The 57,671-nt window shown below is 66.3% G+C and carries 47 protein-coding genes (1 of these 47 running past the window's edge); 9 read left to right on the forward strand and 38 right to left on the reverse strand.

Annotated elements, in window-relative coordinates; translation table 11 throughout:
* Window positions 1-411: 411 nt before the first annotated feature.
* Together C1877_RS09880 and ppk1 are read left to right on the forward strand one after the other, a co-directional pair.
* A complete protein-coding gene (locus C1877_RS09880) occupies window positions 412-1,338 on the forward strand; it encodes a Ppx/GppA phosphatase family protein (RefSeq protein ID WP_114569074.1) in 927 nt (308 codons plus the stop codon).
* A gap of 25 nt (window positions 1,339-1,363) precedes the next feature.
* The gene (gene ppk1 / locus C1877_RS09885; RefSeq protein WP_114569075.1) at window positions 1,364-4,078 is read left to right on the forward strand and encodes a polyphosphate kinase 1; all 2,715 of its coding nucleotides are present in this window, start codon (window positions 1,364-1,366) and stop codon (window positions 4,076-4,078) included.
* A 62-nt stretch (window positions 4,079-4,140) separates the two neighbouring features.
* Here ppk1 and C1877_RS09890 read toward each other — a convergent pair whose 3' ends face one another.
* Window positions 4,141-5,319: an aminotransferase gene (locus C1877_RS09890; RefSeq protein WP_114569076.1), complete on the reverse strand. Its 1,179-nt coding sequence runs from the start codon at window positions 5,317-5,319 to the stop codon at window positions 4,141-4,143.
* Between the two features lie 14 nt (window positions 5,320-5,333).
* The gene (locus tag C1877_RS09895; protein WP_015539618.1) at window positions 5,334-6,764 is read right to left on the reverse strand and encodes a basic amino acid/polyamine antiporter; all 1,431 of its coding nucleotides are present in this window, start codon (window positions 6,762-6,764) and stop codon (window positions 5,334-5,336) included.
* A gap of 301 nt (window positions 6,765-7,065) precedes the next feature.
* On the opposite strand from C1877_RS09895, the gene C1877_RS09900 reads away from it, so the two are divergent.
* Window positions 7,066-8,073 carry a radical SAM protein gene (locus tag C1877_RS09900; protein WP_114569077.1) on the forward strand — a complete coding sequence of 336 codons (1,008 nt, stop codon included), beginning with the start codon at window positions 7,066-7,068 and terminating at the stop codon, window positions 8,071-8,073.
* An 82-nt stretch (window positions 8,074-8,155) separates the two neighbouring features.
* Here C1877_RS09900 and C1877_RS09905 read toward each other — a convergent pair whose 3' ends face one another.
* The 9 genes from C1877_RS09905 to C1877_RS09945 form a co-directional block, all read right to left on the reverse strand.
* On the reverse strand, window positions 8,156-9,082 hold the full coding sequence (locus C1877_RS09905) for an ABC transporter permease (RefSeq protein WP_015539617.1): 927 nt from the start codon (window positions 9,080-9,082) through the stop codon (window positions 8,156-8,158).
* Entirely contained in the window at window positions 9,079-9,969 is an 891-nt protein-coding gene (locus C1877_RS09910; RefSeq protein WP_181813831.1) for an ABC transporter ATP-binding protein, read from the reverse strand. Before C1877_RS09910 ends, C1877_RS09905 begins: the two co-directional genes overlap by 4 nt.
* A gap of 84 nt (window positions 9,970-10,053) precedes the next feature.
* Entirely contained in the window at window positions 10,054-11,193 is a 1,140-nt protein-coding gene (locus C1877_RS09915; RefSeq protein ID WP_114569079.1) for an ABC transporter substrate-binding protein, read from the reverse strand.
* A 119-nt stretch (window positions 11,194-11,312) separates the two neighbouring features.
* Window positions 11,313-12,383, reverse strand: a complete 1,071-nt coding sequence (locus tag C1877_RS09920) for a radical SAM protein (protein WP_114569080.1) — start codon at window positions 12,381-12,383, stop codon at window positions 11,313-11,315.
* Between the two features lie 218 nt (window positions 12,384-12,601).
* The gene (gene glmM, locus C1877_RS09925; RefSeq protein WP_114569081.1) at window positions 12,602-13,936 is read right to left on the reverse strand and encodes a phosphoglucosamine mutase; all 1,335 of its coding nucleotides are present in this window, start codon (window positions 13,934-13,936) and stop codon (window positions 12,602-12,604) included.
* A gap of 1 nt (window position 13,937) precedes the next feature.
* The gene (locus C1877_RS09930) at window positions 13,938-14,426 is read right to left on the reverse strand and encodes a phosphoribosyl-ATP pyrophosphatase (RefSeq protein ID WP_015539616.1); all 489 of its coding nucleotides are present in this window, start codon (window positions 14,424-14,426) and stop codon (window positions 13,938-13,940) included.
* A 75-nt stretch (window positions 14,427-14,501) separates the two neighbouring features.
* Window positions 14,502-18,923, reverse strand: a complete 4,422-nt coding sequence (locus C1877_RS09935; RefSeq protein ID WP_114569082.1) for a DNA-directed RNA polymerase subunit beta' — start codon at window positions 18,921-18,923, stop codon at window positions 14,502-14,504.
* Window positions 18,924-22,463: a DNA-directed RNA polymerase subunit beta gene (gene rpoB / locus C1877_RS09940; RefSeq protein WP_041239345.1), complete on the reverse strand. Its 3,540-nt coding sequence runs from the start codon at window positions 22,461-22,463 to the stop codon at window positions 18,924-18,926. It abuts the gene before it with no gap.
* A gap of 658 nt (window positions 22,464-23,121) precedes the next feature.
* Complete coding sequence (locus C1877_RS09945; RefSeq protein WP_015539613.1) at window positions 23,122-24,048, reverse strand: DUF2156 domain-containing protein; 927 nt, start codon at window positions 24,046-24,048, stop codon at window positions 23,122-23,124.
* 223 nt (window positions 24,049-24,271) lie between these two features.
* Between C1877_RS09945 and C1877_RS09950 the strand changes: the two genes are divergently transcribed.
* Window positions 24,272-25,909, forward strand: coding sequence for a diguanylate cyclase domain-containing protein (locus C1877_RS09950; RefSeq protein WP_114569083.1), 1,638 nt, complete (start codon window positions 24,272-24,274; stop codon window positions 25,907-25,909).
* Window positions 25,910-26,013: 104 nt separating this feature from the next.
* Here C1877_RS09950 and C1877_RS09955 read toward each other — a convergent pair whose 3' ends face one another.
* The 6 genes from C1877_RS09955 to C1877_RS09980 all read right to left on the reverse strand — a co-directional run bounded on the left by C1877_RS09955 (window position 26,014) and on the right by C1877_RS09980 (window position 32,124).
* Window positions 26,014-26,826: a DUF4097 family beta strand repeat-containing protein gene (locus C1877_RS09955; protein ID WP_244909851.1), complete on the reverse strand. Its 813-nt coding sequence runs from the start codon at window positions 26,824-26,826 to the stop codon at window positions 26,014-26,016.
* Between the two features lie 15 nt (window positions 26,827-26,841).
* Complete coding sequence (locus tag C1877_RS09960) at window positions 26,842-27,621, reverse strand: helix-turn-helix domain-containing protein (protein ID WP_114569084.1); 780 nt, start codon at window positions 27,619-27,621, stop codon at window positions 26,842-26,844.
* 247 nt (window positions 27,622-27,868) lie between these two features.
* Window positions 27,869-28,408, reverse strand: a complete 540-nt coding sequence (locus C1877_RS09965) for an NYN domain-containing protein (RefSeq protein ID WP_114569183.1) — start codon at window positions 28,406-28,408, stop codon at window positions 27,869-27,871.
* Window positions 28,409-28,572: 164 nt separating this feature from the next.
* A complete protein-coding gene (rlmB, locus tag C1877_RS09970) occupies window positions 28,573-29,319 on the reverse strand; it encodes a 23S rRNA (guanosine(2251)-2'-O)-methyltransferase RlmB (RefSeq protein WP_015539611.1) in 747 nt (248 codons plus the stop codon).
* 115 nt (window positions 29,320-29,434) lie between these two features.
* Entirely contained in the window at window positions 29,435-30,916 is a 1,482-nt protein-coding gene (locus C1877_RS09975; RefSeq protein WP_041239344.1) for a GGDEF domain-containing protein, read from the reverse strand.
* Window positions 30,917-31,137: 221 nt separating this feature from the next.
* On the reverse strand, window positions 31,138-32,124 hold the full coding sequence (locus C1877_RS09980; RefSeq protein WP_227155448.1) for a trimeric intracellular cation channel family protein: 987 nt from the start codon (window positions 32,122-32,124) through the stop codon (window positions 31,138-31,140).
* Window positions 32,125-32,509: 385 nt separating this feature from the next.
* On the opposite strand from C1877_RS09980, the gene C1877_RS09985 reads away from it, so the two are divergent.
* Complete coding sequence (locus C1877_RS09985) at window positions 32,510-33,358, forward strand: hypothetical protein (protein ID WP_041239343.1); 849 nt, start codon at window positions 32,510-32,512, stop codon at window positions 33,356-33,358.
* A gap of 613 nt (window positions 33,359-33,971) precedes the next feature.
* On the opposite strand, the gene C1877_RS09990 is transcribed toward C1877_RS09985, so the two are convergent.
* From C1877_RS09990 to nrfD (C1877_RS10025), 8 genes are all read right to left on the reverse strand, one after another.
* Window positions 33,972-34,610, reverse strand: coding sequence for a TorD/DmsD family molecular chaperone (locus tag C1877_RS09990; RefSeq protein WP_041239342.1), 639 nt, complete (start codon window positions 34,608-34,610; stop codon window positions 33,972-33,974).
* A gap of 27 nt (window positions 34,611-34,637) precedes the next feature.
* On the reverse strand, window positions 34,638-35,846 hold the full coding sequence (gene nrfD, locus C1877_RS09995) for an NrfD/PsrC family molybdoenzyme membrane anchor subunit (protein ID WP_041239341.1): 1,209 nt from the start codon (window positions 35,844-35,846) through the stop codon (window positions 34,638-34,640).
* A 16-nt stretch (window positions 35,847-35,862) separates the two neighbouring features.
* Window positions 35,863-36,480 carry a 4Fe-4S dicluster domain-containing protein gene (locus tag C1877_RS10000; protein WP_041240298.1) on the reverse strand — a complete coding sequence of 206 codons (618 nt, stop codon included), beginning with the start codon at window positions 36,478-36,480 and terminating at the stop codon, window positions 35,863-35,865.
* A 9-nt stretch (window positions 36,481-36,489) separates the two neighbouring features.
* Window positions 36,490-38,904, reverse strand: coding sequence for a molybdopterin-dependent oxidoreductase (locus tag C1877_RS10005; protein WP_041239340.1), 2,415 nt, complete (start codon window positions 38,902-38,904; stop codon window positions 36,490-36,492).
* A gap of 303 nt (window positions 38,905-39,207) precedes the next feature.
* The gene (locus tag C1877_RS10010) at window positions 39,208-40,308 is read right to left on the reverse strand and encodes an AAA family ATPase (protein WP_244909847.1); all 1,101 of its coding nucleotides are present in this window, start codon (window positions 40,306-40,308) and stop codon (window positions 39,208-39,210) included.
* Between the two features lie 136 nt (window positions 40,309-40,444).
* Window positions 40,445-41,470, reverse strand: coding sequence for a slipin family protein (locus tag C1877_RS10015; protein WP_114569086.1), 1,026 nt, complete (start codon window positions 41,468-41,470; stop codon window positions 40,445-40,447).
* The gene (locus tag C1877_RS10020; RefSeq protein WP_114569087.1) at window positions 41,470-41,943 is read right to left on the reverse strand and encodes a GntR family transcriptional regulator; all 474 of its coding nucleotides are present in this window, start codon (window positions 41,941-41,943) and stop codon (window positions 41,470-41,472) included. Before C1877_RS10020 ends, C1877_RS10015 begins: the two co-directional genes overlap by 1 nt.
* Window positions 41,944-41,964: 21 nt before the next feature.
* Window positions 41,965-42,948 carry an NrfD/PsrC family molybdoenzyme membrane anchor subunit gene (gene nrfD / locus C1877_RS10025; RefSeq protein WP_114569088.1) on the reverse strand — a complete coding sequence of 328 codons (984 nt, stop codon included), beginning with the start codon at window positions 42,946-42,948 and terminating at the stop codon, window positions 41,965-41,967.
* A 323-nt stretch (window positions 42,949-43,271) separates the two neighbouring features.
* Here nrfD (C1877_RS10025) and C1877_RS10030 point away from each other — a divergent pair, with 323 nt between their 5' ends.
* Window positions 43,272-43,655 carry a hypothetical protein gene (locus C1877_RS10030; protein ID WP_114569089.1) on the forward strand — a complete coding sequence of 128 codons (384 nt, stop codon included), beginning with the start codon at window positions 43,272-43,274 and terminating at the stop codon, window positions 43,653-43,655.
* Window positions 43,656-43,854: 199 nt separating this feature from the next.
* On the opposite strand, the gene C1877_RS10035 is transcribed toward C1877_RS10030, so the two are convergent.
* From C1877_RS10035 to nrfD (C1877_RS10080), 10 genes are all read right to left on the reverse strand, one after another.
* Complete coding sequence (locus C1877_RS10035) at window positions 43,855-44,517, reverse strand: TorD/DmsD family molecular chaperone (RefSeq protein ID WP_181813832.1); 663 nt, start codon at window positions 44,515-44,517, stop codon at window positions 43,855-43,857.
* Window positions 44,501-44,959: a DUF4405 domain-containing protein gene (locus C1877_RS10040; protein ID WP_227154091.1), complete on the reverse strand. Its 459-nt coding sequence runs from the start codon at window positions 44,957-44,959 to the stop codon at window positions 44,501-44,503. Before C1877_RS10040 ends, C1877_RS10035 begins: the two co-directional genes overlap by 17 nt.
* 8 nt (window positions 44,960-44,967) lie before the next feature.
* The gene (locus C1877_RS10045) at window positions 44,968-45,324 is read right to left on the reverse strand and encodes a hypothetical protein (protein WP_041239337.1); all 357 of its coding nucleotides are present in this window, start codon (window positions 45,322-45,324) and stop codon (window positions 44,968-44,970) included.
* A gap of 145 nt (window positions 45,325-45,469) precedes the next feature.
* Window positions 45,470-46,702 carry an NrfD/PsrC family molybdoenzyme membrane anchor subunit gene (gene nrfD, locus C1877_RS10050; RefSeq protein ID WP_114569090.1) on the reverse strand — a complete coding sequence of 411 codons (1,233 nt, stop codon included), beginning with the start codon at window positions 46,700-46,702 and terminating at the stop codon, window positions 45,470-45,472.
* Between the two features lie 18 nt (window positions 46,703-46,720).
* On the reverse strand, window positions 46,721-47,329 hold the full coding sequence (locus C1877_RS10055) for a 4Fe-4S dicluster domain-containing protein (protein WP_083809010.1): 609 nt from the start codon (window positions 47,327-47,329) through the stop codon (window positions 46,721-46,723).
* 26 nt (window positions 47,330-47,355) lie between these two features.
* Window positions 47,356-49,887, reverse strand: coding sequence for a molybdopterin-containing oxidoreductase family protein (locus C1877_RS10060; RefSeq protein WP_041239335.1), 2,532 nt, complete (start codon window positions 49,885-49,887; stop codon window positions 47,356-47,358).
* A gap of 222 nt (window positions 49,888-50,109) precedes the next feature.
* Window positions 50,110-50,574, reverse strand: coding sequence for a HipA domain-containing protein (locus C1877_RS10065; RefSeq protein WP_147274545.1), 465 nt, complete (start codon window positions 50,572-50,574; stop codon window positions 50,110-50,112).
* Between the two features lie 148 nt (window positions 50,575-50,722).
* Window positions 50,723-51,121 carry a GntR family transcriptional regulator gene (locus C1877_RS10070; RefSeq protein WP_087191269.1) on the reverse strand — a complete coding sequence of 133 codons (399 nt, stop codon included), beginning with the start codon at window positions 51,119-51,121 and terminating at the stop codon, window positions 50,723-50,725.
* 254 nt (window positions 51,122-51,375) lie between these two features.
* Window positions 51,376-52,377, reverse strand: a complete 1,002-nt coding sequence (locus C1877_RS10075; RefSeq protein WP_227154090.1) for a slipin family protein — start codon at window positions 52,375-52,377, stop codon at window positions 51,376-51,378.
* 11 nt (window positions 52,378-52,388) lie between these two features.
* Window positions 52,389-53,327, reverse strand: coding sequence for an NrfD/PsrC family molybdoenzyme membrane anchor subunit (nrfD, locus tag C1877_RS10080; protein ID WP_114569093.1), 939 nt, complete (start codon window positions 53,325-53,327; stop codon window positions 52,389-52,391).
* 348 nt (window positions 53,328-53,675) lie between these two features.
* Here nrfD (C1877_RS10080) and C1877_RS10085 point away from each other — a divergent pair, with 348 nt between their 5' ends.
* Genes C1877_RS10085 through C1877_RS10095 form a run of 3 tightly spaced genes read left to right on the forward strand, consistent with a single transcriptional unit; the run spans window position 53,676 to window position 56,292 of the window.
* Window positions 53,676-54,473 carry a glucose 1-dehydrogenase gene (locus C1877_RS10085; RefSeq protein WP_015539598.1) on the forward strand — a complete coding sequence of 266 codons (798 nt, stop codon included), beginning with the start codon at window positions 53,676-53,678 and terminating at the stop codon, window positions 54,471-54,473.
* Entirely contained in the window at window positions 54,473-55,150 is a 678-nt protein-coding gene (locus C1877_RS10090) for a YczE/YyaS/YitT family protein (RefSeq protein ID WP_049784082.1), read from the forward strand. The genes C1877_RS10085 and C1877_RS10090 overlap by 1 nt, the downstream gene beginning before the upstream one ends.
* 26 nt (window positions 55,151-55,176) lie before the next feature.
* On the forward strand, window positions 55,177-56,292 hold the full coding sequence (locus C1877_RS10095) for a lactonase family protein (RefSeq protein WP_015539596.1): 1,116 nt from the start codon (window positions 55,177-55,179) through the stop codon (window positions 56,290-56,292).
* Window positions 56,293-56,460: 168 nt separating this feature from the next.
* Here C1877_RS10095 and C1877_RS10100 read toward each other — a convergent pair whose 3' ends face one another.
* The 3 genes in view from C1877_RS10100 to C1877_RS10110 are tightly spaced (at most 3 nt apart) and all read right to left on the reverse strand, a layout consistent with a single transcriptional unit that may run on beyond the window.
* Window positions 56,461-57,111: a TorD/DmsD family molecular chaperone gene (locus C1877_RS10100; RefSeq protein WP_114569094.1), complete on the reverse strand. Its 651-nt coding sequence runs from the start codon at window positions 57,109-57,111 to the stop codon at window positions 56,461-56,463.
* Complete coding sequence (locus C1877_RS10105; protein ID WP_114569095.1) at window positions 57,104-57,550, reverse strand: DUF4405 domain-containing protein; 447 nt, start codon at window positions 57,548-57,550, stop codon at window positions 57,104-57,106. Before C1877_RS10105 ends, C1877_RS10100 begins: the two co-directional genes overlap by 8 nt.
* Window positions 57,551-57,553: 3 nt before the next feature.
* On the reverse strand, window positions 57,554-57,671 hold the end of the coding sequence (locus tag C1877_RS10110; RefSeq protein WP_015539595.1) for a hypothetical protein. Its footprint extends 236 nt past the window's final position; the window shows 118 of its 354 coding nt (coding positions 237-354); the start codon falls outside the window, past its right edge; it ends in the stop codon at window positions 57,554-57,556.

The following is a 57,671-nucleotide window of genomic DNA, read 5'->3' on the forward strand; positions in this document are numbered from 1 at the left end:
CAGGGACGGCAGGCTCAAGGGCTTCCGCGAGGAGGGCCGGATGGTGTACGATACGATCACGGGCCGCAGGAGGCGGCTCGGCTACGCCGTCTAGGCGGTCCAAGCGGGCTGCCGCACTCCCACCGGCTCTTTTTTGGCATAGAGGGCCCCTTTCCGCGTCAGGACCTCGCGACGGAGAGATCGAGCGCGACTTGGAAAACGCGGGACAGGAGGCAGAAGGACGAGGGAGGGAGGGAGGGAGGGAGGGAGGGAGGGAGGGAGGGAGAGCACATCAACGGCACGTAAAACTTTGGCCCCGAATCGCGCCGCGCGCTTGCGGAGGCCCGCCGATTCCCTAGAATGGATTAATTGACCGGAGAGCGCGGTGCATCCCGGCGTGGATAGGCCGCCCGACAGACAAGAGAACCCGCCATGCCCAACTACGCCGTAATCGACCTGGGGTCGAACACCATCCGCCTCGTGGTGTACGAGGTGAAGGACGACCGCCGGAAAACCTATTCCAGCAAGGACTTCAAGAGCCTCATCAACGACAAGGTCATGGCGGGGCTGTCCGCCTTCGTGGCCGCAGACGGCACGTTCACGGATGACGGCGTGCGGCGGGCGGCAAGCGTGCTCAAGGGACATGCGAAGCGGGCACGGTACTTCGACTGCAAGCGCATCGACGTGTTCGCCACCGCCGTGCTGCGCAACGCCGCGAACAGCGCGGAGGCGGTGGCCGCCATAGAGCGCGAGAGCGGGCTGACCATCGACCTGCTCTCGGCGGCCGACGAGGCGCACCTGGGATTCGCAGGCGCCACGTGCGACCGCACGATCGAGCGCGGCACGCTGGTGGACATCGGCGGCGGCTCCACGGAGCTCACCCGCATCGAGGATGGGCGCGACTTCGATAACGTGAGCCTGGGCCAAGGGTCGCTCTCCTCCTACGCCACGTTCGTGCGCGCCATCCTGCCCGATCCCGAGGAGATGGACGCCATCGTCGGCGCTTTCTTCGAGCGGCTGGCGGCGCTGCCCAACCGCGACGCGTACCGCGCGGGCACCGCGTACGGCATCGGCGGCAGCGTGCGCGCGGCAGCGAAGATGCACGCGCAGCTGCGCCAGGAAGCCATCCGCCCCAAAACGATGACGGCCGACCAGATTCGTGCGATACTGGACACGTGCCGCAACGACCCCGACGCGTTCGCGCACCTGGCGCTCAAGGCGTCGGCGGAGCGCATCCACACGCTCGTGCCGGGCTGCCTGATCTTGGGCACCCTCATGGGCGAGCTTCGCGCCGAGCGGCTGGACATCTGCAAGTACGGCGTGCGCGAGGGCTATCTCGTGGAACGCGTGCTGGGATAGCGGGTTCGAGACGAAGGGAGCTAGCATGGACGCTGCGAAGGATACGCCGAACCCCGAGGAAACCGCGAGCCCTACGGCCGCCGCATCGCAAGCCGAGCCCGCCGCCCAGGCCGAGGGCGCCGCAGCACTGGCCGAGCCCGCCGCACCTGCGGCTAACGCGGCTCCCTATATGCAGAACCGCGAGCTGTCGTGGCTCACGTTCAACGAGCGCGTGCTGGACCAGGGCGCCGACGAGACGGTGCCGTTGCTCGAGCGCCTGAACTTCGTCTCCATCTTCTGGAGCAACCTGCAGGAGTTCTTCATGGTGCGCGTGGGCAGCCTGACCGACCTGTCCCTCGTGAAGAAGCACATCGTGGACTCGAAGTCGGGCATGACGCCCTCCGAGCAGCTCGACGCCATCTACGCGCGCTGCCACGAGCTGTACCCCATCCAGGAGCGCACGTTCGAGGAGGTGCGCCGCCTGCTGGGCGAGCGCGGCGTGCGCCACCTGCGCCCGAACGAGCTGGACGACGAGCAGCGCGCGTGGCTTGCCGCCTACGTGCACGACAACGTCATGCCGTTCCTGTCGCCGCAGATCATCAACGCGCGCCACCCCTTCCCCCACCTGGAGAACGGCGCGCTGTACGTGGTGGTGCGCCTGAACGACGAGGCGGAGCGGCAGCGGAAGAAGGAGGCCGCGAAGGCGAAGGCCGACAAGGACGGCAAGGCGGACAAGGCCGCCGTCAAGGAGGCGAAGAAGGCGAAGAACCTGGGCGCCGAGGGCGTGACGCTGGGGCTCGTGCCGATGCCGCGCCAGTGCGAGCGCGTCATCGCGCTGCCGGGCAAGGGCAAGGAGCTGGCCTTCGTCCTGCTGGAGCACGCCATAGAGATGGTGGCGGCCGAGATATTCTCCATGTACACCGTGAAGCACACGAACGTCATCTGCGTCACCCGCAACGCCGACCTCGATGCCACCGAGGGCTCCGACGAGGCCGACGAGGACTACCGCGAGCACATGAAGCGCATCCTGAAGAAGCGCTCCCGCCTGGCCCCCGTGCGCCTGGAGAGCGAGCGGCCGCTGTCGACCACGCTGGAGAAGCTGCTGCTGGCGCGCCTTAACCTAAGGCCCCACCAGGTGTTCTCCACCTCGGTGCCGCTCGATTTGGGCTACACGTTCGCTCTGGCGTCGCGGCTGCCGGCGAAGGAGCGCGCGGCGCTCACGAACCCGCCGTTCTCGCCGCAGTGGCCGGCGTGCCTCGACCGCAACCGCTCCCTCATCGAGCAGGTGACGGAGCGCGAGACGCTGCTCTCCTACCCCTACGAGAGCATGGACCCGTTCGTGCAGCTCCTACGCGAGGCGGCGAACGACCCGGCCGTCATCTCCATCAAGATCACGCTCTACCGCCTGGCCAGCCAGTCGCACCTCGCCGAGGCGCTTATCGCCGCGGCAGAGAACGGCAAGGAGGTCACGGCGCTGTTCGAGCTGCGCGCCCGCTTCGACGAGAGCAACAACATCGAATGGTCGCAGCGCTTCGAGCAGGCGGGCTGCAAGGTCATCTACGGGTTCCGCGACTTCAAGGTGCACTCGAAGATCTGCTGCATCACGCGCCAGACCGACTCCGGCCTGCAGCACATCACGCAGCTGGGCACCGGCAATTACAACGAGAAGACGGCGAAGCTCTACACCGACCTGTCGTTCATCACATGCGATGCCACGTTCGGCCGCGACGCCGTGGAGTTCTTCCGCAACATGGGGCTGGAGAACACCTCGGACAACTACGATATCATGTGGGTGGCCCCGCTGCAGATCAAGCCCATGATACTGGCCGGCATCGACGCGCAGATCGCCCGCGCGCAGGCCGGGGAGCCGAGCGGGCTGTTCTTCAAGACGAACTCCATCACCGACAAGGACGTGATCGAGAAGCTGGTGGAAGCCTCGCAGGCGGGCGTGCCCGTGACGCTGTTCGTGCGCGGCATCTCGTGCATCGTGCCGGGGCTCGAGGGGCTCACGGAGAACGTGCGCGTGGTGTCCATCGTGGGCCGCCTCTTGGAGCACAGCCGCATCTACGGGTTCGGCCCGCGCGAGACGATGAAGCTCTACCTGTCGAGCGCCGACCTCATGACGCGCAACATGGACAAGCGCATCGAGATAGCCTGGCCCATTTTGAACGACGGGCTGCGCGAGCAGATCCTGGGGTATCTGGACGTGAGCCTGGACGACACGGCGAAGCTGCGCGAGCTGCTGCCCGACAAGAGCTACACACCGCTCGGCGCGTTCGCGCGCAAGGACGGCGAGGGCGCAACCGTGCTGTTCGACTCGCAGGAGTTCTTCATCAAGCAGGCGCAGGAGCACCGCCTGTCGGCGGCCGAGGAGGCGGCCGCGCGCACGGCCAACCGCGGGCGCGGGGAGAACGGGGCGCAGGAGGCCGTACTGGCCGCCGCACAGGCCGCCGTGGAAGCCGCGGTCGGGCGCGTGGCCGAGGAGCGCGCGGCGCAGGGCGAGGCCGACGGGGCCGCCGCGACCGCCCAGTCGGTGGCGCGCGCCCTAGCCGCGGCCGAGGCGGCGGCGGAGAGCGCTGCGGTTGAGGTGCTGGCCGAGGAAGCGGCCGTCCCGGAGGCCCTGCCGGAGTCGCAGCCGGTCCGGGCGCCGAAGGCGGCGCCGGCAGCTCCCACGTCCAAGGCCATGGCGCGGCCGGTGCGTCCTGCGCGCCCGCACAAGCCCAGCCTGCTCGTGCGCATCCTGAGCAAGTTCGTGCGATAGGAAGTAAATGGGGGCCGACCCTGCGGATCGACCCCCGTTCTCGAAAGGCCTGCGCCGCCCGCTCAGTCGAAACGGCGCAGGGCGCGGCCGAGGCCGGCCAGGCCCGCCCGCAGCACCGGCTCGGGGGCGCAGTAGCCGAGGCGCGCGTGGCCCGGCAGGTCGAAGCGGCTGCCCGGCACGAGCAGCACGCCCTCGTCCTCGAGCAGCCGCAGGCAGAACGCCTCGTCGTCCTCGGGGATGTCCAGCTTGATGCACGACGTGGACACCCCCTGCGGCGCCACCCACGACACGCGCGGCTCGTCGTCGATCCACGCCTGCGCGATGGCCAGGTTGCCCATCACCAAGGGGCGGTTGCGGGCGAGCACGGCATCGCGGTGCTCCAGCACGTGCACGGCCAGCGCGTCGTTCACCACGCCGCAGCAGATCATGGTGTAGTCGCGGTACGGCCGCAGCATCTCGGCGATCTGCGGGCTCGACGCCGTCCAGCCGATGCGCGCGCCGGGCACAGAGTACGTCTTCGACAGGCTGTTCGTGGCCACGCCGCGCTCGTAGATATCCGCGATGGAGGCGAAGTCCTCCGTGCCCACGAGCGGCAGGTACACCTCGTCCACGAGCACGAAGGCGCCCACGCTGCGCGCGATGTCGGCCACCTGCTCCATGAACGCGCGGTCGAGGAACGTGCCCGTAGGGTTGTTCGCGTTGTTCAGGCAGATGAGCCTCGTGTCGGGGCGCACGAGGCGCTCGAGCTCGCCGAGGTCGGGGTACCAGCCGCGGTCCTCGTAAATGCGCCAGAGGTCCACCTCGGCGCCGAGCGCCCGCGGTATGTCGTAGAGCTGCTGGTAGCTGGGGTACTCGGCGACCACGTGGTCGCCGCGCGACACGAGCGCGAGCACGGCCAGCAGGTTCGCGCCCGTCGCGCCGTTGGTCTGCAGCACGGCCTCGGGCTCCACGCGCCCGTAGAGCGCGGCCGCCGCCCGCTTGAACGCGGGCGAGCCCTCGATCCAACCGTAGTTCATCTTCTCGGCACCCAGGCGCGCGAAGAAGCCCATCTGGGCGGCGCCCGCCCGGGCGTCCTGCGGGAAGGCCGCCTCGGCCGCGTCGGCCACGAGCCCCCGCGGCGCTCCCAGCGCCACGAGCTCGTCGAGCGTCATCGATGCGATGGTAGACTGCGCGATGTCGTACGTCGCGCTCTTCTCGTGCACGTTGAGCCAGTCCTCCACCCCGAACGGTGCGATGTCCATGTTCGTTTCCTTCCCTAAAAGCTGATGACGCCCATTGCCAGCAGCACCAGCGACAGCACGCCGAGCGCGGAGATGGCGCCCATGCCCGCCTTCTCGCCCGTGGTGAGGGCCGTCGCGCCGGCCTCCTTGCGCGCCCGCCAGTAGAAGAAGAAGCCGGGGATGTAGCCCACGCACGTGAGCAGCAGGAACGACCAGCCGTTGAACAGCACGCCCACCACCTGGAACGCCACGGCCACGATGCCGATGGCGCACTGGCCCCACTCGTGGTGCTGCGCCGAGAACTTCACCTGGTAGGCCGCCGCGAACGCCCACGTGATGACGATGGCCACCGTGCACATGGAGAACGCGAAGTTGTACGCGTCCTCGGTGAACAGGAGCGTGATCATGAACGCCTGCGTGCACGCGCCCACCACGATGAGCGAGATCTGCGGCGAGCCCTTCTTGTTCAGCCGGTTGAACACGGGCGGCAGCAGCTCGTGCTTCGCCATGAGCGACGTGGTCTCGGACGGCAGGATGGTGAACGACAGCCACGACCCCAGCACGGCGACGATGAGCGCCACGCTGATGAACGCGCCGCCCCAGCCCGGCGCCATGCTCTCGAACACGTACAGCATGGCCGGCTTGTCCAGCGCGCCGATCTCGGCGTAGGGCAGGTACCCGAACGGCAGCACCGACGCGCCCACGTACACCAAAAGCAGCACCACCAATCCGATGACCGTGGCCTTGCCGGCCTCGCTCTTCTTGCGCGCGCGGGCCGACACCACCATGGCGCCCTCGATGCCGATGAACGACCACATCATGATGATCAGGCAGTTCACTATCTGGTCGCCCACGCCGCCCAGGTCCACGCCCTCGCCCGCCATGGCGGCGGCGTTGCTGGCCATCTGCCCCCAGAAGTCGGCCGTGAACACGCCGGCGTTGAACAGCACGATGCTGAACAGGATGAACACCACGATGGGCACGACCTTCGCGATCATGACGATGGCGTTGAGGAATGCCGCGCTCTCCACGCCGCGGATGACGAGGAACGTGATGCCCCACATGATGACGCTGGCCACCACGATGCTGCCAATATTGTTGCCCGGCAGGAAGTACGGCAGGAAGAACCCGAGCGTGGACATGAGGATGGTGGCGAACGCCACGTTGCCGAGCCACGCCGACAGCCAGTAGCCCCAGCCGCTGATGAAGCCCGAGAACTTGCCGAAGCCCTCCTCGGCGTACGAGAAGATGCCGTGCAGGTCGGACCGCTTCGCGCCCAGGTTCGCGAACGAGAGCGCCAGCGCGAGGAAGCCCACGCCCACGACGCCCCATGCCACGAGCGCGCTGCCCGGGGCAGCCACCTGGCCGATCTGCCCGGTGAGGGCGAACACGCCCGAGCCGATGCAGGAGCTGACCACGAGGCCGATGAGGCCGAACAGCCCGATGCCCTTCTTTTCCTCTTCCATAGGGGGATGCCTTTCCGCCGAAATGGGTGCCTGTTGCGGCAGGAACGCGGTCCGACTGCGCCGCGGTCGACCGGCGGGCGCATCGCGGCCGCGTCCCGTGCCGCGCCGAGAACGATCCCACGTCTCCCTGACGCGCGCAATCAGGTAAGCCGATCCGTTGACGGCCCTCCGCTGGTCGGTTACGTTCGCCGCGGTTCGGGCAAGGAGGAACGCTTCGGAAGGTTATAATGGACGCAATCTATCATTGGCGACCAACAGATCGGCCCGGCGCCGGGCCGGACGCGAAGGGAAAGCAGGTTTCATGGACACCGAGATCATCCGCATCATCAACAAGGCGCTCGACGGAGGCCTGCTCGACAAGAAGGAGATCATGGCCCTGTTGTCGGTGGAGAACCTCTCGCCCGAGGCGTTCGCCATCCAGCAGGCGGGCCGTGCGTTCACCTCGCAGCTGTGCGGGGGCGAGGCGGAGATCCACGCGCACATCGGACTGGACGCGGCGCCGTGCCCGAACGACTGCAAGTTCTGCTCGTTCGCGGCGTCGAACAAGATCTTCCGCACGCACGAGGTCATCCCGCTCGAGCAGGTGATCGCCGAGGCGCAGGCCATGGAGGCCGCCGGGGCGAACGCGCTCTACCTCGTGACCACCGTGCACTACGGCGAGGAGAAGTTCCTGGAGACGGCGCAGGCGGTGCGCGCCGGGCTGTCCACCGACGTCCCGCTCATCGCGAACGTGCCCGACTTCGACGAGGACTACGCGCGCGAGCTCGTGCGCATCGGCATAGCCGGCGTATACCACGTGGTGCGCCTGGGCGAGGGCGTGTTCACGCGCTGCAAGGTGGAGACGCGCCTGAAGACCATGGAGGCCGCGAAGAGCGCCGGGTTGGTGCTGGGCAACTGCATCGACCCCATCGGGCCCGAGCACACGCCCGAGGAGCTGGCCGACCTCATCTTGCTCGCACGCGATTTCGAGGTGGGCTTCAGCGGCGCCATGCGGCGCAACACCGTGCCCGGAACCGAGTTCGAGCGCTACGGCAACATCAGCTACGGCCGCCTGGCCACCTACGCCGGCGCCACCGCTCTGGCCACCGGCCCAGGCATCCGCGGCAACTGCACGCACGAGCCCAGCCAGCTATGCGGCCAGGCCGGCGCCAACATCATGTGGGCCGAGCGCGGCACGTCGCCCCGCGACACCGCCACCGAGACGACGCGCGGCCTGTCCGTCGACCAGGTGCGCGAGATCTACTTCGACACCGACTGGCCCGTCCACGAGGGCCCGTCGCAGTTCTACCCGCCCTACTCTGCCCGCTAGGCCCGCCGCGAGCCGGGAAGGCGCCCCGCCGGGCCGCCTTCCCGCGACGACGCCGCACGCGCCGACGCCGCCTTCCCGCCTCCTACCGCCAGGTGGTGAACCGGCGCTGCACCCAGGCCGTCGCGAAGCTCAGCACCGTCACCACCACGCCGCACACGATGATGCCCGCCACCACGTTGGTGTAGTTGGCGTAGTTGTTCGCGTTGCTGATGAAGTAGCCGATGCCCGACGACGCGCCCAGCATCTCGGCGAACGTGAGCATGAGAAACGCGGTGGTCAGCGACACGCGCAGGCCCTTGAGCACCTCGGGGAGCACGTAGGGCAGGATGATGCGCGTGATCATGGTGAAATTGCGCACCCCCAGCGTGCGCGCGTTGTCCAGCAGCTGGGCATCGAGCGAGGACGTGCGCACCACCATGTTGAGGAACTGCGGCCAGAACACGCCCAGCAGGATGATGAAGCACGACGCCGTGCGGAACGTGGGCAGCAGCACGATGAGGTACGGCGCGAACACCGTGGGCGGGATGGGCGCCAGCACGTTCGCTATCGGGAAGAACATGGCCCGCAGCCGCGGTATCCACCCGCAGACGATGCCCAGCACCACGCCGAGCGCAAGGCCGCCCGCATAGCCCATGACCAGCAGCGTGACCGACGAGACGATGTCGGCGCCGATGACGTCGGCCTGGGCGAAGAACACGTTGAACACGGCCTCGGGCGCAGGAACGATCACGGTGGGCGCGATGTCGAGCTTCGTGGCGCACACGTCCCACACGATGAACAGCGCCCATACGAGCACCACGATGTCGGTGGGCCCCGTGGAGAACGCGCCGCGACGGCGCAGCGCGGCCAGGCGCAGCAGGTAGAGCACCTCGATGACGGCGAGGCCGGCGAGCAGCGGGTAGTACGACACCGTGACCATGCGCTGGTTCGGCATGCACGTCACCACGAGCACGAGGGCCGCCAGCAGCACGTGGGCGAATGCGAACTCCTTCCCGAACAGGCGCCTCATGGCAGCACCGCCTTCCCCGGCAGCGCGCCGGGCACGCCGGCGCCCGCCTCCCCGAACGCGCCGCCTTCCTCGTCCTCCTCGCCGTCCAGGTAGAACAGGTCGGTCAGCTCGTCCTTGAGGGCCCGGGCGCACGCATCGTGCGCGAAGATGGCCGACGAGCGCGGCCGCGGCACGTCCACGGCGCGGTCGGCGACGATCTCGCCCCGGCGCATGAACACCACGCGGTCGGCCAGCAGGATGGCCTCGTTGATGTCGTGCGTCACGAACACGACGGTCTTGCGCCGCTCGCCCGAGCGCCACAGGGCGTCGACGAGCTTCTGCAGCGAGCAGCGCGTCTTGACGTCGAGCGCGCCGAACGGCTCGTCGAACAGCAGGATCTCGGCGTCCATGGCCAGCGCCCGCGCGATGGCAACGCGCTGGCGCATGCCGCCGGAGAGCTGGTAGGGGTACTTGTCGGCCGCCGCGCCCATGCCCACGCGGTCCAGGTAGTCGCGCGCCACGGCGGATACCTGGGCCTTCGTCAGCCCGCGGTGCAGCTCCTTGTTGGCCTGCTCCACGCCGAACTCCACGTTGCGCAGGGCGCTCATCCAGGGGAACAGCGCATAGTTCTGGAACACGACGGCACGGTCGAGGCCCGGCCCCTCCACCGGCGCGCCGTCGATGCGGACGGTTCCCGCGCTCGGGCGGCTAAGGCCGGCGACAAGCCGCAGGAGCGTGGTCTTGCCGCTGCCCGAGTGGCCGATGACGCAGAGGAACTGCCCGTCGGGCACCTCGAGCGCCACGTCGCGCAGCGCGCGGTCGTCCGCGGCGCCGGCGGCCGTCGGCCTGCCGCCCGCCGCCACGTCCTCGTAGGCGAACGAGACGTCCTCGATGTCGATCTTCCCCACGCGCCCTCCCCTTCTCCGTTTCCGAACGTCGGATGCGGGCGCCGGAGCGCCCGCATCCATGGTACCCGATAGCCCGCAGGCCCGCTATTCGTTGTTCTTCGCGTACGCCTGGTCGAGGTCCTTCCACAGCTGCTCGTCAGGCTCGCGCTCGAGCAGCGTATCGAGCGCCGTGCGGTAGATCGACGTCACCACGTAGTCGTCCATGGAGTACGCCGTGGCCTTGTCGATCTCGCCGATGTTCTTCAGCGTGTCGTAGAACTTGAGGACGGCGTTCTTGTTGGGGTCGGGCGACGGGTCCATGACGTTGTCGTAGTCGTCCGTGCCGTACATGGCGGCGCGCACGTAGGCCTCCTCCTGGCCGGAGTAGTCCACAAGCAGCGGAATGACCGTGTCGGGCTCCTGCCGGTAGGTCTTGTAGCCGCGCAGCAGGGCCGTCTCGAAGTCCATGAGCGACAGGTACTTCTCGTGAAGCGCCTGCTCGGAGCAGTTCTGGCGGCAGCACGGGTAGTCGCCCGCGTACTGCTTGACGGTGGCGACCACCTTTATGCCGTTGCTGCGCTGCACGAAGCCCTGGGCGTTGTTCGTGATGTACAGGTCGAACTCGCCCTTCTTCACCGCCTCGAAGCCGCCTTGGTCGTTGTCGAAGTACGTGAACGCCACGTCGCCGCCGTTGATGTCCAGGCCCTCGTCCTGCAGCCACTCCTTGAACACCATCTGGCCGGTCTCGGGGCGGTTCACGCCGATGCGGAGCCCCTTGTAGTCCGCGGCCGTCTTGAGCTCGCGGTCGAACGAGTCGAGCGCGCAGATCTCCGAGCCGTTGAGGATGGTGCCGCCGAAGATGTAGGCCTTCGCGCCCTGCGACACGTAGGTGCAGGCGGGCACGACGCCGAACAGGTCCATGTCCAACTGGTTGTTGGTGAGCGCGGTCATGGCGTCGTTGAGCGCGATCTGCTGGAACTCCACATCGCAGCCCTCTTCGTCGAAGTAGCCCAGCTTGTCGGCCACGATGGCGGGGGCGATCTTGATGAGCTTGCCCGTCACGCCGCACACGAGGTGCTCGCCCTTGCCCTGGGTCAGGTAGTCCTGGGACGCCTCGTCGGCCGGCCCCTCGGCCTTCGTCTCGGCCTGGGGCGCCTGGCCGCCGCAGCCGGCAAGGCCGAGGCCCAGCACGGAAGCCGCCGCCACGCCCGAAAGCGCGCAGAAACCACGTCGGGTGAGATTCATAGTGCATCCTCCTTATCGAATGGCACGGCACGGCGCTCCATCGAGGCCGGCCGTCGTTTCCAGAATAGCTGCCGAGCCGCCCGCGCCGCCGCCCGGCTCGCGCTTCGCTCGCCGCCGCCCTAGCAGCAGCGGCCCGACGGCTTCGGGACCCGCTCGCCCGTGCGCAGCCGAGGGGTCGGGCAGACGCGCGGCTCGGGGTTCGGCAGGCGCACGGCGAATCCAGCCTTCTCCAACAGCCCCTTCGCCTCGGCCACCGTGAACCCTTTCCATGGCTCGGCGCCCGGCTCGACGTCGCGCGGATTGGCGCCCGCCTCGACGGTGAGCGAGTTCGCACCGGCGTAGAGGGCCCGCTCCACGGGCGGGTGGCAGCCGATGCTCTCGTACTGCAAGCCGGCGACGATGCGCTCGACCGCGAGGATCTGCATCAGGCGGTCCTCGGATATCGTCCCCGCATGTTCGAGGGGCGTGCCGGGCACGGGCACGCGCGCCATGACGCCGCCCGAGTAGGCGCCGCACTCCAGCCCGAACAATATCCCATCGGCCAGCTCGTCATCGGTGTGCTCGGGGCCGATGGGCTCGACGCAGGTGCCCAGCAGAAGCGGCGACGCGGCGATGGCGCGGATGGTGGCGATGCGTACCTCCGGGTCGAACGGCGTGTCCTCGCCTTCCCTAAGGCGGAGCACATGGTAGGCGCTCGTCGCGCCGCACTCCCAGATGGCCTGGGCGCGCTCGGGCGTCAGCTCGCCCACGTTCATGTTGATCTCGTAGCTCCCCGGAACCTGGGCGCGGATATCGGCGATCCACTCCTGCAGCACGTCGAGGTCGTAGAACTCCGTCGACCGCAGCGTCACCATGGTGGCCCCCTGCTCGACGTAGGCCCGCACCATGGCGATGACCTCGTCCTCGGTATAGGCCACCTCTTCCCCGATGACGCCCCATCGCTCGCCGAACGAGCAGAAGGAGCAGTTCATGGAGCAGGGTGCGAAGTCGATGCCCACCGCTCCCGCTATGCGCCCGGTGTCGCCCGACACGCGGTGCGCCACCTCGCACGCACGCTCCTCGAGGTAGGACGCCTCCGGCGAGCACGGGTCGAGGGCGAGCAGCCGCACGACGTCCGCCTTGGGAGGAACGGTACCCGCCAATCCCCCTTCCGCGATACGGTCGATCAACGCCACCGTCGCCTCGTCCATGCTGCTCCTCTCCCTATCCCCTTCGCTCATGTAGGATACAGTATATTACTAGACGCTATCATATACTAGCCCGATACAAGTAACTGGTGGAAAAAGGGCGGCGTTCCGGGCGGTTCCCCGACGGCCAAGAGGCGCGCCGCAGGCCCTTAAACGGCGAGGGCCCCGTTTCCGGGGCCCTCGGGCAGTGCGCTGGCGGCAAGGCCCGTCGTGCGCCTGCCTTACACCTCGCGCTCCACCACGGCAGCGATGGCGTGGGCATGGCGGTCGGCTTCCTCGGCGCTGGCGGCCTCCACCATGACGCGGACGACCGGTTCGGTGCCGCTCGGGCGCAGCAGCACGCGGCCGGAATCGCCCAGCTCGGCCTCGGCGGCCTCCACGGCGGCGGCCACGGCGGCGTTGCCGTCAACGGCGTGCTTGTCCTTCACGTGCACGTTCACGAGCGTCTGCGGGAAGCGCGTCATCACGGCGGCGGCATCGGCGATGGACTTGCCGGCGCGCTTGCAAGCCGCGAGGAACTGCAGCGCCGTGACCAGGCCGTCGCCCGTGGAATTGTGCTCGAGGAAGATCATGTGACCGCTCTGCTCGCCGCCCAGGACGAAGCCGCCCTCGCGCATGGCCTCCAGCACGTAGCGGTCGCCCACCTTCGTCTGGACGAGCTCGATGCCCGCATCGCGCAGGGCATGCGCAAGGCCCAGGTTGCACATGACGGTGGACACGGCGGTGTTGCCGGCCAAAAGCCCGCGCTCCTTGAGGTCGATGGCGCACACGGCCTCGACCACGTCGCCGTCGATCTCGTTGCCGTGGGCATCCACCAGCATGACGCGGTCCGCGTCGCCGTCATGGGCAATACCCACGTCCGCGCCGATCTCGGCCACGAGGTCGCACACGGGGCCCAAGTGGGTGGAGCCGCACTGCACGTTGATGTCGGTGCCGTCGAAGTCCTCGTTGACCACCGTGACGTCCGCGCCCAGGCGGCGCAGCGCCTCGGCGCTCGTCATGCACGAGGCGCCATGGCCCACGTCGAGCGCCACCTTGAGGCCCGAGAGGTCGATGCCCTCGTCGGCCACGGTCGCCACGGCGTGCGCGATATAGAGCTCGCAGGCGTCGTCCACCGGCAGGGCCACGCCCACCGCGTCGCCGGCCGGCAGCTCGTCGGCCGCCGCGCCGCCGCGCGCCACGAACGCCTCGATCTCGTCCTCCACCGCATCCGGCAGCTTGAAGCCCTGGGCGTCGAACAGCTTGATGCCGTTGTACTCCGGCGGGTTGTGCGAGGCCGAGATGACGATGCCGCCATCGCAGTGCAGCTCGCGCACGAGCAGCGCGATGGCGGGCGTCGGGATGATGCCGGCCAGAAGCGCCGTGCCGCCCATCGACATGATGCCGGCCGCCACGGCCGACTCCAGCATGTCGCCCGAAAGGCGCGTGTCCTTGCCGATGAGGATGGTCTTGCCCTGGAACGCCACGGCCGCCTGGCCGAGCTTGAAGGCGAGGTCGCACGTGAGCTGCGTGTTCGCCACCCCGCGAACCCCATCGGTCCCGAAAAGTCGTGCCATGTTACTTCCCCCTTTTGATATGTTCGTCGTGGAGGCGGACGGCGCCTTGCGGGCGCTCCGCGTCGGTCATGCGGGTGTTGAGCTCGGCGGCGAACTCGTCGAGGCCGATGCCGTAGCGCTCCAGTGCCACCAGCAGGTGGTACACCACGTCGGCCGCCTCGTAGCGCAGGTGGTCCACCGCCGCATCGTACTCGGGCGGCAGCTCTACGGAAAGCGCGTCGTCCACGTCCGCGCCGACAACCGCCAGCGTGGCGGCGAGCGACGAAGTGGCCCAGGACTCCACGTCCTTGGCGGCGAGCGCCGTCTCCCCCGCCTCCTCCATGACTTTTTTCAGCACGTCATCGGCCGGGCCGGCGAGCAGGCGGTGCGTGTAGCTCTCCTCCCCCGCGTCGCGCCGCGCCGCGATGGTGGCCGCAAGCGCCTCGAGCGTTGCCCCGATCTGCGAGGCCGGCGGCGTCTCGCCGGCCGGGAGGTAGGTTTTATCGGACATGTCGTGCCTTTCGATCTCTTGAACCTGACAGGACGCCGCATGAAAAGGGGGCGCACCTTGGCGCGCCCCCGGTTGCTACTCTTCGATGTCGTCGTCCTCGGCATCCTCGGAGGCGGCTTCCTCGTCCTCCTTGGTGGTCAGCCCGAAGCCGAGCGACCCCACGGAGCCCAGAAGCGCGTCCAGCTCTTCCAAGTTGCGCTGGTAGGAGCGGGGCGGCAGGGCCTCGCCCAGCATGTCCTCGCCCTCGGTGTTGAAGGTCGGAGGCTCGTCGCCGCCGATGAGGATGGTGTCGTCGGGCGAGAACACCATGTCCAAGAGCTGCGACATGTCGTCGCTCGTGGCGGCGAGGTCGTCCTCGATCACGTGCGAGAGGCCGCGTTCCGCCAACCCCTCCTTCAGCTCCTCGATGGCCTTTACGCCGATGCCCTCGATGCGCAGCAGGTCCTCCTCGGTGTGGCCCACGAGGTCGGCCACCGTCTCGATGCCCGCCTCGCTGAACTTGTTGGCCCAGCGCTGCGACACGCCCAAGTCGTCGTAGATGTACAGGCGCGCGTCCTCGTCGGTGAGCTGCGGGCCGCGGTGCCCGAGCGACAGGCCGCTGTAGTAGCTGCCGTAGTTCGTGCCCATGTTGAGGTAGCCGTCGCCGTCAAGCGACCAGTCCTGCGGCTGGGGCAGCAGCTCCTCGATCTCGCGGAGCGCCTCGGGGGCGAAGTCGGGCAGGTTCTCGCCCTGCACGCCGGAAACCGGGCGGCCCTTGTAGGTGAGCCCCACCTCGCGGTAGCGCGGAAGGCCCGTGCCCGCCGGGATGGGCTTGCCGATGATGACGTTCTCCTTGAGGCCGGCCAAGTGGTCGGTCTTGCCCTCGATCGCGGCATCGGTGAGCACCTTGGTGGTCTCCTGGAAGGAGGCCGCCGACAGGAACGAGTCCGTGGCGAGCGACGCCTTCGTGATGCCCAGCAAGAGCGGCTGGCCCACGGGAGGCTCCTTGCCCTCGGCGATGAGGCGGTTGGCCTCGTCCTCGAACTCGAAGCGGTTGACCTGGCGGCCCGGCAGGTAGTCGGAGTCGCCGGCGTCGGTCACGGCCACCTTGCGCAGCATCTGGCGCGAGATGACCTCGATATGCTTGTCGTTGATGTCCACGCCCTGGCTCACGTACACGCCCTGCACCTGGCTCACGATGTAGCGCAGCGTGGTGTTCGGGTCGGTGAGGCGCAGCAGGTCGTGCGGGTTCACGGAGCCCTTGGTGAGCTGCTGGCCCACGTGCACCTCGCACCCGTCCGTCACGCCCGGCAGCATCTGGGCGCGGGCGCTCACCACGTACTCGCGGAAGTTGCCCTGCTGGTCGTGGATCGTGATGGTCTTGGACTGCTTGTCGCCCGCGATCTGCAGCGTGCCGGAGATCTCCGCGAGGACGGCGAGGCCCTTGGGCTTGCGCGCCTCGAACAGCTCCTGGACACGGGGCAGACCGTGGGTGATGTCCTCGCCGGCCACGCCGCCGGTGTGGAACGTGCGCATGGTGAGCTGGGTGCCCGGCTCGCCGATGGACTGGGCGGCGATGATGCCCACCGCCGTGCCGATGTTCACCGGGCGGCTCGTGGCAAGGTCCCAGCCGTAGCACTTCTGGCACACGCCGTGCTCGGCATGGCAGGTCATGACCGTGCGGATGACCACCGTGTCGATGCCGGCCTCGTCCATGGCGCGCAGCTGGTCCATGCGCTCCACGTACTCGCCCGCGGCCAGCACCACCGTGCCGTCGGCGCCCTTGGCGTCCTCCAGCAGGCAGCGGCCGATGAGGTTGTCGTCCACGTCGCCCTTGTCGTTGTGCAGCGGATAGGGCACCCCGTCGGTCGTCCCGCAGTCGATCTCGCGGATGATGACGTCCTGGGCCACGTCCACCAAGCGGCGGGTCAGGTAGCCCGAGTCGGCGGTACGCAGCGCCGTGTCGGCGAGACCCTTACGGGCGCCGTGCGTGGAGATGAAGTATTCCAGAACCGACAGGCCCTCGCGGAAGTTCGCCTTGATGGGTCGGTCGATGATCTCGCCCTTCGGGTCGGACATGAGGCCGCGCATACCGGCCAGCTGGCGGATCTGCTTGATGTTGCCTCGGGCGCCGGAGAACGCCATCATGTAGATGGGGTTGAACTTGTCGAAGTTCTCGGCCATGGCCTCGCCGACCTCTTCGTTGGCGGCGTTCCAGATGTCCACGACCTGCTTGTGGCGCTCCTCCTGGCTCATGAGGCCCATCTCGTAGTCCTCGTCGATGGCCGCGACCTTCTCGTCGGCGGCCGCCAGGATCTCGCCCTTGTTCGGCGGCACGGTGGCGTCGTACACCGACACGGTGACGCCGGCGCGCGTGGCGTAGTGGAAGCCCGCGTCCTTGAGGCCGTCCAGGATGGGCGGCACGCTGGACAGCTCGTAGCGGTTGCACACGTCCTCCACGAGACGGCTGATCTCCTTCTTGTTCATCTCGTAGTTGAGGTACGGGTAGTCCTCGGGCAGCACGTTGTTGAACGTGATGCGGCCGATGGTGGTCTCGATGCGCTCGCCCGCCTTGTGGTCCTCGAACGTGTTGTACGCCGTGGCCACCTGCGTGTCCTTGGAGAGGCGCACCCAGATCTTGGCCTGCAGGTCCAGCTCGGCGCGGGCGTCGTAGGCGTTCATGGCGTCGTCGAAGTCGATGAACGCGCGGCCCTCGCCCTCGAAGCCGTCGCGGGCGGCCGTGAGGTAGTACAGGCCGATGATCATGTCCTGGGTGGGCACGGTCAGCGGACGGCCGTGGGCCGGCGACTTGATGTTGTTGGCGGACAGCATGAGCACGCGGGCCTCGGCCTGCGCCTCGGCGCCCAGCGGCACGTGCACGGCCATCTGGTCGCCGTCGAAGTCGGCGTTGAAGGCGGTGCAGACCAGCGGGTGCAGCTTGATGGCCTTGCCCTCGACCAGCACCGGCTCGAAGGCCTGGATGCCCAGGCGGTGCAGGGTAGGTGCGCGGTTCAGCAGCACGGGATGTTCCGTGATGACCTCTTCGAGCACGTCCCACACGTAGCTGGCGCCGCGGTCCACGGAGCGCTTGGCCGCCTTGATGTTCGCGGCGTACTCAAGCTCCACCAGGCGCTTCATGACGAAGGGCTTGAACAGCTCCAGCGCCATCTGGCTCGGCAAGCCGCACTGGTGCAGCTTCAGCTGCGGGCCCACGACGATAACCGAGCGGCCGGAGTAGTCCACGCGCTTGCCCAGCAGGTTCTGGCGGAAGCGGCCCTGCTTGCCCTTGAGCATGTCGGAGAGCGACTTCAGCGGGCGGTTGCCCGGGCCCGTGACGGGGCGGCCGCGGCGGCCGTTGTCGAACAGGCTGTCGACGGCCTCCTGCAGCATGCGCTTCTCGTTGTTGACGATGATCTCGGGGGCGCCCAAATCCAGCAGGCGCTTCAAGCGGTTGTTGCGGTTGATGACGCGACGGTACAGGTCGTTCAGGTCCGACGTCGCGAAGCGGCCGCCGTCCAACTGCACCATGGGGCGCAGGTCGGGCGGGATGACCGGGATGACGTCCAGGATCATGTCCGTGGGCTTGTTCGTGGACTTCAGGAACGCGTCCACCACCTTGAGGCGCTTGATGGCCTTGGCGCGCTTCTGGCCCTTGCCGTTGGCAATGGTCTCGCGCAGCTCCTCGGCCACGGCGGCCAGGTCCATGGCGTCCAGCAGGTCGCGCACGGACTCGGCGCCCATGCCGCCCGTGAAGTAGTCGCGGTAGTTGAGGCGCATCTCGCGGTACAGGGCCTCGTCAGGCACGAGCTGCTTCGGCTCGATCTTCATGAAGGCGTCGAACGCGTCCTGGCGCAGGGCCTTGCGCTCGTTGAACTCCTCGTAGATGTCGGCGATCTCCTCGTCGACCTCCTCGGGCGTCAGGCGCTCGTCCTCGTCGACCTCGTCAACGAAGTCGTCGTCCTCGGGCACGTAGCTCGTGGACAGCTTGCGCGTGGCCTCGATGAGGCGGTCGCGCTCGGCGTCCAGCTCCTCAAGGTCGGCGGCCAGCTCGTCGCGCAGCTCGTCGGCATCCTCCTCGCGGGCCTCCTTGTCAACCGAGGTCACGATGGAGGAGGCGAAGTACAGCACCTTCTCCAGCTCTTTCGGCGGGATGTCCAGCAGGTAGCCCAGGCGCGAGGGCGAGCCCTTGAAGTACCAGATATGGCTCACCGGCGCGGCCAGCTCGATGTGGCCCATGCGCTCGCGGCGCACCTTGCTGCGCGTGACCTCCACGCCGCAGCGCTCGCACACGATGCCCTTGAAGCGCACGCGCTTGTACTTGCCGCAAGCGCACTCCCAGTCCTTCGTGGGACCGAAGATCTTCTCGCAGAACAGGCCGTCCTTCTCGGGCTTGAGCGTGCGGTAGTTGATGGTCTCGGGCTTCTTCACCTCGCCGCGCGACCAGCCGCGCACGTCCTCGGCGTTGGCAAGCGAAATACGCAGGGCGTCGAAATTGGTAACGTCGAATTCCGTCGTCATCTATCGCTCCTCCCCATCCCCGATGAGGTCGTTCGTTCCATTATCGTCAGAGATGTCTCCCATGAGCTCTCCCAGTTCGGCGGCGATGTCGTCGAGCGCGTTCGCCGCATCTTCCTCGGTCTTGCGCGCGTCGGCCGCGATGGCCTCGAACAGCGCGCGGTCTCCGTCTTCCTGTCCCTCGGACTCCACCGTCACGTCGATGGTCTGGTGGTCGTGGCCCTCGAGCTCCACGTTCAGGCACAGGGACTTCATTTCCTTCACCAGCACCTTGAAGGACTCGGGCACCTCGGCGGCCGGGATGTTCTCGCCCTTGACGATGGACTCGTAGGACTTGACGCGGCCGGCGGTGTCGTCGGACTTCACGGTGAGGATCTCCTGCAGCACGTTGGACGCGCCGTAGGCGTAGAGCGCCCACACTTCCATCTCGCCGAAGCGCTGGCCGCCGAACTGCGCCTTGCCGCCCAGCGGCTGCTGGGTGATCAGGCTGTAGGGGCCGGTGGAGCGGGCGTGGATCTTGTCGTCGACCATGTGGCCGAGCTTCAGGATGTAGCTCTGGCCGACCGTGATGGGCTCGCGGAACTTCTCGCCCGTGCGGCCGTCGTAGAGCCACGTCTTGCCGGTGCGGGACAGCTGCGGCACGAACTCGTCGCGCGCCTTGTCGCCGTACTTGGCGTGGTTGATGTTGATGAGGTTACGGTTCGCCTTCTCGATGGCATCGGAGATCTCGCGCTCCGTGGCGCCGTCGAACACGGGCGTGGCCACGTGCATGGGGCCCTCCACCACGGCGTCCGTCTCCTCCGCGTCGTCCCAGCCCCACTTCGCGGCCCAGCCCAGGTGGTTCTCCAACAGCTGGCCCACGTTCATACGGGACGGAACGCCGAGCGGGTTCAGGATGACGTCGATGGGGGTGCCGTCGGCCAGGTAGGGCATGTCCTCCAGCGGCAGCACGCGCGAGATGACGCCCTTGTTGCCGTGGCGACCGGACAGCTTGTCGCCCTGCTGCACCTTGCGCTTCTGCGCCACGTAGATGCGCACGAGCTCGTTCACGCCGGGAGCCAGCTCGTCGCCGGCCGCGCGGCTGAAGCGCGCCATGCCGATGACGCGGCCGCCGGAGCCGTGGGGCACCTTGAGGGACGTGTCGCGCACCTCGCGGGCCTTCTCGCCGAAGATGGCGCGCAGCAGGCGCTCCTCGGCCGTGAGCTCCGTCTCGCCCTTCGGCGTGACCTTGCCCACCAGCACGTCGCCCGGGAACACCTCGGCGCCCACGCGGATGATGCCGTCGGCGTCCAGGTCGCTGATCATGTCGTCGGAGATGTTCGGGATCTCGCGGGTGATCTCCTCGGGGCCGAGCTTCGTGTCGCGCGCGTCGATCTCGTACTCGGAGATATGGATGGACGTGAGCAGGTCCTCGGACACCACGCGCTCGGACACGATGATGGCGTCCTCGTAGTTGTAGCCTTCCCACGGCATGTAGGCCACCATGAGGTTCTGGCCGAGCGCGAGCTCGCCGCCGTCGCAGCTGGGGCCGTCGGCCAGCACGTCGCCCTTCTGCACCTCGTCGCCCTTGCGCACGATGGGGCGGTGGTTGATGCAGCCGGACTGGTTGGAGCGCTGGAACTTCGGCACGAGGTACTCGTCGTACTCGCCGTCGTCGTTCAGGATGATGATGGTCTGGCCGTCCACGTAGTCCACGACGCCCGGGTTCTGGGCGACGAGTATCTCGCCGGAGTCCACCGCGATGCGGTGCTCGATGCCGGTGCCCACGAGCGGCGCGTTGGGGCGCAGCAGCGGCACGGCCTGGCGCTGCATGTTCGAGCCCATGAGGGCGCGGTTCGCGTCGTCGTGCTCGAGGAACGGGATGAGCGAGGTGGCCACCGACACCATCTGGCGCGGGGACACGTCCATGTAGTCCACCTGGCTGGGCGGCAGCTCGTCGGGCTCGCCGAAGACGCCGTTGGCGTCCTTCGTGCGGCAGAGCACGCGGGCAGCCACATGGAACTCGCCGTTCTCGTCGAACGTGCCGAACTGGCGCGTCTCGGGGTCGAACAGGTCGTTCGCCTGGGCGATGACGTAGTTCTCCTCCTCGTCGGCCGTGAGGTAGTCCACGTCGTCCGTGACCTTGCCGTCCACGACACGGCGGTACGGCGTCTCGATGAAGCCGTAGGGGTTGATGCGGGCGTAGGTGGCCAGCGAGCCGATCAGGCCGATGTTCGGGCCTTCAGGCGTCTCGATGGGGCACATGCGGCCGTAGTGGGACGTGTGCACGTCGCGCACCTCGAAGCCGGCGCGCTCGCGGGACAGGCCGCCGGGGCCCAGGGCCGACAGGCGGCGCTTGTGCGTGATGCCGGCGGCGGGGTTCGTCTGGTCCATGAACTGGGACAGCTGCGAGGAACCGAAGAACTCTTTGATGGCCGCCACGATGGGGCGGATGTTCACCAGGGACTGCGGCGTGATCTCGTCGGGCTCCTGCATGCTCATGCGCTCGCGCACGACGCGCTCCATGCGGGACAGGCCGATGCGGAACTGGTTCTGGATCAGCTCGCCCACCGTGCGGATGCGGCGGTTGCCGAAGTGGTCGATGTCGTCGGTCTGGAAGTCCTCGGCGCCGGCGTGCAGGCCCACGATGTACTGCATCGTGCGCACGATGTCGTCGTCGGTGAGCGTGGAGGCCTCGTAGTCCGGATCGAAGCCCAGCTTCTTGTTGATCTTGTAGCGGCCGACCTTCGCCAGGTCGTAGCGCTGCGGGTTGAAGAACAGGCCCTCGAGGAGCGTCCGGGCGGAGTCGATGGTGGGCGGCTCGCCGGGGCGGAAGCGCTTGTACAGCTCGATGAGCGACTCTTCCTTCGTAGTGGCCGGGTCGCGGTCGAGCGTGCGCAGCACCATCTCGTCGGAGCCGAGGAGCTCGATGATCTCCTCGCGCGTCTCGGCCAGGCCGAGGGCGCGCACGAGCAGCGTGGCCGGCTGCTTGCGCTTGCGGTCGATGCGCACGGACAGGATGTCGCGCTTGTCGGTCTCGAACTCGAGCCACGCGCCGCGGCTCGGGATGACCTTCGCATTGTAGATGGTCTTGTCGGACGTCTTGTCGCGCTCGGCGGCGAAGTAGACGCCCGGGGAGCGCACGAGCTGGGACACCACGACGCGCTCGGTGCCGTTGATGATGAAGGTGCCGCGCGGCGTCATGAGCGGGAAGTCGCCCATGAACACGTCCTGCTCCTTGATCTCGCCCGTCTCGCGGTTGATGAAGCGGATCTCCACGAACAGCGGCGCCTGGTAGGAGACGTCCTTCTCCTTGCACTCGTCAACCGTGTACTTCGGCTCGCCGAACTCGTGCTTGCCGAACTCCACGCACATGTCCTTCGTCGAGTTCTCGATAGGGCTGATGTCGTGGAAGGCCTGCGCGAGGCCCTCGCCCTTGAAAAACTCGAAGCTGTCGGTCTGGATGGCTATGAGGTTGGGGACGTCCATGACGTCCGGAATCTTGGCGAAGCTGCGGCGGTTCCTGTAAAGGCTGGTGGGAGCGCTGTTTTTTGCTTGGGCCACGAGGCTTTTCCTCCTTCAAGAAAATCCGTGAAACTGCGAAAAGTCGCAATTTCTAAAAATACTTCGGTTGTCAAGAGGTGTCAAGGAATATTTTTACGAACTGTGGTGATTTGCTGGAGTTTCACGGGTTTAGCTGGGGAAATAGAGAGGAAACTTTTTGGTGGCGCGAAGGGTTTTGGCGCGCTTGGCGCGCTGCGCACCCCATGCCGGCGCGGCATCCCCGACACGGGCGCCCGGCCGGCCGACGGGAACGCGCCCGGCCGATCGATGGGAAGAAGGGAAGCGCCGCATCCCTATGCGTTGCGCGAGGCCCCTGCGCGCGGTGCCCTCTTTTTCGGCAGGTTCGGTCAAAAAATGAGCGTTTTGGCAATCTCAAAGCCGTCATTTCGCTCGCGAGCTGCGGGCGTTCTGCCATGTGCTTGACGTTTCCCCTGCTCAGGAATGCGACGTATTTCAAGCAGCCGGAAGAGCGCGCGGCGGCGATTGCCAAACCGGCCGTTTTTTGGCACTCGACAGCCCCTAAGCCGACAAGCGCCCGCGACCGCACGTTCCGCACGCACACGGGCGCCCCACGCGGCATCGCAGGATCAAGCAGGATGCGGCTTGGAGCAGGATGCGGCTTGCACGACGCGCCGCGGAGGAATCGGCAGGAGGCAGCCTATACGGAACACGGCGCCGCCCCGCCCGCCAGGGTTGCCTGGTAGCGCGCCAGGAGGGCGCAGGGCTGGTAGCTCAGCTTGTTCTCGCGCAGGCCGGGAAGGCCCAGGTCCTCCTCCAGGTTGAGGAACTCGGCGCGGGGGGCCACGGTGCGGGCCAGCTCGCGCAGGAGGGCGCGCCAGATGTAGCGGAAGTCCAGGTTGCCCTTCAGCACCATGACGTCGAAGGCGCCGCCGGGCAGGAGGGACCCGTAGGCGTAGCCCTGCACGTCGCCGGCGATGCGCAGCAGGATGCCCTCCAGGCCCAAGGCCTCGAAATGGTCCAGGTCGAGCGCGATCTTGCGGTGCTCCAGCTCCAGGGGGTGCTCCTCGGTGCCGCGGCGGCGGCTCCCCTCGTGCCAAGCCTGCTGGAACGCGCGCAGCTCGTCGAGGCAGGCGGGGACGACGGGCTCGAAGGACACATCGTCGCCGTAGAGCTGGAAGAACTTGTTCGTCTCGCGGCGCTTCTTCGCAAGCGCCGGGCCCGCGTAGGCGGCGATGTCCCGGGTGCGGTAGAGGTAGTCGGCGAAGGCGCGGTCGGTGGAGAACGCGAACATGCCGGGCAGCGCCTCCTCGAGGCGCTGGCGCTGCGAGGGGGTCACGCCCACGAGCACGGGTCGCTCCCCCGCCCCGGCCGCCTCCTCCAGCAGGCGGGCGATATCGGCAACGACGTCCTCCCCGCCGAGCGGCGGGTAGTACGCCACGGCCCCCGGGAGCCGGCGACGCTGGCGCACGTGCAGCGCGCGCCCCTCGAGGCGGACCTCCGTGCCGTACTTCTCCGTGAGCGAGTACAGGTTGGCGAACCCGAGCGCGGAGTCGTTGCGCCCGAGCGGCGCGAGCACCTGCTCCACGGCGTCTTTGTCGGCAAGCTGCAGCGTTCTGTATTCCATGGGTCGCTTTCCTCGGGGCTTTTCCTCATGGGCGCATAGGCGCCGGCCTCCTAGTGTAGACGAACGCGCTGCGGGCGAACAGCCTCAGGTTCGCAACGCCCGATGCCCCGCAGGACGCTTCGCGCAAGGATAAACGCCGGGGGATGCCGAAACGAAGGCGGTTGTTCGCCCCCTGCCGCAACGCAAGGAGTACACTGTCAATCAACCGTTGAAAGGTCCTGCCATGTACCACAAGACGCTGCGCATCAACCTGTTCGGCATCGAGCCGCCCGTGGAGGAGGCCCTGCGCCGCGCGGCGCCCCTCGATCGGTTCGAGCATGCGGTCGAGGCCTTCCCCGCGCTGGAAGCCGAGGCGTTCTGCTCCTGCGACATCGCCGTCGTCGACCTGCGGCTCTTCGCCGACGCGCCGGGCGGCGCCCGGCCGTCGCGCTGCCTTGCGGACCTCATGGCGAGGCGGCGCATGCGACTCGACACGTTCTACAGCGCCGTGGCGGTCGTTGCCGACGCCGCCGAGGCGGCATGCTGGACGCCGGAGGACTACGGGGCGTTCGACGCGCTGTGGACGCGACCGCTCGACGCGACGCGGGCCGCTTTCGAGCTCGCCCGGCTGCAGCGCTCGGCGAAACGCGACGCCGACCTGTCCCTCGCGCAGCAGTACCTCGACACCGCCATCGACTCCATACCCGAGCTCGTGTGGTTCAAGGACGCGCGCGGCGCCCACCTCAAGGTGAACGACGCGTTCTGCGAGACGGTGGGCAAGACGAAGGACCAGGTGGAGGGGCGCGGACACTACTATATATGGGACATCACGCCCGACGAGTACGCGCAGGGAGAGTTCGTGTGCCTGGAATCCGAGGAGGAGACCATGCGCTCGAGCACGACGCTCCTGTTCGACGAGCAGGTGAAGACGAAGAGCGGCATGCGCCAGTTCAAGACGTACAAGTCGCCGCTCATCGACTACGACGGCACCGTCATGGGAACCGTGGGGGTGGCCCACGACGTGACGGATCTGGGAAACATAAGGACCGAGCTGGAGATATTCATCGACTCGATGCCCTACGCCGTCGTGGTGCTCGACAACGAGGGCGCCATCGTCAACATCAACGAGCGCGCCGAGGACTACTTCGACGTGAAGCGCGAGCGCGTGGTGGGCGGCGACTTCGACCGCTGGCGGCGCATCGTGCTGGGGGATGCCGTGGTGGATGCAAACGACTTCGAGGACTCGAGCTTCTTCACGGCGTCCATACGCGGGGAGCCGAAGACGTTCGAGGTCAACGAGCGCGCCATCCTCGACGTGTTCGGCAACGCGACGGGGGTGCTGCGCATCTACCGCGACGTGACGAACGAGCGCAAGCTGGAGCAGCGCGTGATAGCCGCCGCGCGCACGGACTACCTGACCGGGCTGTACAACCGGCGCTACTTCTACGAGCACGTGGAGGAGCATCGCGGCAGCCAGCCGGTCACGCTCATCACGTTCGACCTGGACGATTTCAAGGACATCAACGACCGCTACGGCCATGCAGCCGGCGACGCGGCGCTCGGCATGACGGCGAAGACGCTGCGCGAGGCGTTTCCCGACGGGTTCGTGGTGCGCTGGGGCGGCGACGAGTTCGTGGTGGCGCTCATGGGAGAGCGGTCGATCGAGCGGACGGAGGCGACCGTGCGCGCGCTGCTCGCGGACCTGGCGCGCGAGTCCGCGGCAGACGGGAGCGCCTGGGCGGTCACGGCGAGCGCCGGCATAGCCGCCACCGACGACCCCGCGCTGCCCATCGACGCCCTCATCAGGAAGAGCGACGAGGCGCTCTACCGCGCCAAACGCGACGGCGCCTCGCCGCGCTTGGCCGAGCCGAGCCCCGCCTGAGGGCGGGCGTCAGGCCGCGGCCCTGCCGGATGCCGGGGACCGGCAGGGCCCCCGGCATCCGGCGCGCTACGACTTCTCCACCCTGAAGTCCCCGCTGGCCAGGTTCACGTGCACGGCGGTGAGCCGTCGCCGTGCACGTAAGAGCCGCCCTGCTGCACGGTCTCGAAGGCGCTGGAGAAGCTGCCCGACGCCTTGCTGACCTTGGCCGTGAAGCCCGTGTCGGCGGGCAGGGCCACGCTCACCTGGCCGCTGGCCAGATCAGCGCTCACCTGCTTCGGAGCCGCGCCCTGGCAGACGACGTCCAGCTGGCCCGATGCCGTCTTCGCGCTCACGCGCTCGGAGAACGTGCCCTCGGCGCGCACCTGGCCGCTGGCCACGTCCACGTCGAGCGCGGCGGCGGCGAGGCCGTCCGCGTCGATCTCGCCCGACGCCAGCTTGAGCCGGAGCGTGTCGCAGCCGATACCGGCCACGCGATAGTAGCCCGACGCGCCGTCGACGGTCACGGCGCCGAGGCTCTGCGCGTAACGCTCGGGGATGCGCACCTCGAGGCGCTTCTGCCCCAGCGCGAAGCACGACCACCAGCTGCCGTAATCCACCTTGAGCGTTCCGCCGGACACGCTCCAGCGCATCTGCTGCGCCTTCGTGAGGCCGGTAGGCGCCGTTTCCACGAGCTCGATGACATCGCCCGCCCCGTCGTCGACCACCGAGATGTCCACCGAGCCGGCCGCCCAGCTGACGGACAGGTTCCTCACGCTTTTCGCGTCCACGCTTGCATTGCCCATTTCCGTTCCCCCTCCAAGGTAGATCCCCTGCGAGCATCCGCGCATCGACCCCGCGCCCGCCACGGCGAACAGCAGCAGGGCCAGCGCGACGATGAGCGCTATCTTGACATACGACGACCGGGTGAGCCTTGTCATGTCCACCACCCGTCCTTACCGGCGCCCGGCCCGATAGTTCGGGTCGTTCTCGATGATGCGGGCTATCCAGTAGTACAAAGGGATGGTGAGGAAGATCACCCATGCAGGGTGCCAGGCGCCGAAGAGGAACCCGACGAGCAGGAACAGGATGACGCACAGCACCGGGTAAGGGAACGTCATCCACGGGCTGCGGCGATGCGGGCCCGGTGCGTCGCAGGGGCCCGCCTGCTGCTGCGGCGGAACGGGCGCGCCGTAGCCGGGCTGCTGCACCGGCGCAAAGCCGTGCGGCGGAGGCGGCACGGGCGCGCCGGCGTAGGGATGCGGGGCGGGTCCGGCCGGGGCCGGGGCCGCCGATGCGGCCGGGGCCGGGGCCGCAGCGGCTACCGGCTGCTGGGCCGACGCGGGCGCCGTTTGCGAAGCGGCCGGGTGCGCCGACTGCGGGGCCTCCGGGCGGGCTGCCGCCTGGGCTGCAACCGCCGCAGCGGCAGCCGTCGCGGCCGCGGCGCTGGCAGCTGCGGCCGCCTCGCGCGCCTCGGATTCGGCGGAAGCGGCGCGGTCGGACGACTCGAACGTCACGTCGTCGGCGATGTCCGCCTCCACGCGCACGAGCTCGTCGAGCGTGACGCCGTACAGGTCGGCGAGCGCGATGAGGTTGCCCGTGTCGGGCGACGACTCGGCGCGCTCCCACTTCGACACGGCCTGGCGCGACAGCCCCAGCCGCGCGGCCAGCTCCTCCTGGCTGAAGCCCTTCTCGCGCCTCATCTCGGCTAGGCGTTGGGCGATTTCGACGTTCATGAACGATCCCTTTCTCGGCGTTGGCGTCATGAGTACCTCTTTCTCGCCCTCCAGTGTGCGGTAGCGCACCCGGTTGCACCAGCATCTCTGGTAACCATTTTACGCAACCGCCGGTTGCCTGCCCGTGTGAAAAGGGATTTTGCGACGAAGCACGCCGAAACCCATGACATTTGTCATGGCGAGGGGCCTCCTGCCGCTGCGGCGGCCCCGGCAGCGCATGAGACCTGGGGATGGCGTGCGAGAGCCCCTACCGGGCGGCGTCGCGCAGGGCCTTGAGCTTCGCCAGGGTGGACGGGTCGATGCGGGAGGCCACGGTGTTCTTCTCGGCCACCTTCGGGGTCTCGTCGAGGCGGGCGTCGTCGTAGTAGCGGTCGACCTCCAGGCTGAAGCCGTTCGCGCTCATGCGGTCCACGCCGAAGCCGAACACGGTGTCCTGGATGGTGGCGTCGCTCGTGACCACGAGCGTCTCCACCTGGCGCTCGCGCGCGTCGTGCGCGAGCTTCTCGATGACCTTGTCGGCCGACTGGCCCGCCGGGCTGAACATGATGCGCACGCCGCCCACGCTCTCGGCCTCGCCCGTGGAGAACTCGTTGCGGCCGCCGTCGAACACGATGATGGCGCGCCAGTCGCGGCCGGCGTAGTTCACCACGTCGTTGATGAGGCGCTCGCGCGCCGTGTTGAACGCGTCGTCGGTGTAGTCGGGCCCCGTGATCTCGCGGTAGCGGCTCCCCGACCGCAGCACGTTGTACCCGTCCACGATCAGCAGTTTTTTGCGTTGCTTACTCACCATAGGTCCAAATCAGTCAGCGAGGGCGGCTGCGGTGCCCGAGATCGTGGGGAGGGCGAGGGCGAAGCGTACTTCGGTACGCGAGTCCTCGGCCTCGCCGCGAGATCGGGCAACGCAGCCGGCCGCAGCGTCGGCCCGTTCCGCCGTTCGGAGAACGGCGGAACCTAGTAGTTCTGCCGCAGCCATTCGTACATGCAGGCGGTGGAGGCTTGGGCGACGTTGAGGGAGGCCACCTCGCCCATCTGGGGCAGCTTCACCAGGAAGTCGCAGCTCTCCTTCACCACGCGGGACAGGCCCTCCGCCTCGTTGCCCATGACGAGGGCGATCTTGCCCTTCAGGTTCGAGCGCCAGATCACGTCGTCGGTCTGCTCGCTGGCGCCCGCCACCCAGAAGCCGCGCTCCTTGAGGCGCGCCATGACCTGCACGAGGTTCGGCACCTGTGCCACGGGCAGGTGTGCGATGGCGCCGGCCGAGCTCTTGTAGGTGGAGGCATCCACCTTCGCGCTGCGCTTGTTGGGTATGACCAGGCCGCATGCGCCCACGGCCTCGGCGCTGCGGGCGATGGCGCCCAGGTTGCCGGCATCGGTGAGGTGGTCGAGGATAACCACGAGCGCGCGGCCCCCGTTCTCCTCGGCGTACGCCTCGGCGGCGCGTTCGATCACGGTGATGTCCACATAGGCGTGCGGCTTCGTCTCCGCCATGACGCCCTGGTGGCTGCCGCGCTCGGACTTGTCGTCCAGCGTCTTGCGCGGCACCGTGGTCACGTCCACGTCGAAATGCTTCGCCTTGCGCAGGATGTCCTCCACCAGGCCGTCGCGCTTCGCGTTGTCGGCCAGAAGGATGCGCTTGATGGGCACCTGCGTGCGCAGCGCCTCGATGATGGGGCGTTTGCCCTCGATGTAGTCTGCCATGGGTATCGCTTTCCGCAGGCGGCCGCGAGGCGGCCCTGCGCGTTTCGGGTTCGGTATCGAGTAGAAAGTGTACCACGCGGCGAACGGCACGCGCGGCGCTTCGATAAAAACTGCGTCAATCGCCCAGCGGGGGCAGCGGCTTCGCCAGGGCGCCGCCCTCGGGGTACGCCATGCCCTCCAGGTAGGGAACGGCGCGGTTCTTTCCCTCGGCCTTGGCCCGATAGAGCGCGATGTCGGCCCGACGGTACAGCTCGGAGAACGGGTGCGGCTCGGATTCCACCACCACGCCCACGCTCAGGCTGACGTCGCGGGGGAAGCCGCGGTCGGCCGCCATGGTGCGGAACGCGTCGATGAGGGCCTCGGAGCGCTCCATGGCCACGCGCGGGTCGTACACGTCGCGCATGAACACCATGAACTCGTCGCCGCCCAGGCGCGCCACGATATCGCTCGTCCGGAAGAGCGTGCGGGCGGTGTCCACGAACGCCGTGAGCAGGTTGTCGCCCACCAGGTGGCCGAACTTGTCGTTGACCGACTTGAAGTAGTCCACGTCGGCCAGAAGGCATGCGTAGGACACGTCGGGCTGCTTGGAGGCGCAGTACTCTCGCAGGCGGCCCTGCAGGTACGAGCGGTTGTAGGCCCTGGTCAGCGCATCGGTCGAGGACTGCTCCAGCAGTTCGTACTCCTCGGACACGTCCACGATCTTGCCCACGTACTTCACGACCCGGCCCCGGGCATCGTAGATGCGGCGGCCCATGACGCGCTGGTGCACGAAGACGTCCTGCTCGCTTTCGCGGCCGAAGAAGAACATGGGCCGCAGGCGGTACACGTGCACGTAGTCGTCGCGCCCGTCGCCGCGCTCGGGCTGGGCCTGCGACAGCTTGCGCGCGTCGGCCGCATAGCGCACGCGGTCGTCGGGGTGCACGAAGCCGTCGAGGCCGATCGTGTCCAGGCAGTGCTCGATAACCAGCTTGTTGCGCCTGATGTCGGGGCTTTTGCCGAAACGGGTGGAGAACAGGTACAGGGTATCGCGCCCCACGTCGTATTCGTAGATGACGTCGTCGGACAGCTCCGAGACGATCTCGTAGCGCTCGCGCTCCACCTTGGCCTGCGAGAGCACGGCGTCGAGGTCGACCGCGCCCACGTCGCGCGCGGTCATCCTGCGCGAGGCGAACGGGTCGTCCGGCGCGTGGGGGGCCGAGCTGTGCATGTGGACGATGAGCCAGTCGTCGCCGACGGGAGCGTACACGAACGTCAGGCGGCGCTCGTACTCGTCATCGGAAGGCTCGCCCTCGGCGTCGCCCTTCGTCGCGCGCGTGCGCAGGCTGGACAGCACGACGGTGCAGGTCTCGTTGCGGTAGGCGAGATGGCATTCGTGGGATACGATGCGCGACCCGATACGGCGCGCGAACGCGCAGGAGGCGCCCAGCAGGCGGGCGACGGCATCGGTGTCGAAGGCGTGGAGCTCGCTGGCGTAGCCGTAGCAGGTTGCGCGCACGGGATCGAGGCAGGACAGCGCAGCATCGAGGTCGCCCCGCTCGTAGCAGGCCTCCACGAATTCCCGGGTCTTGTCGACCAGCAAGAATGCCAGGTTCCCCATATCGCCAGCTTTCGCATCCATCGCAGCCTACGGCACGTCGCCGCCGTCTTAATTGAGGGCACCATACTAGCATAGTGTCAAGGCAAAAAATGCCCCCCCCCCCCCCGAATTTTTCATCAGTAACCCATAGGGTGATGTTTTCGACACCTTTTCCGCACATTCGGCGCGCTCGGGGCGCTTCGGGCGAGAGGCCGGCCGACGCTTTCCGGCAGCGTCCCCCGCTAGCGCGCCGCGCGCCCGCTTTCCTGGCGGCCCGCGCCCCCGCTCGCGACATTCCCCGGATTCGCATCCCCGCTCGCACCGTCGCGGCGGTTCGCATCCTCGCCCGCACCGTCGCGGCATCCGGCATCCCGGCCCCCGTCGTCCCGGCATCCGGCGTCCTCGGGGCGCTCGCCCTCGCAAGCCGCACGGCAGTCCCCGTCATGGCCGGCCCTCTTCCGCGCACGCAGGCGCTTGCGCTGCCGCCGCACCGAGATGCGGTCGCCGCCCTGCAGGAACACGCCCGCCACCACGCGACGCGCTTTGCCCAGGCCGCGCGCCACATGCGGGGTGAGGTCCGCCTCGTTACGCGTCTTCCAATCGAAGTACACGCTCCAGTAGCGCAGGAAGCCCACCGTGAACACGCAGGCGATGCCGGCCACCACGAGCGGCACGCCCGCATAGGCCAGCACGGTGAACAGCAGCGCGCCGCCCAGGCCCGCCACCGCGTAGAAGTTCGACTGCTGGAAGATGCCGGGCGTCTCGCCCACGCAGATGTCGCGCACGGCGCCGCCGCCCACGGCCGTTATGGCGCCCAAGATGACGGTGAGCACGAAGCCCTCGCCGCACGCGTACGCCTTGGACGCGCCCGCAAGCGCGAACAGGCCCACCGACAGCGCGTCGGCGAAGAACACCATGGCGTCGAGGTGCTTGAAAAGCCCGCGGAAGTAGAACACGAACGCGCACAGCACGATGCACACGAGGATGAGGTCGGGATGAGAGGTGAAGTACACGCCCTTGTCCTGCAGCAGCACGTCGCGGATTATGCCGCCGCCGTAGCCCGTGACCAGGCCCAGCACCACCGTGCCGATGATGTCCAGCTTGCGGTCGCACGCGAACAGCGCGCCGGTGAGCACGCCCACCACCACAGAGAAGTAGTCGATGCCCCACGGCACCGTGAGCACCTGCCCGTCCGCGAACGCCGAGCCTATGAGTTCCGCGATGTCCATGCGCGCCTTCCCGTGGAGTCCTGCCTGCGCTGCACAGTCTCGCCATTTTGCCGCCGGAGGTCAAGCGGGGGCACGGCGCGCCCGCGCGGGACCGGGAGTCGGGAAGCGGGGCAGAGGGGTGCGCACAGGGCGCGGCGCTCTTGCGGCTGCAGAAAGCCGGAGGGCGGACGGGGCGGGCCGTGCCCGGCGGTTGCAACCGCCGGCACGGCGCTCGGGCCGGGGGGGGCAGGCTCCGTGCACTTTCGATGAGGGGCGCACGAAACTTCTGCGAACTGGTATGATACGGCTCAACCGAAAACGGCTGGCGCGACGCCCCAAACGCATGCGCCGGCCGGCAGGGCGTCCGCGTCCGCCCGCCTGCTCGCTCTTGACGAAGGGGTACGCTGTGAACAAGAAGATGGTGCTCGCAACCGCGGCCTGCGTCGTAGCCGCAACGCTCACGCTGTCGGGATGCAACTCGGAAGTCGAGGAGCCCAACGTGCCGGCGGATGGCAGCTCCGCAGCCGCCTCCAGCGGCTACAGCTACACGCTCACCGATGCCGAAAAGCTCAAGGCCCTGGCCGTAGGCGAGACGGCCGTCTGGCGCGACTACGAGGTAACGGTGACGTCCGTCGACCGCGCCGACGACAAGCTCACCGCGCACGTGACCGTGAGGAGCCATACGCTGCCGCAGACGCTCGGCGCCGACTGCCTGCTGTCGTTCGGCATGCCGCCGGTGGGCTCGTCGTTCGACGACGGCACCATCACCGTGCCGGCCGGCGAAGAGGTGTCGGGCACGCTCACGTTCGACGACCAGTACGGCTCCGAGCGCCTGTTCTGGAACGACGGCGCCACCGAGGGCACGTGGGACCTCACGCTGCCCGCCGTGCAGCCCGCCCAGGAAGGCGGGAACGAGGGCACCCAGCCGGCCAAGACCGACGAGCCGAAGTCCGAAGAGTCGAAGCAGCAGGAGCCGAAGAAGGACGCGGCCGCCGAGGCGCAGAAGCAGGCCGTGGCCGCCCTGGAGGCCGAGATGCCGTCGCTCTTCACCAACAACACGTTCTACACGTTCCAGGGCGTCGACACCTCCACCGCCACCGTGACGCCCCAGGAAGGCGGCGGCTACGAGTACGTGAACGACGTATCGATCATCGGCGCCGACGGCGTCACGCCGACCACCGCGAACGTGCGCCTGATCTGCGAGCCCAACGGCAACTGCATCTCCATGACCGTTGACGGGGCGTTCTTGTTTTAGGGAACCGCTGATTAATTTTCGGATTCGGCTTTTTCATAGGGCAGGCACGTGCTTGCCGCTCGATTGCGCGACGATGTCCGCTCGCATTGCCCTGTTTCTTTGAATACGGTAATGGAATCGAAGAAAATTTTCGATATTTTACCGTAGCGAACGATGAGGGTTCCGAAATCCTCTTCCAAGGTGAGATAATCGCCCAAATCAGCGCGAAAAGCCGGATATTGGGCGTCGGATGTTAGGTTTCGGACGCGAAATCCCGAGGTTCGGTAATATATCGGGAAAAAATTCCGAATCCATTACCGTAGTTCGACCTCTTACCTCATCTTGCAGGGCCGTATGCCCACCAGCAGGGCATTGCTCGAACCTGGGGAAGCGCTGATCAATGCGCGCTGGGACCCGTTTCGTAGGGCAAGGGCTCTGCCCTTGCCCTACGGGTCAAACGTGAACGCTACATTAATCAGCGCTTCCCTAGCGATCCACGACCTACAAGGACAAAGAGAAGCCCGGCAGGCAATGACCGCCGGGCTTCTCTCTGCGCATTGTGCAGAGACCGAGCGACGCTCCCGTTGCAGAACGGTAGCCTCAAAGGAAAAACCGGCCTGCACCAGCCCGACCGCTAGCGCGCAAGGAGTCTCGCATGGTGCTCCAGAACCCGTTGCGCCACCAGGAGCAAACCCGCGAAGTAGCCACCGGGCACCGCCTCGGACACGCGATCGAGAAACGGCCCGATCCACGACAGCGGATGCCGCTCGACGAATGCGGCGATGTCCGCCACCTCGGCGGCGCCCTCCCCCATGGCCTCGCGGCGGCAAAGCTCCGAAAGGTACAGCAGCTCGATGCCCATATGGTCCTCGTACTGGTTGTTGGCGTTCCTCACTTCCAGGCCGGCCGCGCGCAGCAGTTCGCGCATCTCGAACGTGGGCTGGCCGAACCCCACCGTGACATCCTTGCCGCGGTACATCGTCTCCCACGGCGGCGCCGCGGGCGAGGGCGGGCCGACGAACAGACGCGTGTATTCCACCGACACGCGCTGCGGCCCGTCCTCGCCCGCCCCGGTGCGCTGCGCGGCTCCTTCGGCATAGCATGCGCAGGCTTCCACGGCCCGGGCCACGGCGTTGTCGTCGAACACCGGGAACGCCTTCCAAAACGCCGGATCCAAACCTACCGGCGATGTCATCGTCATCGGCCTCAACAGCGAGTTCCCCACAAACGCATAAGCCTCGGACAGGGTTTTCCAAGGAATGTCCTTGCACATGCCAAACCTCCTTTCGGCGCGAGGCGCCTACGCGGCCTCTCCCGCCGCAACGTTTACGGCCTCGCGCTTCGGCGCACCGCCGGGCAGCAGCTTCTGCGCCAGCATGACGAACGCGAGCGCGCCGAGGGACACCACGCCGATGGCGACGACGATCTCCACCCAGGTGGGAGCATACGAGCCGGCAAGGGCCCACATGCCGGCGCCGCCTTGCTGCGCAGCCGTCGTGCCGAGCGACACGCCGGGAGCACCCGCCACATTGAGCTCGACGAACGAGGTGAGCAGCAGCCACACGCGCTTGAAGAACACGCCTGCCACCACGCACACGCTGGCAGCAGCCACGAGGCCCATGCGGGCGCGATTCTTCGTGAACACGAGGATGCAGAACGGGATGAGCAGCCCGATGACGATCTCGAACCAGAAGAACGGGGCCGTGGCGCCCGTGGCCATGATGGCGAGCGTCTCGGCTCCGGCGGCTCCCGGGTAGGCCATGGTCAGCACTTCGCAGCCCACGAGGAAGGCGTCGACGGCGATGCAGACCGCCAAAAGCCCGGCCAGGTTGGACAGCAGCTTTTTGTCGGTTTTGAAGCGGCCGGACTTGTTGAGGCCCATGAGCGACAGGATAAGCAGCGCCAGGCCGGAGTCCATGGCCGACACCACGAACAAGGGCGCCATGATGGCCGAGTACCATCCCTCGCGCGCCATCTCAAGGCCGAAGATCCATGCCGTCACCGAGTGGACGAGGATGGCGACCGGCAGGGCGAAGCGGCTCACGACGGCCACCTTGTCGGCCGCGCCCGGCTTCTTGGAGGTCATGAACGCAAGGTACACCACGTTGATGGCCAGGTACAGCGTGATAACGCAGATGTCCCAGAACAAGGGCGACAGCGGATTCGGCCCCGTGATTATGCGCCACACGCGCTGGATGCCGCCCAGGTCGATGAGCACGAACATGCCAGCGCAGCAGATGCACACCGTGGACAGGATGACGGCGGGCAGCGCCACCTTCTTGTAGTCTGCCACGTGGAACACGCTTGCCGACGAGGCCACGATGAGGCCGCCGGCCGAGAGGCCCACGAAGAACATGAACATGGTGATGTAGAGGCCCCACGAGGTGCCGTTCGACATGCCGGTGACGCCGAGGCCGTTTGCAAGCTGGTAGATCCACGCGGCGACTCCCGCTATCGTGAGCGTGCCGAGCACGCCCATCGCTGCTTTGGCTTTCGTAGAGGTTTGCATGGTTCGCACCTCCTCCTTAGTTGAAGTAACGGACTTGCGGGCGGGTTCCCTGCTCGGGAAGCAGGGCGGTGGCATTGCGCTCGCGGACGACGCGCGAGACCTCGCTCTCGGGATCGTCGAGATCGCCGAAGATACGCGCCTTGGCAAGGCAGCATTTCACGCACATGGGCTCGTCGCCGCGGTCGGTGCGCTCCTTGCAGAGCGTGCACTTCTCCACTACGCCCTTTCCCCGCACCGGCACGTCCTTGTCGCCGTAGTTGAAGTCAGGGTCGCGCACCGGCTCGTTCCAGTTGAAGACGCGCGCGTTGTACGGGCATGCCGCCATGCACATGCGGCACCCGATGCACTTCTCGTAATCGATCTCCACGCGCCCCTTATCGTCCTTGTACGTGGCACCCGTGGGGCACACGCGCAGGCACGCCGGATTCTCGCAATGCTGGCAGGCAACGGGCAGATGCGAGCGGGAGACGTGGGGATACGTCCCCTGAACGCCCACCTCGAACTCGCAATCTTCGTTGAGCACGCGATTCCAAGCCATGCCCATGGGAACGTTGTTCTGCATCTTGCACGCCATGGCGCAGGTGTTGCACCCCGTGCAACGATCCAGATTGATGGCTATAGCCAACCGAGTCATGAGGACCACCTATGCTTTCTTCACTTCGACAAGCGTGTCGTTGAAGGGAGTGACCCTCCCCTTGGCGAGCGCTTTTCCACGGGGGTTCGCAGCGTCGTTGGTGACGTTCTGCAAATCACCGGCAGTCATGTACTTGCTCCAAATGCCCTCGACGATGACCGTCGTTCCCGGGCGCACCGCCTCGGTGGCAATGCATGCGCATTGGAACGACCCGCGATCGTTGAACGCCTCGACCACGTCGCCGGACTCGAGGCCGCGCGCCGCCATGTCGACGGGATTCATCTCGAGCGTCGGTTCGTAATGCTGTCGTAGCCACGAGGCGTCCATGAGGTTCTGGTGGATGAAGTACTTGGAGCGGCGCTGGGTCATGACGAGCGGGTACGTGTTCCGCAAGGGATTGCCCTCGAACGCTTCATGGGGTGCTTCGTATTGGGGAAGCGCCTGACCGTATTCCACCAGGTTCTCGTAGTACAGGTCGATCTTGCCTGACGTCGTCTTGTAGGTCTGGTTGCCGTAACTGCGCGCAATGTCCGGTTGGTTCTTCAGCGCAACCACGCCGTTGTGCGATACGACCTCGTCGAGGGTAATGCCGGCAAGGGCCTTGTCGGTTGCCTTTTCCAGCTGGAAGCGCGTCAGCTCCTCCTGGCTCTCGGGAAGCGCGTCCCCGTATCCCAGACGCTTGGCCATCTCGCGATCGATCCAGAAGTCCGTCTTGCTCTCGAACAGGGGATCGAGCACCTTCTGCTGCAAAAGGACATGGCCGCGCAGAGCGCGCACGAAGCCGATCTCCTCGTCCACTTCGAAATGGGAGCACACGGGCAGAACGATATCGGCCCAATCCACCGAAGGCGTATGCCAGATATCCTGCACGACGACGAAATCGAGGGTCTTCGCCCACTCGTTCGTACGATTCTGATTGCCGGCGATCTGCTGGAACGCGCCGTTTTGCACCCACATGAAGCGGATACCGCTCTCCTCATCGCGGTAGTCGACGCTCGCCTTCGGCGCCGACGCGGTCTTGCACTCCGCCGGCAGCGGCCATGAGGCCAGCTTGCCCGCACCGAATATCTTCTGGTACGCGTTCACGTACGCACCCGCTCCCCATCCGGGAATGTCGGTTCCGAACGAACCGACGAGCGTGGCCAGCAGCACCGCCGCATGCCCTGCGACGTCGGCGTTGTAGAACTTCTCCCCGCCGCCGAAGCCGAAGGAGAGAATCGAGGGTCCGTGGTTCGCGTACTTGTCGGTGATTTCAACGAGCACGTCTTCGCCTATACCCGTCGTTTCGGCAGCCCAAGAAGGCGTGTACTGCTTTTGACCCTCTTTCAGCAGGCTGAAAACCGTGGCATACGCCTCCCCGTCGATGGTCGCCTCGTATTCGAGCGCAGGGTTCACGCCTTCGGCATTATAGGCAGACAGGGAACCCGAGGCCTCGTCCCACACCATGAAAGGATTATCGGCACCGGATTGCTTGATGTCGTCAACGGGGTTCTTCCGCAACAGCGATCCATCCGATCGTTTCACGAGGAACGGCATGCTCGTGTTGGCTTTCAGATACGGGGCGTTGTACCACCCGTTGTCCAAGATAATCGAGATCATGCCCAGGTAGAGAGCCGGATCGGTTCCGGCGACCAAGGGGATCCATTGCGAGCTCTTCTCGGCGGTCGTGCAGAAGTTGGGATCGAGCGTGATGATCTCGGCTCCCGCCTCCTTCGCCTCGAAGAAGTAGCGCGCGGTTACCATGCACGTCTCCAGCATGTTGCATCCCACGTTCAGGATGGTCTTGGCGTTCTTCCAATCGGTCACCTCGTTCGACGAGGCTCCCTGCTGGCCCGATTCGGCGAGCGCCGGAGAGAAACCGTTGCCCAGCCCGATATCGATTCCGCGGTGGGGCTTCTCCTGCCCCTTGAGCAGCTTGGGAAGGAAGGTGGTGAGCGAGTCGACGGCCGTTTGGATGGCGATGGCTCCCGGTCCGTATTTCTCCTGGGTCTCCTTCACCTTCTCGGCGATGGTGTCGAGCGCCTCGTCCCAGGTGATCTCGACGAACTCGCCCGACCCGCGCTCGCCCACGCGCTTGAGCGGGACCTGCAGGCGCTCTTTGCTGTACGTATGCTGAATCTCGGAAATACCCTTCAGGCAGATGGTCTCGTTGCGTTTGTCGGGCCATTCGTTCGGCTCGACCAGAACCATGCGCCCGTCGCGAACCGTGCACTTCAGATGGCAGTTGCATTGGCAGTGGCGATAGTGGAACGTATACCCCACCCGCTCCTCCGGTTCGGCATGCGCCTGCGCCGGTGCGAGCCAGCTGTCGGCCGTGGTCATGCCGGCGGCGCCTGCAAGGCCCAGCGCGCCTGCAGCAGCGCCGGTCGCCTTCAGAAAGCTCCTGCGCGTGAGCCCGCTGCGCGGGCTGCTAGTTCCTGACATGGATCCTCCTCGAAGATGTCGTCAAGATATCCCCGCTTTGCCTGCCAAGCGAGCTTAGCGCCCCAGCCGACAAGCCCCATGCGAGAATATCCCCCTGCTTCTCGTGAGAATTGGCCAAATTCCCTCGGCTTCACTATACGAAATTATCCTATGACAATCAATGATTGTCATAGGATAATTTGTCATATGATTATTCTATTTTTAACATAGTTTTTCCTGATTGCGCAGGTCATTGAATTGTCAGGCTGCTACCTCCGCAGCGTAGCACATCATCCTCGACGCGCAACTGGGGCATCTAGGATGCTATCCCTCCAACTGCGTTTGCAGGTACTCCCTGAACGACGGCATGTCGAAGCGCACGTATCCTTTTTGATACTCGCCGATCACGCCCTGCTCCAACAAACGCCGTTTGTACTGGGAGGCGTAATTGCTCTTCACGCCCATACGCTCGGCTATGTCGGCAAGGGAGCTGTCCTTGGCATCGGGAAGCATGGCGGCCAAAAAGCGCTTGTCCCCCTTCGACAGCTCGCGATAGGTGTATTCGAGAATCCCCTCCATCATCTCGCGACGGGCAAGCTCCACACCTCGGGCGACATCGTCTGGCGATATCTCCTTGGATGCAGGCCTCTCCGCCCAAACACGATAGCCAACAAGCTGCATCATATAGGGAAACCCATCGACAGCGCGTACGGCGGTATCGAGCGCCGTTGGCGATATGGCCCTACCGCCCTGCACGATGGTGATGCTCATGGCATCACGCACGTCGTTATCGGGAATACGGCCAAGAGCATGCTTGCGCGCCCTGCGAAGAAACGACACGCTTTCGTCGCCTAAAAGAGCTGACACTGCATGGGGAAGCCCCGCCATCAGAAGGGCGACTTTGCGGCCTTCGCGCACGAAATGCTGGTATACTCGGGCAAGTTGCCGCATTTCCTCGAGATCGACCCGTACTTCGTCGACCGTGATGAGCAGGCCCACCTCGTGCTCCGCAAGTTGATCGAGAAGCGCGTTCATCTGCGTGCGCCAATTGCCCGAACGCGGGGTCTCGTTATCCCACTCGAATCCGACAAACTGGCCGATGGTTATACCTTTGAGCTTCTTACCGTCCAACGAGTCAAGGAAATCACGCGCCGCAACGGTCGCTTGGTCGAGAACGTCCTCGAGCATTCCTGTCGCCGCAGTGGTGTTGGCGGATATCCATCCTTGCGATGCCGCCTCCTCGGCCACAAAAGAAAGGAGGGCGGTCTTGCCCGAACCGCGCGGGCCCGACACGATGGTCGAAAGATTGGGATCCCCGAGGCCGTTGGAAAAGGCGTTCGAAAGCTCCTCGATAAGATCCTCCCTTCCTGCCATGTAGGGCGGGATGATGCCGAACGAGGGTGTGAAAGGGTTGTGCAATACCATGGCTATACCTTTCCAGAAGGGCCTTGCGAGCATCATTTTTGCAAACTTTTTCGTTTTTTGCAAACTTTTGCATCTTTTGCATGAGCTGTCTACCTGGATCAATGTAAAAAGCGGAAATCCTTTGCGCAGGGTTCTCTCATGCTTTCCCGCTGCCGGTCTTTCCGCCCAGCGCATCCTTCGCCGCGTCGCCCAGCACGTCGCCGAAGCCCTCGCTGAACGAGCTCGGCACCACGACGGTGCCGCCTGTTTCGCGCACGCTCTCGTACAGGAGGTGCATCGAGCGCAGGCGCAGGGCGGCGCCGTTCTTCGCGTAGGTGTCGCCCATGTCGTCCATCATCTCGCAGATGTCTTGTTCGGCTTCCATGAGAATGATGCGGGCCTTCTTGCGCTGCTCGGCCTGGGCCTCCAGGCTCATGACGTCTTGCAGCTCTTTCGGCAGCAGGATGTCGCGCACCTCCACGGACAGGATGGTCACGCCCCAGGCGGCCACCTTCTCCTCCAGCACGCGCTTGAGCTCGCGGTCGAGCTGCTCGCGGCGGATGGCCACCTCGGCGGCGCCCGCGCGGCCTATGGCGTCGCGCAGCGCGGTCTGGGCAGCCAGCTCCACGGCGCGCGTGAAGTCGCCCACCTCGGTGCAAGCGGCCTTCGCGTCCCAAACATGCCAGAACAAGACGGCGTTCACGTCGAGGGGCACCAGGTCGGCCGTGAGCGTCTCCTCGGCGCCGAACGTGGTCACGCGCACGCGGCCGTCCACGCGCATGGTGTTCTGCTCGATAACGGGCCAGGTCCAGAACAGGCCCGGGCCCGACACGCGGTTGAACTTGCCCAGGCGCAGCACCACGACCTTCTCCCACTGCTGCGCGATGTGCACCGACATGGTGGCGAGCACGGCCACCACCAAGGCGGCAACCACCGCGCCGAGGCCGATGCCGCCGGCGAGAACCCATGCTGCGCACAGCACAGCGCAGAAGGACACGGCGAACACCACCGCCGAGAACAGCAGCACGCCGGCGTTGGAGGCGCGCTCGCCCACGACCTCGGTGCTCGCATCGGGCACCACCTGGAACGACCGCCGATGGGCGGACGGCGCCGCCCCCTTGCCGGCGAACGCCGCCGTATCGGGCGCGAAGCCCTGCGCACCGCTTCTCCTTGCCAATGCCATCACGCTCCCGTCTGCGACGCGCGGCCAACGCAGCCCACGTCGATCTCCACTATACGGCCGCCTCCGGCCTCGCCAGCCGGCTCCTCCCCGGCCTCGCGCTTCATCTGCTTGATCTTGCGCACCATGCACTTCTGCACGTCGTCGAGCGTCAGCCCCAGATCGCGGCACGACGCCACGCAATCGCCGAGGATGGCATCGATCTCCTGGGCGTGCTCGTCGCCCACGTCGGCATCGAGGCCCCGCACGAACACGCCGCGCCCGCGCGTGGACTCCAGGTACCCGTCGGAAACCAGGCTCAGGTACGCCTTGTTCACCGTGTTGTAGTTGATGGATATCTCGGACGCCAGGCCGCGCACCGTGGGCAGCTGGTCGCCCGGCTTGAAGTAGCCGGTGTTGATAAGATGGATCAGCCGTTGCCGCAGCTGCACCCACAGGGGCACGTCGGTCGTGGTATCAACTTCGAACGGGAACATGTTCCTCCAGCCTTCTCTTCGTCAAGACGCCATCGCAAGCAGCGGATGCATGCCCGCCTCCACCACGCAGAACCGCATGGCGAGCCCACCAGCCAGCACGCACGCCGCCGCCACGAGGGCGAGCGCCGGGCGCGGGCGTCGCAGCCGGGCCAAGGCCACGTCGAGCGCGAACGGCACGGCGAGTCCTGCCAGCACGAACCCTCCCCAGAACAGCCAGGCCGCCTCGCCCGCCACCAGGGCCTCGGCCGACGCCGCCAACGCCTCGGCCGTACGGTCGACCAGGAAGTTGCCGCCGATGCCCGCGAGCGCCGTGCCCACGAACGCGGCCAGAACGAGCGCCTCCAGCACGACGACGGCGGCATCGACGGCAGCCAGCCGGCCGAGCACCGTGACGAACGCGAACGCCGCACCGGTGAGCTGGGCCGCGGCCAGCACGAGCGCCATGCCGCACGACAGCGACGACAGCACGAACAGCGCCGGCAGCCACGGCGTGGCCCATAGCGGCACCGCGTTCAGGCTCTGCAGCAGCAGCCCCGTGTACAGCATGACCACAAGCGCCGCCAACGCCAGCGCCACCTGCAGCACCCGCACCGCCGCGAAGCGCCAGCGCCACGCCAGGCCGGCCCAGGCAAGCCCCGCCAGCACGGCCAGCGCCGCGCAGACCGCCAGCGACCAGGCGCCCACCGCCACATGCGAGAACGCGGGGCTGGTGAGCAGCAGGAGAAGGCGGTCGGCGCGGCCCACGTCTGCCAGCAGGCACACCATGCCCAGCACGAGCGCCACGAGCGCCGCCGCATAGCCGGGAGCCAGCAACCTGCGGTAGGGCGCCGGGGGCCGCAGCACCGCGTGCGCGCCTGCCGGGCCGCGACTGGCGCCGCGCCCGCCGGCACCCTGCACCGCAACGAGCTCGCGCGGCGCCAGCATCCCCAGCACGGCGAGCACGAGACATGCGCCCGCGCCCGTCCCGCCCAGGAACAGGTAGCACACGATCAGCGGACCGAGCATCGAGCCACCCCTTCCCTTTCCGACCCAGCGGGTGCGCATCCCGCGACAACGAACGGAGAGCTCGCCGCGCGTGCCCGTGCCGGCAGCGCACTGCGCTCCTTGATGCGACAGGCGCCGAACCCGTGCGTCGACGCTGCGCGGCGCAAATTATCCTAAGACAATCACGGAGCCATTGTAGGACATTTCCGGCAGCCGCGCCATGTGCGCATCGTGCGAAGGCCGGGCGACGCGCGCGTTGCAGAACGGCGGCGATGGGCACAGCAAGCGGCGGGCACGCTACACTGGCCGGGAAAACCGTCAAGAACATGAGGGAAGGAGGACGTATGGAGTCCACCGTGTTCAAGAAAATGCATCTGGAAGAGGGCGCGAAGGGGATCGCGCTGTACGCCCCGCCCGAGTTCCACGCCATGGCAGCCGGCCAGGAGCTGGTCGCCTTCCCCTCCCGGGGGCCGTACGACTTCGTGGTGCTGTTCGCCACGAACCTGAACGAGTACCGTGCCCGCGTCGCGGAGGCACGCGAGGCGCTCTCCCGCCGCGGCGAGCTGTGGGTGGCTTTCCCGAAGCCGCGCGGACGACAGGGACGCACATTCGGGTGGCATGCGCTCTGGCTGACCGCCCGCCGCGAGGGGCTGGAGGAGCGGATAGGCCTCGCCCTCGACGACTCCTGGGCGCTCGCCTGCTTCAGGCCCGCGATGGAGAAGCAGTAGCAGCTGCCGATACGGCTGCGGGGCGGGGCGCCTCGCCATAGCCCCGCAGCCCGGCTGTTGCCGCCGTCGTCGTGGCTCGGCCGTTGCCACAGCCTCGATTTTCGTCCACACTTCTGACCAGGTATTACCTGCCATCACGCCTGTTCAAAGGCTTGCGATCAGGTGGACGAGAATCGAGGCTGTGGCAGATGCGCGGCCCCTAACCGACGAGCGCGCCCAGGAATGCAGCGGCATCGCGGTAGAAGGGAACTCGGCTCTCCGCGGCGACGGCGTCGGCGAAGCGGGGCATCCAGGCGCGGGCGTGCTCCTCGAGGAAGGCCCCGTAGGCCGCCGCGGGCGAGCCGCCGGGGAGGCCGGAGCCGGCCGGTGCGCCCTCGGGTGGCTCCGCGCCGGCGGCGCGCAGGGCCAGGTGCTCCAGGAGCTCGCACTCCGTCGCCACGTGGTCCAGCGGCTCGTTGGTGCCCTCGGGACGGCCCAGGCCGCAGGAGCGCATGAAGCGCTCCACCTCCATGGAGTGCGGGTTCACGAACAAGAGCGCCTGCACCCCGTCGTCGGCCGCGCGCCAGACGCCCTCGTAGGGCGAGACCGCCGGCTCCGGCGCGCCCACGAACAGGCGCGTGGCCTCGGGTCGAAGGGCGTGCAGGACGTCCCCCGGGCCGGAGCGTCCCGACAGCCCCTCCCCGAGGCCCTCCGGCAGCGCCAGGCCGAGCGCCCCCGCTATCTCGCACGCCGCGTCGGCCCACTCGCCGGAGACCACGGCCCCGGCCAGCTCGGCCCCCGGGTAGCGAAACGACAGCGCCGCGAGCTCCCAGGCGGCGGCGCGAGCCTGCCACCTTTTCGGTCCGTCAATCGAGTTCGTCATCGCCCTTCCCCTTCCTCGCCATCCGCACGATCCAGCGCGCGTGCACCGCCACATGCACTACTAGCAGTGCAAGCAGCAGCTTCGCCGCAATCGCATGCAACGGGTCCCAGAAAAAATAACCGGGTGCGTACAGCCCGAGCACCTGCAGCACCGTGCCCGACACCATGAGACCCGAGACCGTCGCCACCATGAAACCCACCACGATAAGCGCGTCCAACACGAGGTTTCCCCTGCGCACCCACGATGGGTCGCGATACGCCGTGCGCACCGCATCCACCGCCCAGTCGACATGGGCGGCCGCATGCACCAGGAACACGACAACCAGCCCAAGCCCCGCCCATTCGTGCACCGCGATGCCCGTGAAGACAGGATTGGCCACAACCGCGTATGCTCCCAACGCGAGAATATCGATCACGAGGTTTTTCTTCGCATCCACAGCCACTCCGCCTCCTAAAGTTTCCGCACCAGCAGCACCAAGGCCACCACAAGCACCACCGGCGCGAGCACCCACAGATTCAGACTCGCGTCGGATGCCTGGCGGTAACGCGTGGCCAGCGTGTCCCACGCATGGCACTCCACGCTCGAGCAGGAGGCTTCGGGACAGTTCATCTCGTGAATGCCGTCGGGCGCGGGCACGTCGTCGAGCCCGTGGCATTCTCCCGACGCGCACCCGACGGCCGGGCAAGGAGAATCGACTGTTATCGCCTGCGGCGGGCCTACCGTAGCATCGACCACCAGGCCTGCCCCGAACACGCAGGACCCTACCAGCAGAAACGCCGCCAACGTTATCACGAGTTTTCTAACCATGGGAACCATCGCCTTCAAGTAGGAGGGCGCCTGCCGCACGATAACGCGCAGGCGGCGATGGGCGCCCCGTCGAACCACGAAGGCGCGCCGGGCAGGGAGGGTGGACGTTCGGACCCGGCGCGCTTCGAACGAACAGTCGTTGCCGTTACTCGGCCGGCTTGAGAGGTAGGAACTTCAACCCTGCCAGCAAAAGGAGCGCCCCCAGGCCCATCACGCCCAGCGCCACGCCGAACTCGAGCGGCGTCGGGAAGTAGACCATACCCTGGTAGGCGCCCGCCATGCCGGACTCCCAGCCGGTGACGGTGTAAGGCGTCAGGGGACCGGCCATGTCGATGTTCGGGATCTGGAAGCCACCGACCAGCAGCTGCACGCGCTTGCAGAAGATGCCCACGATGGCCAGCAGCGATGCCACCACGATGAGCGGGCTCGTGCGCAGCCTCGGCACGAAGCACACCACGGCGCAGAGGATGCAGCCCACGACCTCGGTCCAGAAGAACGGTGCGAGCGGCCCGGCGGTCAGCATGGCGACGACCTCCGCGCCCGAGGCGTTCGGGAAGCCGGCGGTCAGGAGGTCGCAGGCGAAGAAGTACAGGTCCACCAGCACGAACGCACCCAGCATCTTCGCCAGCTTCACGATGCTCGCCTGGTCGAGCTCGAGGTAGCCCGCCCGGCGCAGCGCGATGACCACCACGAGCACGAGCGAGGTGCCGCACACGAGCGCCGAGGACACGAACCACGGGGCCAGAAGCGCCGTGTACCACATCTCGTGGCTCTGCTGCAGGCCGAAGATCCAGGCCGTCACCGAGTGCACCAGGATGGCGCACGCAAGCGCGACCACGCTGATGGCGCGCAGCGACCTCTCGGACCCCTTGCCGCCCTCGAAGCGCAGCGTGGCCCACAGGTACGCGATGGAAAGGACGAGGTAGGTGCCCAGCACGACGATGTCCCACATGAGCGGCGAGCCGAGGTTCGAGTACGCGAACAGCTCCCACAATCGCGCCGGGTGCCCCAGGTCCACCACCACGAAGGCGATGGCGAGCACCGTGCAGCAGATGGACGTCCACACAGCCACCTTCGAGATGCCGCCGAAGCCCTTCATACCGAACGCGCGCGGCACCGATGAGATGATGAGGCCGCCAGCCGACAGGCCCACCAGGAACATGAACAGGGTGATGTAGAGCCCCCACGAGTCGAAGTTGCGCATCCCCGTCTGCACGAGGCCGCCGGAGAGCTGCACGACCCACAGGGCGAGGCCCGCGACGGTCACGACGGCAGCGACCGCGATGCCGATATTGATTCCCCTGCCCCCGAATTTGGCAGCAGGGACCTTGGGCGACGAAGCTCTAGGCGATGGTGTCGCCGAAATATCCTCGGTCATGATAGTTCTCCTTCCAAGCTAAACGAGGTAGTAAACGGACGGTTCCGTTCCGCGCTCCGGCAGCAATTGCTGGTATCCGCGTTCGCGAATAAGGCGAGAGACGTCAGAGTCAGGATCGTTTAAATCCCCGAAATGCCGAGCACGGGCAGAGCAAGCCTCAACGCATGCAGGCGCTAACCCCTTAGCAAGCCGATGCCAGCACATGGTGCATTTTTCTACAACATGTTTCTGATGCCCAGGCACATCGGAGTCTCCGACGGAGAATTCAAGATGATACCTCGGCTCTTCCCAGTTGAACGAGCGCACACCCGTGTAAGGGCAGGCCGCCATGCACATACGACAACCGATACACTTGTCATAGTCTTGACGCACGACTCCCGTTTCCTCATCCTTGTAAGTCGCCCCTACCGGACACACCTTCACGCACGCAGGGTTTTCGCAATGCTGACAGGCAAGCGTTATGTTGTACATTTCAAGATTCGGGTACATCCCTGAAGGTGCATCCATGTGATTGCCGCCGACCGTCATCACCCGGTTCCACCAATTGAAGTTAGGAAGATTATTTTCTATCTTGCAAGCGACTGCACATGAATTGCATGCTATGCAACGCTTGGTATCTATCGTCATTCCGAGCCGTTCTTTTACCACAGTGCTCACCCCTCATTCCAGACACGAATCTCGACCAGATTGTCGAAATAGCTCTCATTCACCCCAACTGGATCGTAGACCGAAGTCAGCAATTCCGACCACGATCCGGCTTTGAATTGGTTTTGCTGCCAGCTTTTCGGGTACACCGTACATCCGGGACGAACGGCATCGTTAAGGATGGCTTTCGCAACGCAGTGGCCGCGATCGTTGTACACTTCCACATAGTCGCCATCTGCTATATTGCGCTCGCCAGCATCGACGGGATTCATTTTGATAGTCGGCTCGGGGTCGAGCTCGCGCAGGTACTGGTTGTCAGACCACATGGAATGCACGCGGAATCTTGGACGTTCGCTCAAAAGAATGAGCTTGTATTTATCCCAGGCAGGACTTCCTTGGTACGCCTCAGTCGGATTGAAATACCGCGGCAAGTGTTCGCGTTCAACATCGAATTCTTGCCCCATATCAAACTGAACGGTCGGATTCTCTACATAGAACTCCATTCGCCCAGAAGGAGTTTTGAATTCGGCATTCTCCCACGGTATCCAAGGCTTGCTTGGATACCAATACATGTCTTCGTTCTTTTTCACGTTTTCCCAGGTTATACCTAGCTTTTCCAAAGCCGGCGTATTGATGACCTGTGCCATGTATTGGTCATCGGAAAGAGAAAGCAAGTCAGGATGGCCCATCTTTTCGGCAAATAGGCGAAGGATATCCAAGTCAGACTTCGACTCGTACAAAGGATCAATCGCTTTTTCACTATAGATAAAGCATTGCGTGGCCGAAATGGCAATCACATCTTGTTGCTCGAACCAATGCGCAGCTGGAAGAACGATGTCGGCATACTTGACCGTATCGGTAAACGTATAATCGGCAACGACGAGAAAATCGAGATTTCCTACAATATCGCGTAGGTATTCATTAGTGTTTACTTGATTGCAAACGGGGTTCCCTGAATAAACGTAGAGCGACTTAATAGGATAATCCTGTCCTTTATACTTACCAGTACGCATTATTTCGGGCAAAAACAGCGCCGATATCATGGGATATTTTGCAGCCGTCATGCCCTTTACCAAAGCATTGATGCCCCAACAGGGTTTAAAATCACCAATACCGGTACCCGCACCCGGATAACCTATTTGCCCCGTTAAAGCCGCCATGGTTATATTGGCATGGGCGGCGTGCACGCCATTCGTGTATGAGTTGGATCCCCAGCCGAGTCGATGAATGCACGGACCATCCACCGCCATATGGGCCAGTTCGATAATAGTATCAGCGGGGATATCGCATATCTTCGAGGCCGCTTCCGGTGAATAGTCCATGATATCGGCAACGAGAAGATCGTATGCGGTACGACAAGTGACCCCGTTAAAGTTATACGTTCCGCTTAGCCTGGGGTCCTTGGCATCATCAGCTCCGACCGGCTTTCCGTCGAATTCGAGCACCGCCGGCTGGTCTACAATCTTCGTTATCGTCGAACCCTGGCCAACAGCGGCGCCCTTGTTAGAACTTGAGGCGGCCGAAACCTGCTCTCTGCTTACCTCGATAACAGTCGGCTCCACCCCAAGATCACTCATGCGAAGGAATTTCCCTGTATCTTCTCTGACTAGAAACGGAGCGCACGTGTGCTCCTTGAGAAACGGCCTGTTCTCAAGCTCCTCACTCACCATCACATACATCATAGACAACGCGAGCGCAGCATCGGTTGCTGGCTGTATCGGCACCCATTTGTCTGCTTTAGCAGCTAATTGCGTTAAAACTGGATCGATAACCACCAGCTTCGTACCTGATTCTTGAGCTTCCGCTATGAAATGCCAATCGTGCATCTGGGCATCTGTGATATTGGCTCCCCAGACAAATAGCGTTTTAGCATTCTTGAAGTCCGAAGGATCATTAAGAACCCAATCGCCCAGGCTGCCTACAACGCGATTGACGCCACGCGTATTTGCCTGATCACGAGCAATCTTGATCTGCGTTGCATTGATCTTATTGAAGAAAACATTGAACATGGGAGAAGCAACGCCGCTGATCGTTCCCATATTGCCCGATCCTCGCGTGTAAGCAATTGCCTGGTCGCCGTACTTCTCTCGTATCGCCTGCCATTTTTCAGCAATTTCAGTCACAGCTTCATCCCAGCTGATGCGCTCCCACTCTCCCGCGCCTCGATCTCCGACACGCCTCAAGGGATATTGGATCCTGTTCGGACCGTAAACGTTGTAGGGGTGACTTAAACCACGCAGACAAATCCTATCGATCTCGCCGTTCGGAAAGGAATTGAATTTGCGCTTTGAAGTCTTTACGATTTTGTTATCGCGAACATGGACGTTGAGCTTGCAAGTGCCAGAGCAATTGCCGCGGCAGACTCCGCAGAATACATGTTCGCTCTTCGTTTCATCCTGACCTGACTCGTAATTTGCCGCCAAGGCCTGGAGCGACGGCGTTGCGGCGGTACCGACCGCGGCCAGACCGGCCGCAACGGCAGTCGTCTTGAGAAAGCTTCGGCGCGTGAACCCAGAATGTGGGCGTTCGTTTCCTGACATATCTCCTCCTCAAAGATCATCAGGATACCCTGGAGAAAGCTGCTCGGGAAAACGTAGTGCGCACCTCCGCTCCCCTCGCTTGGCCTTCGGGATACCCCCTTGTTAATCCTCGTATTGGCCAATCTCGATATTGTCACATTATCACAATGTCTTGCGACAATCAATAGAATAAACTATGCCGGATCGGAGATAGAAGGAGATAGAAGGGTCATCTACGATGTGCTAGCCGAACGCCTTCATGCGAACTTTGGCGCCGAAAAGGATGCGGTCGGCCAATGCATCGGCTTCCTCGCCGAAGCCCGAGCATACCGCCTGCTCCGCCGCACGCCGCAGCGCATCGGGCAGCTCATGTCGCAAGCGCGCACGCTCGTCCGCAGCCTGCCAAGCTGGCTGCCTCAGCTCTTTCGCAAGCAGGTCGAAGTCGTCGGCATTCACCTTGTCGATATTCAGGTGTTCCCCCACGCGCAGGCCCATGCTGCGACTCAGTTTGGCTCCGCACCGACCGTCGTACACCGCTGTCGACACAAGATCATAGGCCGGAACAAAGCGCACGGAGTTGGAGCCAGTCCAGGCAAGCGAATAGTTTTTAAGATGCGCGCCGCAATTGCTGATCAAATAGTTGTACAGCATCAAGCTGGTGCTGGGAATAACCGAGCTGTTTCCGTCGCGCACGAACGATCGCGCCAAAGTCACCTGCCGAGAGTATTCGATTCATACCGCGTTCCCGTTCGGGATGAACCCAGCGACTTGAGAACACTATTACCGATCGGGAACGGTCAAGAGGTTTTCGCGCTGTTGTTCCCGATCGGTAACGGCACGTCGGGCGGGCGCGCGCCTAGTGCGCGAGTTTCTTGTTTGCCAGTCGGGCGGCCACCATGGCGATGATGTCGTCGTCGGCGAGGCCGGCGTTGGCGCAGGCGCGGATCATGTCGTCCACCAGCAGCTCCACCGGGCTGTTCGCAGCCAGGTCGGCGCCCACGGAATGGCGCTCGGCCACGAATGTTCCCCTGCCCTTGCGGGTGGAGATATAGCCCTCGCGCTCGAGGTCCATGTAGGCTCGGTTCACCGTGTTGTAGCTGATGTCCAGGTCCACGGCCAGCGCGCGCACCGTGGGCAGGCGGTCGCCCGGAACGTAGGCGCCCGAGCCTATGAGATAGGCGATGCGGTTCTTCACCTGTATCCATACGGGCAGGCCGCTGCTGTAATCTATTTCGAACGACTCAAGCGGGCTCATGGGGCTTTCTCTCACGGTGTCGGTTAGCTTTCATCATAACAAAACCACGTTGCCGCAGGTTGCAGGCCTTGCAACGTTCGCGCAATCCCCGCAACGGGAGTGCCGCGGGCGAACGATCCGTACGAGAGACGCCCCTCGGGTAAACGGTTCAATCCCCATGCCGACCACCGCTTTTCCCCGAACCAGTGCCTCTTCGAGCCCTCCGTTCCGCACCGGGACGGGACGGCTTTCGGTTGCCGCCCCGATAGCCGGGCTCATTGCCGGCCGCCCCTCACCGCGTCCGACGGCGCCCTGCCGAGCCCGTCGGCACCGGCCTTGTCCGCGGCGTCGGCGAAGCCGTCCGAGAACGAGCTCGGCACCGTGACCACGGCGCTCTTTGACTTCTTCACGGTGTCGTACTGCATGAGCATCGTGCGCAGCTTCAGGGCCGCGTCGGGATCGCCGTAGATGCGCGCGGCCTCGGCCAGCATCTCGGCCAGGTCGCTCTCCACGCTGGCCACGGACATGCGCGCGTTCTTCTCGCGGTCGGCCTGGGCCTCCAGGCTCATGGCCTCCTGCAGCTCGTCGGGGATCACGATGTCGCGCACCTTCACCGAGATGATGTCGACGCCCCAGTTGGCCGCCTCCTTTTCAATGTCCTCCTTTATCTCGATATCCAGCTGGTCGCGGCGCAGCGCCACCTCGGCCACGGTCGAACGGCCCACAGCCTCGCGCATGGCCGTCTGGGCGAGAAACGACACGGCGGCGTAGTAGTCCTCCACTTCGGTGCACGCCTTCTCGGCATCCCACACCACCCAGAACAGCACCGCGTCCACCGTCACCGGCACGAGGTCGGCCGTGAGCGTCTTCTCGGCGTAGAACGGCGTGGCGATAGTGCGCTGGTCCACGCGGATGGTGCCGTGCTCGATGAGGGGAATGGTGAGGTACAGGCCCGGCCCCACGACGCGCGCCAGCTTGCCGAAGCGCAGCACCACCACCTTCTCCCAGGAGAGCGCAATGTGCGTGGAGGACAGCACGAGCAACGCCGTGAGCAGCGCAGCGACGATGGCAGCGAGGCCGATGCCGCCGGTCGCGACGAGGGCGACGCCCAGCACGACAGCGCCCGTCATCGCGAACACGGCGATACTGAAGATGACCGCGCCGTTGCGCGATGACTTGCGCGGCACGTACGAGGTGGCGGCCCTGATCTCGGCCTCCTTGTCGGTGAGCTCGTAGGGGGCGTCCCGCATGGTGCGGTCGGCTTTTCGTCGTCTCATGGCTTTGCCTCTCATCCTATCGTCAAACCGAACAGCAGGCCGGGCAGCTGCGTCGCATCGTAGGCCCCGGCGCCCACGAGGCAGAACCTAAGCGCGAACCCGCCCGCCAGAAGCGCCGCCGCGATCCACAGAAGCTGCGTGCGGCTGTTGCCGTGCGTGAGGCAGCGCTCGAGCGCGAATGGAACCGCCAGGCCGCACAGGACCGCACCGCCCCAGAACGCCCAGCGCAGATCGCCCGCGACGAGCGCCTGCGCTGCGAGCGCCGTGCCCTCTCCTGCAAACGCCCAGGCTAGATAGCCAGCCATCACCAGGGCCTCCAGCACGACCAGCACCCCGTCGACGAGCGCAAGGCGCGCAAGCGGACGCGTGATGGGGCGGCGCGTCTCGACGAATGCGGCGCCCAGGAAGGCGCAGGCGACGCCGCACGACAGCGAGGACAGCGCGAACAGCGCCGGCAGCAACATCGTCTGCCAGAACAGCACCGACGCCAAGCCCTGCAGCAGCACGCCCGTGTACGCCACGGTCACGAGCCCCGCTGCCACGCCGACCGCCGCCACGCCTCCTACCGCAGCGGGTCGGATGCGCAGCCCGTCCAGCAGCTCCACCAGCGAGAACCCGCCGGCGCAGACGAGCGCAAGGACCAGCGCGTAGGCGCCCACGGCAATGGCCGACGGCTCCGGAGACGTGAGCAGGTACAGCAGGCGCTCCGGACGGCCGAGGTCTGCGAGCAGGCAGAGCATGCCGGCCGCCAAGGCCACGAAGCACACGGGCCAGCTGCGAGCGAAGAACTCGTCGGGCAGCGCGAAAGCCCGCTCGATGCGGGTGGAGCGGGAAGGCGGGAAGGCGAACCGGCGCCGCACGTTGGCGCATTCGAGCGCGCTCAGCACGACAAGCGCGCCCGCCCCGGCGCCGCCGAGGAACAGGTAGCCTGTCGTGAGCAGGTTGAACATGCGAATTCCGACCCCCTGTGCGGCCTGCCTGCGCGGCAGGTCCGTCCCTCCGCCCGCCGGTTGCCCGCCGACGCGGCCGCACCCTCGCTGCGAACATGCCGTCCCGCCCCCGGATGGCGCTTGCTTCGTACCCGGCTGGCATCCTATTTGTCGCAATGTACCAATTCATAGGTATTATAGCACCATCGCAACGGAGCGGCGACCCCCCCCCTCCTCCTGCCGCCCTTGGCCGGTGCCGGGCGCGTGGCAATGCCGTGACGGAAGCGCCACGCTCCCCCGCTGCCGCGCAAGCGCGCCGCCGGGCGCCCTCATACTTCTGCGAATCGGCCCCTTCAAAGGAGGTGCACCATGTATCCCGACCTCAACGGCAAGACCGCCGTCGTCACCGGCGCGTCCGTCGGCCTCGGCCACGGCATTGCACGGCGATTCCTGCAGGAGGGCATGAGCGTCGTCGTCAACTTCCACAGCGACAAGCACCGCGGCGAGGCCCAGAAGCTCGCCGACGAGTTCAACGCGCCGGGCGAGACCGCGCGCGTCGTGCTCGTGCAGGCGGACATCTCGCAGGAGGACGGCGCGCCCAAGCTCCGCGACGCCGCGCTCGAGCACTTCGGCGGCATCGACGTGTGGGTGAACAACGCCGGCATCGAGTCGCGCCACCCCACCCACGAGCTGCCCCTCGACGTATGGGAGAAGACGCTCGCCGTGAACCTGACCGGCGTGTTCCTGGGCTCGAAGGCGGCGCTCGGGCACTTCGTCGAGCAGGATCGGAAAGGCTGCATCGTCAACCTGTCGTCCGTTCACGAGCGCATCCCCTGGCCCACGTTCGCGCACTACGCAGCCAGTAAGGGCGGCGTGAAGCTGTTCAGCGAGACCATTGCGCTCGAGTACGCCCACCTCGGCATCCGGGTGAACTGCATCGCGCCGGGCGCCATCGAGACGCCCATCAACGCCGAGAAGTTCGAGGACCCCGAGGCGCGCGCTCAAACGGAGCGCATGATCCCCCTGCACCGGATCGGCACGGTGGAGCAGGTGGCCGCCGCCGCAGTTTGGCTCGCGTCGGACGAGTCCAGCTACGTCACCGGCACGAGCCTGTTCGTTGACGGCGGCATGGCGCTGTACCCGTCGTTCGAGCGGGGCGACGGCTGATGGCACGGTGGATGGACCTGCGCCACACGTACAACTTGAAGGGCAAGCTGCTGTTCTCGTGCATCGGCGTGGTGTGCATCGCGCTGGGCACCACCGTGTGTCGTGTGGGCAACGTGGGCGTGGACCCGTTCACCGCCATGAACCTGGGGCTGAGCGCGCTCGTGGGCATGGACTTCGGCACGTTCCAGCTGTTGGTGAACCTGGTGATCCTCGTGGCGGTGTTCGCGTTCGACAAGTGGCAAATCGGCCTGGGCACGATCATCAACATGGTGTTCGTGGGGTACCTGATTGAGCTTTTCACCTGGATCTACCACCTGCTGCCCTGGCAGCCCTCGGGGTTGGTGAGCGCGGGCGCGCACCTGGTGCTGGGAACGCTGCTGTTCACGCTGGGCGTGTCGCTGTACCTGAAGACGCGCATGGGCGTGGCGCCCATCGACGCCATCGCGCCCGTCATCGTGGCGCGCACGCGGTTCTCCTACACGCCCGTACGCATGGCGCAGGACATCCTCGTGACCGTGGTGGCCGTGCTGGCCGGCGGGCCCATCGGCGTGTTCACCGTGGTGGCGGCGTTCATGACCGGTCCCCTGATCACGGCGTGGAACCGCGTGGCCACGCTTCGGCTCTACCGCCGCTTCCACGTGCTGGACCGGGAAGAGCTGGCCGAGGAGCGCGGTTAGCACGCCGCGAGGAAAGGAGACGGGCCATGCAGCGAGCAAGGGCGGAGCGACGTCTGTTCGTGGGGACCTACACCGAGGACACCGCGAGCGAGGGCATCTACGTGCTCGCGTTCGACGAGGACGAGCGCCGTCTGCATGTGGTGAACGCGGGGACGCACGCGCCGAACCCTTCCTACCTCGTGCGCGCGCAGTCGGCCGGTTCGCCCGCGGGCGCGGAGGCCGGCACGGAGACGAAGCCCGGCGGAAGCGCGACAAGCACCCTGTACGCAGCCCATGAGCTCGCCGACCGCAGCTGCCTGGCCGCCTACGACGTGGCGGAGGACGGGACGCTTTGCTGCCGGGGCACATGCTCGTCGCCTGCCGACGCCGGCACGTGCTTCGCCACCGTGCATCCCGACGGGCGCTGCCTCTACGGCGCGAACTACGAAAGCGGCTCGGTGGGGCTGTGCCTGCTCGACGCCAACGGGAACCCCTGCGGCGGCCTGCCGTCGATACGCCATGCGGGAAGCGGGCCGAACTGCGCGCGGCAGAGCGCGCCGCACGTGCACTCGGCGCGCTTCGTGCCCGGCACGGGCCTGCTGGCCGTGGTGGACCTGGGAACCGACACCGTGACGCTCTACCGGGCCGAGGCCACCGGAACGCTCGAGACGCCGCCGGTGGAGACGGTGCGCGTGCCGCCCGGCTCCGGCCCGCGCATGTTGGCGTTCCATCCCCGCCTACCGCTCGCAGCCCTGGTGAACGAGCTGGCGAACGACGTGCTGCTGTACCGGTACGACCGAGCGGGTACGGGCTGGGAGCAAACAGGAAGGCTCGAATTGCCGGTGGTCCCCGGCGACGTGCGCGCGGCGCATCCCGCGTTCTCGCCTGACGGTCGGCGCCTGTACGTATCCGTGCGCGGCAGCGACCGTCTGACGCTGTTCGGCATCGACAGGGACGGCGCCGCTACCCCGCTCGCCGACTGCCCGTGCGGCGGGCGAGGCCCGCGCCATTTCTCGCTCTCCCCCGAGGGACGGCACCTGGCCGTGGCCAACCAGGGCAGCGACGAGGTGGTCCTGTTCGCCCTCGACCCGGCCACGGACGAGCCACGCGAGGAGGCGCGCATCGCCGTCCCCCAGCCCTCGTGCGTCATCTGGGACGGATAGCCCGAGAAGCAAAAACGCGAAATCCTGGAGATGCTGCTGCGGATTGCCAAACCGAGTGTTTTTTGACAGGCTTATGAACAGGTGATATATTGTATTTTACCTGTTCATAGGCCTGTTTTGTTCTGTCAAAAAACTACCAGTTTGGCAATCGCTAGGAACGCAGGCGCCTTATCGAGCAACGAGCGCGCCGAGGAACGCGGCCGCGTCGCAGTAGAAGGGAATGCGCGACTCCGCGGCGACGGCTTCGGCGAAGCGGGGCATCCAGGCGCGGGCGTGCTCCTCGAGGAAGGCCCCGTAGGCCGCCGCGGGCGAGCCGCCGGGGAGGCCGGAGCCGGCCGGAGCGCCCTCGGGCGGCTCGGCGCCGGCGGCGCGCAGGGCCAGGTGCTCCAGGAGCTCGCACTCCGTCGCCACGTGGTCCAGCGGCTCGTTGGTGCCCTCGGGACGGCCCAGGCCGCAGGAGCGCATGAAGCGCTCCACCTCCATGGAGTGGGGGTTCACGAACAAGAGCGCCTGCACCCCGTCGTCGGCCGCGCGCCAGACGCCCTCGTAGGGCGAGACCGCCGGCTCCGGCGCGCCCACGAACAGGCGCGTGGCCTCGGGTCGCAGGGCGTGCAGGACGTCCCCCGGGCCGGAGCGCCCCGACAGCCCCTCCCCGAGGCCCTCCGGCAGCGCCAGGCCGAGCGCCCCCGCTATCTCGCGCGCCGCCGCGGCCCACTCGCCGGAGGCCACGGCGCCCTCAAGCTCGGCTCCCGGGTAGCGAAACGAGAACGCCGCGAGCTCCCAGGCGGCGGCGCGGACACCCCAGTCGACGTCATTCATGCTTGTCACCGTTCCTTTTCTTGAACCAGGCCGCTATCCACTTCCCGTGAACCACGACGTGCACGAGCAGCAGCGCCAGCAGGGCTTTCGCGCTCACTGCATGCAGCGGGTCCCAGAAATAGTACCCCTGCGCATACCATCCGAACGTGGGCAATACCGCCCCGGAGACCATGACGCCCGACACCGTAACCGCCATGAGCACGACGACGATCAGCAGATCGAGCACCAGGTTGCCCGTGCGCCCCCATGCCGGGCGCGCGATCGACCCCCGCAAGATCTCAACCGCGCAGTCCACATGCAGCAGCGCATGCACGAAGAACACCAGGAACATGCCCAGGCCCAGCCACTCGTGGATGCTGATGCCCGTGAGGGCGGGATTGGCAACCACCAGGAAGACCGCGAGGGCGGCTACGTCGAGAGCAAGGTTTCTCCTGTCCACGGCTCAACCCACCTTCCGCACGATGAGGACGAGCCCCACGACCAAGGCCGCGGGTGCGAGCAGCCACAGGTTCAGGCTAGCATCGCTCGCCTGGTGGTAGCGCGTTGTCAGGGAGTCCCAC

This window comes from Gordonibacter pamelaeae, assembly GCF_003340385.1.
In the GTDB taxonomy this organism is placed as follows: domain Bacteria; phylum Actinomycetota; class Coriobacteriia; order Coriobacteriales; family Eggerthellaceae; genus Gordonibacter; species Gordonibacter pamelaeae.

Coding starts and splice junctions, on each gene's coding strand:
- C1877_RS09880 (WP_114569074.1), top strand. CDS start 412: ATGCCCAACTACGCCGTAATCGACCTGGGGTCGAACACCATCCGCCTC.
- ppk1 (WP_114569075.1), top strand. CDS start 1,364: ATGGACGCTGCGAAGGATACGCCGAACCCCGAGGAAACCGCGAGCCCT.
- C1877_RS09890 (WP_114569076.1), bottom strand. CDS start 5,319: ATGGACATCGCACCGTTCGGGGTGGAGGACTGGCTCAACGTGCACGAG.
- C1877_RS09895 (WP_015539618.1), bottom strand. CDS start 6,764: ATGGAAGAGGAAAAGAAGGGCATCGGGCTGTTCGGCCTCATCGGCCTC.
- C1877_RS09900 (WP_114569077.1), top strand. CDS start 7,066: ATGGACACCGAGATCATCCGCATCATCAACAAGGCGCTCGACGGAGGC.
- C1877_RS09905 (WP_015539617.1), bottom strand. CDS start 9,082: ATGAGGCGCCTGTTCGGGAAGGAGTTCGCATTCGCCCACGTGCTGCTG.
- C1877_RS09915 (WP_114569079.1), bottom strand. CDS start 11,193: ATGAATCTCACCCGACGTGGTTTCTGCGCGCTTTCGGGCGTGGCGGCG.
- C1877_RS09920 (WP_114569080.1), bottom strand. CDS start 12,383: ATGGACGAGGCGACGGTGGCGTTGATCGACCGTATCGCGGAAGGGGGA.
- glmM (WP_114569081.1), bottom strand. CDS start 13,936: ATGGCACGACTTTTCGGGACCGATGGGGTTCGCGGGGTGGCGAACACG.
- C1877_RS09930 (WP_015539616.1), bottom strand. CDS start 14,426: ATGTCCGATAAAACCTACCTCCCGGCCGGCGAGACGCCGCCGGCCTCG.
- C1877_RS09935 (WP_114569082.1), bottom strand. CDS start 18,923: ATGACGACGGAATTCGACGTTACCAATTTCGACGCCCTGCGTATTTCG.
- C1877_RS09945 (WP_015539613.1), bottom strand. CDS start 24,048: ATGGAATACAGAACGCTGCAGCTTGCCGACAAAGACGCCGTGGAGCAG.
- C1877_RS09950 (WP_114569083.1), top strand. CDS start 24,272: ATGTACCACAAGACGCTGCGCATCAACCTGTTCGGCATCGAGCCGCCC.
- C1877_RS09955 (WP_244909851.1), bottom strand. CDS start 26,826: ATGACAAGGCTCACCCGGTCGTCGTATGTCAAGATAGCGCTCATCGTC.
- C1877_RS09960 (WP_114569084.1), bottom strand. CDS start 27,621: ATGAACGTCGAAATCGCCCAACGCCTAGCCGAGATGAGGCGCGAGAAG.
- rlmB (WP_015539611.1), bottom strand. CDS start 29,319: ATGGCAGACTACATCGAGGGCAAACGCCCCATCATCGAGGCGCTGCGC.
- C1877_RS09975 (WP_041239344.1), bottom strand. CDS start 30,916: ATGGGGAACCTGGCATTCTTGCTGGTCGACAAGACCCGGGAATTCGTG.
- C1877_RS09980 (WP_227155448.1), bottom strand. CDS start 32,124: ATGGACATCGCGGAACTCATAGGCTCGGCGTTCGCGGACGGGCAGGTG.
- C1877_RS09990 (WP_041239342.1), bottom strand. CDS start 34,610: ATGTGCAAGGACATTCCTTGGAAAACCCTGTCCGAGGCTTATGCGTTT.
- nrfD (WP_041239341.1), bottom strand. CDS start 35,846: ATGCAAACCTCTACGAAAGCCAAAGCAGCGATGGGCGTGCTCGGCACG.
- C1877_RS10000 (WP_041240298.1), bottom strand. CDS start 36,480: ATGACTCGGTTGGCTATAGCCATCAATCTGGATCGTTGCACGGGGTGC.
- C1877_RS10005 (WP_041239340.1), bottom strand. CDS start 38,904: ATGTCAGGAACTAGCAGCCCGCGCAGCGGGCTCACGCGCAGGAGCTTT.
- C1877_RS10010 (WP_244909847.1), bottom strand. CDS start 40,308: ATGGTATTGCACAACCCTTTCACACCCTCGTTCGGCATCATCCCGCCC.
- C1877_RS10015 (WP_114569086.1), bottom strand. CDS start 41,470: ATGGCATTGGCAAGGAGAAGCGGTGCGCAGGGCTTCGCGCCCGATACG.
- C1877_RS10020 (WP_114569087.1), bottom strand. CDS start 41,943: ATGTTCCCGTTCGAAGTTGATACCACGACCGACGTGCCCCTGTGGGTG.
- nrfD (WP_114569088.1), bottom strand. CDS start 42,948: ATGCTCGGTCCGCTGATCGTGTGCTACCTGTTCCTGGGCGGGACGGGC.
- C1877_RS10030 (WP_114569089.1), top strand. CDS start 43,272: ATGGAGTCCACCGTGTTCAAGAAAATGCATCTGGAAGAGGGCGCGAAG.
- C1877_RS10035 (WP_181813832.1), bottom strand. CDS start 44,517: ATGACGAACTCGATTGACGGACCGAAAAGGTGGCAGGCTCGCGCCGCC.
- C1877_RS10045 (WP_041239337.1), bottom strand. CDS start 45,324: ATGGTTAGAAAACTCGTGATAACGTTGGCGGCGTTTCTGCTGGTAGGG.
- nrfD (WP_114569090.1), bottom strand. CDS start 46,702: ATGACCGAGGATATTTCGGCGACACCATCGCCTAGAGCTTCGTCGCCC.
- C1877_RS10055 (WP_083809010.1), bottom strand. CDS start 47,329: ATGACGATAGATACCAAGCGTTGCATAGCATGCAATTCATGTGCAGTC.
- C1877_RS10060 (WP_041239335.1), bottom strand. CDS start 49,887: ATGTCAGGAAACGAACGCCCACATTCTGGGTTCACGCGCCGAAGCTTT.
- C1877_RS10070 (WP_087191269.1), bottom strand. CDS start 51,121: ATGAGCCCGCTTGAGTCGTTCGAAATAGATTACAGCAGCGGCCTGCCC.
- C1877_RS10075 (WP_227154090.1), bottom strand. CDS start 52,377: ATGAGACGACGAAAAGCCGACCGCACCATGCGGGACGCCCCCTACGAG.
- nrfD (WP_114569093.1), bottom strand. CDS start 53,327: ATGTTCAACCTGCTCACGACAGGCTACCTGTTCCTCGGCGGCGCCGGG.
- C1877_RS10085 (WP_015539598.1), top strand. CDS start 53,676: ATGTATCCCGACCTCAACGGCAAGACCGCCGTCGTCACCGGCGCGTCC.
- C1877_RS10090 (WP_049784082.1), top strand. CDS start 54,473: ATGGCACGGTGGATGGACCTGCGCCACACGTACAACTTGAAGGGCAAG.
- C1877_RS10095 (WP_015539596.1), top strand. CDS start 55,177: ATGCAGCGAGCAAGGGCGGAGCGACGTCTGTTCGTGGGGACCTACACC.
- C1877_RS10100 (WP_114569094.1), bottom strand. CDS start 57,111: ATGAATGACGTCGACTGGGGTGTCCGCGCCGCCGCCTGGGAGCTCGCG.